Origin of the sequence: Nocardia sp. CY41 (assembly GCF_009829325.1) — a bacterium.
Taxonomy (GTDB): domain Bacteria; phylum Actinomycetota; class Actinomycetes; order Mycobacteriales; family Mycobacteriaceae; genus Nocardia.
In genome coordinates this window covers 170845-225753 of record NZ_VUOS01000009.1, presented here as the reverse complement: position 1 = coordinate 225753, position 54909 = coordinate 170845, and the positions used below count along the sequence as shown (strand labels likewise).

The window sequence follows — 54909 nt, the reverse complement described above, 5'->3', positions numbered from 1 at the left end:
ACCGCATGCTGGAACTGGCTCGCGAACAAGGACTTCCGGTGGTGTTCTTCACCGAGGGCGGCGGCGGCAGACCGGGCGACACCGACTATCCCGGCATCTCCGGACTCGACGTCACCACCTTTCGCGCGATGGGTGCGCTCTCGGGCCGGGTTCCGCTGATCGGGATCGTGTCCGGCCGGTGCTTCGCGGGTAACGCGGCGCTGCTCGGCATGTGCGACGTCGTGATCGCCACACCTGACGCGAACATCGGCATGGGCGGCCCCGCCATGATCGAGGGCGGCGGGCTCGGCGTGTACGCCCCGGAGGACATCGGCCCCGTCGAGGTGCAGCGCCGCAACGGTGTCGTGCACATCGTCGCCGCCGACGAAGCCGAGGCGGTCGCCACCGCCCGTCGCTATCTCGCCTACTTCCGAGGCGCCACCGAGGACTGGATCGCACCGGACCCGCGTCTGGCGCGGCACGTCGTCCCCGAGAATCGGCTGCGCGCGTTCGACATCCGTGCCGCGATCGAGGCCGTCGCGGATGTCGGGTCGGTGCTGGAGCTGCGGCGCGACTGGGCCGCCGGGATCGTCACGGCCCTGATCCGGGTCGAGGGACGGCCGTTCGGATTGATCGCCAACGACTGCCACCATCACGGCGGGGCGATCGACGCTCCCGCCGCGGACAAGCTCAGCATGTTCCTGCGCCTGTGCGACGCGCACGGCCTGCCGATCGTCTCCTTCTGTGACACACCGGGTTTCATGGTGGGCCCGGACGCGGAGAAGGACGGCACGGTGACGAAGTTCAGTCGCCTGTTCATCGACTCCGCCGCACTCTCCGTGCCGCTGGGCACCGTCATCGTGCGCAAGGGCTACGGTCTGGGCGCCCAAGCCATGGCGGCGGGCTCGTTCCGCGCGCCCCGGTTCGTCGTCGCCTGGCCGACCGGTGAAATCGGCGGCATGGGTCTGGAAGGCGCGGTCCGCCTCGGCTTCGCCAAAGAGCTCGCCGCCATCGACGATCCGGGTGAGCGGCAGCAAGCGTTCGACAATCTGGTGCAGCTCGCCTACACCAACGGCAAGGCGCTCACCGCCGCGACCGTCCTGGAACTCGACGACGTCATCGATCCGGCCGACACTCGCCGCTGGATTCGCACCCTGCGCTGACCCACCGGCCCGCGAGCGGGGAAGGAACGCCACCCCGCCCTCGGCGCCGGGCCTGCGGGTCCGGTTGAGATCACGATCCGCACGCGCGCCCCATCAGGCGCCGTGCCAGGACGGTCCGTCCTCACCACGGAACCGCGGACCGGCGAGCCGGGCAACGCCCGCTCGGCGCACGTTTCGATGATCGCGTCACCGGCGATCCGCGGACATTCGCACCCGGCGCCGCGGTGATCCACGCCGATACGACCCAGCCGAGATCGGCACGAACCGCCGGGCCGACGTGCCTATCGTCGGCGACTGCCGCGCGGTGCTCGCACAACTCCACGCGGCCATCGGCGCGTATCCGCAACCACTGCCGGACCTCACGCCGTGGTGGGCGCGATTGAACCGTCTGCGCGCGGACTATCCGCTCGGCTGGGTCATCCACGAGTACGTCACGAAACTTCGACCGCCGGAAATCAAGCCGACACACCTCGAATGATCAATTCCCGGGCGAAACGGTTCCGATGGCTACATCGGTAGCCGTCCATCGGATTCCGCAGCCGGGTGCACGTGCGCCTGCGTCGACTGACCGGAGGTCTCGACGGGGTCGATGACCAACCAGGCGATCGCTGTCCATATCGATGCCAGTAGGACCGCGCCGATGACGTCGGTGGGGTAGTGCGCACCGACGTAGATTCGCTGCACGCCCACCAGTGCCGGGATCAGGATGATGGCGGCGGACAGAAGCCGATGCCGTCGTCTGCGGGTGGCAGCCCACAGGAGTGCAGCGGTGGCTGAGTAGAGCGTCAGCGAGGCGGCAACGTGCCCGGAAGGGAAGCTGGCGGTGGGTGGCAGGTCGGGATTCAGGTGTGGGACCTGGGGGCGGTCGCGGTCGACGATCGCGGCGGTGGTGAGAAACAGAGTGATCTCACCCAGTAGCGCGATACCGAGGAACAACGCCGGGCGCCAGCTGTGGAGAAGGCCCACCGCCAGCGCGGCGACGATCAGGGCGACCGTGATGACCGCGGTGGTATCACCGAGTTCCCCGAACACGCCGAGGATGGAGGTGAGCGTCGGGTTACGGTGCTCGGCAAGCGTTGCCACGATGCTGTGATCCGATCGCCAGACCGGGTTTCCGGCTTCCGGGGCGCGCACCAGCGTGCCGATTCCGACGAGTCCTCCGACGAGCAGCACCCACGCGACCGCGAGTTCGCCGATTCCTCGCCAGGGGTGGGGGAGGGTGGGCGCGTGCCGAAGCGGGACCGGCCGCAAGTCGTCTTCGTCGGCCGTTGGCACGTCACCGGGCAGCGGGCCCGCGTTGCCGACTCGGGCGTCGCCCCGCCATCGGTCGAACGCGACGGTGGCCAGACCGAGCCACAGCGACCCCAGCAGCCAGCCCGCGAGGACGTCGGTGAGGTAGTGCACGCCGAGCGCTATCCGGCTGAGGCCGACGGACGCCACGACGAGGACCGCGAACACGGTCACCGCGCGGCGTGGGACCGCTTGCAGGGTGGGCACGAAAACCAGCAGGACAACGCCGTAGCACACCAGTGAACTCATAGCGTGTCCGCTGGGGAAGCTCCACCCGTCTGCGCTGTAGAGGGGAGTCTCCACCGCCGGACGTAGCCGGGCGACAAGCTCTTTGACGATCGGGTTGAGGATCAACCCGCCTGTGCCTGTGACCACCACGTAGACAGCAAGGCGTGGGAGACGACGAATGAGCAGCCAGAGTCCGCAGACGGCGAGCACCAGGACCAGCGTGCCGGTCCCGCCGAGATCGGTGATGCCGGTGAGTATGTTCCGCAGAATCCTGTGCTCCGCCACCACGGAGACCAGGCTGTCGGTGACTGCCTGATCCGCGGTCTGCATCGGCTCCCACCGCGCCCGGACCAGCGCTGTGAGCACACCGAACCCGATGCCGACGGCTGCAGCGCCCAACAACGCCGCAGCACTGCGGACAGCGAATCGTTCGGCGGCCGCGGCCTCACTCCGGGGGGCCGGGACGCCAAGACGGTCTGCGCCCGTCGCGGCATCCCCGTCGTGGCGGTCGACAGACAACGCAACACCTCCTGCGATCGTGCGAGACCCCCGCCGTGCAGCGAAGACTCCCGACAGGTCACCGGCGAACCTCCGAGTCTGGATAGTTCGTTGTCCACGGTTTCCCGAAACGGGCGGTCGCAATCAATCCGGAAGATTACGGTCGACAGCCCGGCCATGTTCGCGACGAGCTCGTCCCTCGTGGGTGGCTGAAAGCAGCGCCTGCGGACCCATGGCGATTGCGTTCGTAGGTGGGATCCGGAGCTGGAATCCGCTGTAGTCGGTGACACGCAAGTTCGGGTGTGGTCGGGATCATGCTCCCGCGTTGTCCGGTTCGACGATCGAGTTCGTTGCCTGTCAGCGCCGTCCCCGGAAGGTGCGGCGTAGGTCATCGGTCCATCGGCCGGGGATTTCCCAGGGAATGAAGTGCCCGCCGTGGTCGTGGACGGTGAGGTTGACGTGGTTGTACCACTGGGCGCGGTCGCCGGTGCGGAAGTGTTCGACGCGTTGGGCGGTGCCGATGCCGGGTGGGTTCTCGTAGCCGACGAAGGTGATGCCGGTGGGAGCCTGCACGACCGGCAGACGGTCGTGCGAAGGCGTCCAGGGATAGCGGTTGTGGTTGGCATAGAGGCGAATCGAGGTGTTGGTGGCCCAATAGATCGTGGCGTGCGTGAGGAGATCGTCCTTGCTGAACACGGTTTCGATGTCGCCGCCGTTGTCGCTCCATCTGATCCAACGTTCCAGGATCCACGCCAGCATGCCCGCCGGGGAATCGGACAGGGCGTGGGCGAGGGTGCTGGGAGCGAGCAGGTGTGCGGCCAGGTGCACGGCGAAACGCTTGTCCAGCTCCATGATTCGGGCGCGTACCTCGGCGGGCAGGTCGTCGGGAATCGGCAGGCCGCCGCTGAAGTCCCAGGCGCGATCGCCGTTGAAGAAGTCGAGTTTCAGTCCGGATCCGATGTGGATGGCATACAACTCGTCGGCGTACTTGTGGCCGAGCTGCGCGGTGACCAGCGCGCCCACGTCGCAGCCGGCGGCACCGTATTTCTCGTGGCCGAGCACATCGGTCATGAGCGTGTGCCAGAGGTCGGCGACCTTCCAGAAGTTCAGGTCCGGCCGGTTGGCCAACGGGCTGGAGAACCCGAAGCCGGGAAACGAGGGCACGATCACGTCGAACGCCTCGGCCGGGTCACCGCCGTGCGCGCCCGGATCCGCCAGCAGGTCGGCGACCTTGGACCAGTGCCAGAACGTCCATGGCCAGCCATGTGTCAGTATCAGCGGCGTCGGATCCGGCCCGACGCCGGGCCTGCGCATGAAATGCACCGGCACGTCGTCGATCTCGATCTTGTAATGCTGGTAGGTGTTGATCCGGGTCTCCGCTGCGCGCCAGTCGTATCCACCGCGCCAGTAGTCGACGAGTTCTTGGAGATAGCTTCGAGGAACGCCGTAGTACCAGTCTTCATTGCCGACATCGTCGGGCAGGCGGGTCAGGTCCAGGCGCTGCCGCAGGTCGGTGAGCACGCTGTCGGGGACGTGAATCCTCGTCGGCGTCAAGGGGAAGGGTCGTACCTCACTGGTTCCGTCGCTCATCGGGCCCTCCTGTGCCGTCCGGTCTCCCACTTTACGTAAGCGATTTATATAATCAACTTTTATAAGTGCCGTATATAGTTGGGCGTGTGGATGACATCGACGATTTCGACGTGGACGCCTTCGCCACGGCGATCGAGGACTTCAACCGGGTCTACATCCGTATCCCGGTGCGGGAGAAGCTGCCGTTCACCACGCTGTCGGTGCTCGACACCCTGGCTCACCGGGGCCCGGCGCGGCTGACCGATCTGACCGAGACCGAGCAGATGACGCAGCCGGGCATCACGCAACTCATCGCGCGCTTGGAGCGCGACGGGCTGGTGCAGCGCCACCGTGACCCCGACGATGGACGGGCCGTCATCGTGTACCTGACCGAGGCGGGCCGACGGGTGCGGCAAACTCGCCATGACGACCGGGTCCGATACCTGGCTCCGATGGTTCGCGACCTCGGCCCCGCACACCGCCAGGCTCTCGCCGCCGCGCTGCCCGCCCTTGCCCGGCTCGCCCAGTTGCACCGAGAGCGCTGACGCGCACGGCATGCGCCGCCGGGTGCAGGTGTGCGGCAAGCGCTGGATCCGTACCCTGCTCGGAGTGACTCGAGACCAGACCACATCGCCGAGAGTCGTAGCGACAGATTCCTACCGGACGATCGAGAATCCTTCCGAGACGCAGCTGCACGACATCCTCGCGGACATGAACCTGAGTGTGCCGTTCGTGATCGTCGACCGGCTCGGCGGCCCCGAACCCGGCGACTATTACATCCAGGTTCACCTCGATGAACAAGTGGATGCAGAGCGGGGACACGGCTACATCGTCGAATTTCGCGACGGAGGACCGGATGCGCATTTCCGTGCCACCGTCAGCGACGACGTTCCGTGGGACGGCGTCTACTCTCCCGCATTCGAGACCGTGGTGAACGCCGTCCAGGACTGGGCATTCCAGCGCGGAGGTTGGCGAACGGCACTGGGCTGGGAACGGCTCGAGTTCGACCACTGACCAGCCGAGGCGACAGGCGCTGTCTGCTCTCCACGCCGCCCGCCTGGACGTCAGCGGCGGGTGATCACATGATCGGCGGCCGAACTTGTCGTGGTGCATCGGGATACTCGGCACCGGCACATCTTCGTGACGAACTGGAGGAGTCATGGCGCGCGATCTCGACGACCTGCCGTACGCGCGATACCTCACCGCACCGGACGGCGACCTCGAAGCGGAAGGCGACTACGACTGCGTGCGGTTGGACGGCGGCGTGCTGGAGGACCTCGATGTGCGGCACGCGCGGTTCAGCGAGTCCGTGTTCACCTCGACCACGTTCACCCGGGGGAGTCTGCGCTACAGCCGGTTCGCCGATGTGTGGCTGCGTCATATCCGCTGGGTCGGCACCGAGCTGGCCGACACGGCATGGATCGACGGCGAGGTGGTGTCGGGGGCGATGTCGGGCGTCGACTTCGCGGGCGCCAACCTGCGGCGGGTGCGATTCGAAGGCTGCAAGTTCGACTCGGTGAACTTCCGCGGCGCCCACCTGCGCGAGGTGTCCTTCACCGATTGTGTGCTGCGCGATTGCGATTTCGCCGAAGCAGCCCTGACCGACATCACGGTGCCCGGCTCCGAACTCGTCCGCCTCTCGCTGCGCAACGTTCGCTCGGCGAAGGTGGACCTGCGCGGCGCGACGGCGCTGGAGATCGCCGACGGGCTCGACAGCCTGCGCGGCGCGACGATCACAGGCCCACAACTGATGGATCTCGCGCCCGCCTTCGCGCGTTCCATCGGTCTCACCGTGTCGGATTGACCACGTGCGGTTCGCCGAGATGCCGCTGCCGGGCGAACGCATCCGTGCGCCTGCGCCTGCCGCACCGGCATTTCGGCGAACCGCCGATGAGCCCGACACCCGATTGATACATTGCGCCGATACCGCGCAGTACCGCTTCATCGAGGACACGAGCCATGGTCGATCCGGATTCCCTCCGCAGTACCGAGGGTGTGCGTGCTCTGGTACGCATCGCCGGAGAGTGTGGCATGGCGCCCGCGGAGTGCCTGGCCGGAACGGCGCTGGCGCCGGCCGCACTGGACGATCCGTGCGCCGAGATCACCGCCCGCGACGAACTGCGGATAGTGCACACGGTGCTCGGCAGCTTCGGCGACGAGCCCGGACTGCATCTCGCGGCGGCGGTCCGTCACCGCCTGCGGTCGCGCGGGCCGTGGGGGCTCGCGCTGCTGGGCAGCCGGACGCCGCGGGAGCTGATCGAGGTGGGGCTGCGCTGCGTCGGCCGCACGGTGCCGTTCGGGCGAGTGACCGTCGAGGAAACCGACGGTGAAGCCCGGCTGGTGTTCGAGGACGCGGATCTTCCGCCCGGCATGCGGGCGTTCTTCGCCGAGGCGGCGCTGGCCGGGTTGCCCGCCTTCGATCGTGAACTGTTCTCCGTCGGCGTCCCGGTGCGGCGGGTCAGTTTCCGGCACGCCTGCCCGCGCGACACCAAGCGCTATCGGGACGTCTTCGGCGTGGTGCCGATCTTCGGCGCGCCGATGAGCGCGGTGGTCTTCGATCGGGGCGTGCTGGACCGGCCCCTGCCGCCGGTGAACGCCGCCGCCAAGGACAACTGCGGGCTACTGTGCCGCGACCTGCTCGACCGGCACCGGAACCGCACCGGGGTCGCCGCGTCGGTGCGCGATCGCCTGGTCCGCACTCCGGGTGAGATCCCCGATCAGGCGACGGTCGCGCTCGGGCTGTACATGAGCTCGCGCACCTTGTCGCGGCGGCTGCACGAGGAGGGAACCTCGTTTCGCGCCTTGCTGGACGAAGTGCGTCAGACCATGTCCGAGGTGTTGCTCGCGCACACCGATATGACGACGGAACAGGTTGCGGCGCGGCTCGGCTATGCGGAGGCGGCCTCTTTCATCCGAGCCTTCCGCCGCTGGCAGGGCTGCCCTCCACAGACGTTTCGCTCGCGGGGACGGCGCTCGCATCGTGCCCCCGAACTGGTCTGAGCGCCCCGGCTCCCGCCGGCCGCGTCGGCCTGCCGGAGCACCCTACGTCGGGCGGAAGCGGGCAGACGGTCGGCTATCGTGCTGCGGGGCAGTGGGCGGGTCGATCCAGCGCTGGGATCGCCTCCAGGAACGCTCCCGTACTATCGCGATCGGAGTCGGCCTGCCGGGGAGATGAAGGAGGAGGGTGTGGAAGTTCGCACCAGCAACGAGCCACTGTGGTTACGGTTGGGCCAACGACTTCCGGAGCATTCCGCGCCGGCGGGCGCCGCGGCACAGTCGGTTGTGGGAGCCGTCCGATGAGCGACGAAGGCGCCGACCTACGCTGCGCGGGATGCTCGGCGGTCGGACTCGACAGCCCGCGGTGCGGGTCCTGCGGTTCGGAACTCGGTTATCGGTACGTCGCGTTGCCCGCTGACGATCCGTCGCCGTGCGTCGACTGCGGGGGCGACCGATTCGACGCGACCGGGCACTGCGCGCAGTGCGGCCGGTCCCGGACGATGCCGGATCGCTTCGACACCGATCTCGGCGCGGTCGCGGTGCTCACCGATCGCGGCATCGTCCACGCGCGCAACGAGGATGCCGTGGCGGCCGGGGTGCTCGACGGCGCGGCGACCGAGGTGGCCCCGACCGTCGTGATCGCGGTCAGCGACGGAGTGTCGACCTCGTCGCGCCCGCAGGTGGCCTCCGGCGCCGCCGTCCGGGCCGGCGTCGGCGCCACCGCTGCCGCACTCGCCTCCGGCAGGCCCGCGACCGATGCCGTCATGGCCGGGCTGGCGGCCGCGGCGCAGGCGGTCCGCGACGTCGACGTTCCCGACGGCCCGGCGCCCTCGTGCACCTACGTGTCCGCCATCGTTTCCCACCACGGCGACCAGGCCGAGATCACCGTGGCCAATGTCGGTGACAGCAGGGCGTATTGGCTGCCCGCGGGCGTGGACGGCGGAGCGGGCGACGAGCCCGCCCAGCGCTTGACCGTCGACGACTCGTGGGCTCAGGCGCTCGTCGACGCGGGCGCGATGGACGAGCGTGCGGCGATGGCCGACCCTCGCGCGCACACGCTGATCCGCTGGCTCGGCGCGGACAGCCCGCCCAAGCCCTGGGCGGACAATTGCGTGCGGACCGTGCGCGTCGCGGGGCCGGGGACGCTGCTGTTGTGCTCGGACGGATTGTGGAACTACGCGCCTTCTCCGTCCGCGCTGGCCCAGCACGTGGCGGGGGCGTCGCCCGCGGCGGCGGCGCGCGCACTGGCGCAGTTCGCGTTGCGTTGCGGCGGCGGCGACAACATCACGGTCGCACTGGCGCCCGTGCCGTGGGAGAGCAGTCCGCCGGTTCCATAGACAGCGGTGTTCATGGTTGCGTATGGTCGTCGACTATGACGAAGTTCGCCGGCAAAACCTGTCTGATCACCGGCGCCGCCAGCGGTCTCGGTCGTAGTACGGCACTCGCGGCGGCGGCCAAGGGCGCCGCGCTGGTGCTGACCGACATCGCCGCCGAGGGCTTGGCGCGCACGGCCGCCGACGCACGCGCCGCGGGTGCGACCGTCCACCTGGCGGAGGCGGCCGATGTCGGTGATCACGATCAGGTCGTCGCGCTGGCGGCTCAGGCGCACGATGCGGTCGGCAGCGTCGACATCGTCATGAACGTGGCGGGCATCGCCACCTGGGGCACCGTGGATCGGCTGACGCACGACCAATGGCGGCGCACCATCGACATCGACCTCATGGGCCCCATCCACGTGATCGAAGCGTTCGTTCCGCCGATGATCGCGGCCGGACGCGGCGGCCACTTGGTGAACGTGTCCTCGGCGGCGGGCCTGTTCGGCCTGCCCTGGCACGCGCCCTACAGCGCGAGCAAGTTCGGTCTGCGCGGGGTGTCGGAGGTGCTGCGCTTCGACTTGGCGCGCCACCGCATCGGCGTGAGCCTGGTGTGCCCGGGTGCGATGGCCACGCCCATGGTCGACAGCGTGGACATCGCGGGCGTCGACCGCACGGCCGAGGCGGTGCAGCAAGGCGTCGCCCTGTTCATGCGGCACGCGGTCACGCCGGAGGCGGCGGCGCGCTCCATCGTGCGCGGCGTCGAGCGCAATCGCTATCTGGTGTTCACCTCGCCGGATATTCGCGTCGGCTTCTGGGCGCAGCGATACTTTCCGCCCGCGTACAACGCCGCGATGCGTGGGTTGAACTGGGCGATGAATCGCTATGTCGAGCAGAAGGCAGGCGCCGCCGCGAGCTGAGGCGCGGCGGGGCGGATGCCGGGGACCAGCCGCGACCGGCCATGATCGTGGTCATGGCACCGGCTGTCTACTTGATCACCGGCATCCAGGCCGCGGGCAAATCCACTGTCGCGCAGGCGCTGGCCGAACGGCTGCCGCGCTCGGTGCACGTGCGCGGAGACGTCTTCCGTCGTTTCGTGGTGAACGGGCGTGCGGAGATGAGCGCCGCCCCGTCGGCCGAGGCGCTGGCCCAATTGCGGTTGCGGCACAGCCTGGCCGCCGCGACGGCCGACGCCTACGCCGAAGCCGGGTTCACGGTCGTGCTACAGGACGTCGTCCTCGGCGAATTCTTGCCGTGGCTGGCGGATCTGATCGTCACGCGACCGCTGTACGTCGTCGTGCTGGCGCCGCGCCCGGAGGTCGTCCTCGCACGCGAGGCCGCGCGTGGCAAGGACGCCTACGACGAATTCACCGTCGCCGGGCTGGACGAGGTGCTGCGCTCGACCACCCCCCGCATCGGGCTCTGGATCGACAGCTCCGATCTGACGGTGGAGCAGACGGTGGATCGAATCCTCGCCGACGCGAAGCCGCTGACGGACTGACGCCGCCGCGGTCGGGCTCTGCTCAGGGAGCGTCGCGCGGCACCTGCAGGGGAGTGAGCGAACTGGTGGCCGGGCCTTCGAGCAGGGTGCCGTCGGCGGCGAAACGCGAGCCGTGCAACGGACAGTCCCAGGTGCGTTCGGCGTCGTTCCAGTTGACGATGCCGTACAGGTGCGGGCACACCGCGGAAACCCGGTTCGTGACGCCGTCGACCGTGCACACGGCGGTGGGATGCAAGCCATCGCGCAGCACCGTGCCGCAGTCCTCGGCCGGAGCGGCGCCGTCGTGCCGAATGGCGATCCGCAGCCAGCCCGCGGAGAGTTTCTGCGCTACCGCGCCGTTGACTTTCGTGGCGGTGGGAAGCGCTTTGAGTTCGTCCGGACGCCAGCTCGCCAGCGCGCCCGCCCAGCGCGGTGGCGCCTCGGTGAGACGTCCGGCCAGTGCGATGGCCGCGGCCACACCGTTGGTGAGACCCCATTTGGCGTAGCCGGTGGCCAGTTGTATGTCGCTCTGCCCAGGGAGCACCGGACCCACGTAGGGCAGTTCACCGACGGGTGAGTAATCCTGAGCCGACCAGCGGTGCGTCAGCTCGGCGCCGGGGAACCAGGTGCGCGCCCAGCTCACCAGATCCTCGACTTTCTCGCGGGTCGATCCGCCGCGGCCGACGACGTGGCCGTTGCCGCCGACCAGCAGCAGCTCCCCGTCGGGCCCCTGCGCGCGACGCAGGGAGCGGGTGGGGCTCCCGGCGCTGATGTACATATCGCGCGGAGCGGGGCGGTCCAGGCTGAACGCCGTCAGATAGGAGCGTTGCGGCGTGAGACGGGCGAAGAACCCGCCGCGATCGAGGATGGGTGCCCCGGTGGCCAGCACTACCCGGCGCGCGCCGAGGTCGCCGTGCTCGGTGGAGACGACGAGCTCACCGCTGCCGTGGTGCACGCCACGGACCAGAGTGGATTCGTAGATCGGGGCGCCGTGCGACTCGACGTCGGCCGCGAGCGCGGCCAGCAGCGCCATCGGATCGAGTTGGGCCTGGTCCGCCAGGCGCACCGCACCGCGTGCGGGGAAGGGAACGTCGAGTTCACGGAGCAGTTCGGTCGGCAGGCCCGCTTTCTGCGTCGCGGCGTATTCCGCGCGCACCGCGGACATCTCCTCGTCGTTCTGCGCGTAGGTCAACGCGGCGGCCCGCTCCACGGCGACCCCGTGGGCGGCGCAGAAACGCAGCAGCCAATCCTGCCCGGCCTGATTCGCCGCCACGTAGTCGCGCAACACGGCGTCGGAGTGATGTTTGGCGATCTGCTGAGCTCGAGTTCCCTGCAGCAGGCTGACTTTCCCAGTGGTGGCGCCGGTCGTTCCCGCACCGACGCGCCTGCCTTCGACCACGGCTACTTCGACGCCGTTCTCGACCAGCAGCAGTGCGGTCACCAGTCCGGTGAGCCCGCCGCCGATCACCACCGTGTCGAAGCGCGATCCCGGCGTCAACCGCAACCGCGCCGGAACCTGCGCGCCGTGCAACCATAGGGACGTCATAAGCCCGAGATAGCCGGTCTCGACGGGGTGAAACGCCCGTGCCGCCCGCTGTTCATACGCGCACCTGGCTGGTGAGTTGCCGATCGGCGGCGGCGAGCACTTCGGCGGCGCTGATCATCGTCAACCCGGGCGCGGGCGTGTCGGAGCGGGGATCACCGGCGTGCCCGGCCCACAAGGCGACATGGGCGGCGCGCTCCGGGGGCGGTCCCCAGACCGCGGGCGCGTCGGGGCCGAAGATCAGCACCGACGGCGTGCCGAACGCCGTGGCCAGATGTCCCACGCCGGTGTCGCCGCTGAGCACGAGGGCCGCGTCGGCCACCGTCACCGCGAGTTGGCGCAGCGTGAGTTCTCCTGCCAGCACGCTGTTTTCGGGTAATCCGGCCTGTGCGGCGACGCTGCGTGCGAGCGGACGATCCGCGGCGCTGCCGACGATTCGCACGGGACATCCCCATTCGCGCAGGCCGGCCGCGACTGCCGCGAATCGTTCGGCGGGCCAGCGCCGAGCGGGCGTACCGCCCGGGTAGACGACGATGGATCGTCGCTCGCCGGTGCTCTCCGGCGGCGGCGTGATGTCCAGACGGGCCGGGTCGGCCGGGATACCCGCCCATTCCAGCAGCCGGCACCATCGCACGGTCTCGTGCAGCTCGGGCTCGAACAACGGACCCGGCACCCGCGGAAAATCCCTGTGGAGGTGGGTGACCGTGCGTTCCGGATCGGTCGCCAGCAGCGCGCGGATACTGTCGGTCCCGGCGTCGTGCAGATTGATCGCGAAGGCCGGCGGCGGTGCGTTCCAGCGCAGCCCGCCCGCGAGCGGGGTGGCGTGGAGTTCGTCGACGCAATCGGCCAGTTCCACGACCGGGCGCAGCCATCCCGGCGCGGCGAGGACGAGCCGGTGGCGCGGACGGCGTGCAGCGCGCGCAGGGCGGGAATCGCCGTAAGCAGCTCCCGCAGCCCGTGTGCGCGCAAGGCGAGCAGGACAGTCACGGAAATGCCTCTCCATGTGGCGCGAACGGCACGGCCCCGCCGCCCGGGCCGACATCGTCGGCGGCCCGGGGCGGGTGTGCCACAAAGCTTCGAGAAGGTTCGCGGAATCCCCATCGGACGCCGGAGACCGTCTCGAAGCCCGCCGTCCGTTGCGGTCCTCGACGCCGTTGTCGAGGGGTGCGCACGGATAACGGCGGCACTCCCGCCGGGTTCGGCGCCTGGACAACCACGGCGGAAGCGGCATTCGCAAATCGACAAGCGGTTCTTGCTACCTCCTGAAATGCCCGGCATGCCCGGTTCGAAACCGGGGAGCCCCACATCGGCTTCCAGGAGCTCATCCGGCTACTTCGGCACGAAAATGCCGGTGAGGTCGGCCTTCCGGATCGGGGTATCCGGGTTGGCCTGTGCCGCGCACATCAGCTTGATCGCCGCGATCGCGGCGTCGACCGTCCTGGCGTCGGGTGTGCCGTCACCCTCACGTTCCTGTTCGAGGAACTTCTCGGTGGTGACGCGCTGTTTATCCGGATCCTGGGCGACGTATTCGTTGCACGGCGTATCGCCGCCCTTGTTCACGATCTTCTGCGGTTCGTCGCCGCACCCCGCCGCGCACACCGTCAGCGCGGCAAGCACGGCGATGCCCATCCGGCCCGCGGCGCTCATCGTCCGAACCCCGCTAGCGCCGAGGCCAGGTCCGGCACGTCGAGCGCCTGCACCGCCTGCTCACGGACATCCGGGCAGGTCTGTGTGGTGAGGGCGTCGACCGTGCCCCGGTCCGTGACGACCACGTCGTTGAGGCCGCCGTTACGGGCGGCCCAGTTGTGCACGGTGCCGTTGAACGTCACTTTGGCCAGGGTGGCGCCTTGGCCGCGCCAGGTGTCGATGTCGGCGCGCATCATGTCGCACAGTTGCGTTGCCGCCTCGGGGGTGATCTGGTCGGTGTCGGGAACCTGCGGGCTGGAGGGGGCAGGCATGGTGATCGAAACGGTCGCGGGCTCGGGCGTGTCCGCCGCCGGACCGCCGTCGTCACCCGAACACGCCGCGATCGCCGAACTCGCCGCCAAGGCCCCGGCGAGCAGGGCGAAGCGGCCCAAGGGCCGGTTGGGCTGATTTGTCATTCTTTCCTTCTCCTGGGAGTCGAAGCCGCGTTTCCGCGGCCGGCCGTACCGTGCTCGGCCGGGCGCTCGATCAGTGACCGGCGGCGTCGCTCAGCCGCCTGCCTTCGCGCGCCTTGACGCGGCGGTGCTCGGCGACGATGACGAGGACGCCCGCGAGGATGCAGACGCCGCTGACGACCCCCGCGATCACCGCCCAGCCCGCGAATCCGTATCCGGCGGCGGTCAGCGTGAGCGCCATGGCCACGATGCCCACGGCGACCAGGATGATGCCGGGCCAGTTGCGGGCGTCCTCGATGGATTCTCCGGCGTGGCTGCGGTTGGTGCGGGTGTCGTCCGGAAACGTGTGGGTCCGGGGTGCGTGCTGCTCTCCGGCGCCGGATCCCGCGGTCGGCTCGTTCGGTGCTGGCAGCATCGGATGTCCTTTCTGCTGAGCGGCAACGATTTCGGTGCGCATGCCGCCCAGGGCCCGGAGCGTTCCAGCCGGGGCCATCCGGGGCGGCCATACCGCTCGGATGCCCGCGTTAGCCGATCCGAAACGCGGGTACGACGTCAGCGAGCCGCCCGATCCGGGCCGCTCGAACCCGTAGAAGTCCCAGGAGGACCACGATGACAACAGCACGGGACATCATGACCCCGAACGTGGAATGCGTCCGCTCCAGCGACACGGTGGTCGCGGCCGCACAGCGGATGGCGGAATTGAATGTCGGCGCCCTGCCCATCTGCGGCGAGGACGACAAACTGAAGGGAATGCTCACCGATCGCGACATCGTCGTCAAGGTGATCGCCCAGCGTAAGGACCCGCTCGGCGTCGACGCGGGCGAACTCGGCGGCACGGAATTGGTCACCGTCGAAGCCGACGACGACGTGCGCAAGGTGATGTCGGTGATGTCGCAGCATCAGGTACGCCGTGTACCGGTGCTCGAGCAGGGGCGACTGGTCGGCATCATCGCGCAGGCCGACGTCGCCACCGCCGTCGACAACACCCAGTCGGGAAGCACCGTGGAGGCGATCTCGACCGACTTCTGAGCCCGGCGTTCCTCAGACCGCGGCCGGGTGCATGTCGTAGACCGCGTAGGCCGCTCGGATCACCGGCTGGGCGACATTGCGCACCCGGATGCCGCCCGGGGTGGTGCCGCGTTCGGTCCCCGCGTGGGCGTGACCGTGCAGCGCCAGGTCGGCGCCGTGTTCGTCGATCGCCTCGCCGAGCAGGTAGGAACCGAGGAACGGATAGATCTCCCTCGGCTCGCCGTGCAGCGTGTCGCTGATCGGGGAGTAGTGCGTGAGCGCGATGGTGATGTCGGTGTCCAACGCATCGAGCGCGGTGCCGAGCGCGGCGGCCACGTCCACGGTGTGCCCGGCGAATTCGCGCATCAAGGGTTCACCGAAGACGCTCGCGCACTTGCCCGCGAATCCGCCTCCGAAGCCTTTCGTGCCTGCGACCCCGAGGGTGCTTCCGTCGACGTTCAAAGTCACCGAGGCCCCTTCCAGGACGGTGATGCCGTGGTCGGTCAGCGCGGCGGTGATCTCGTGTTCGGCGTCGCCGTGATAGTCGTGATTGCCCAAGACGGCGACGACCGGCACGCCCAGGTCGGCGAACTCCTCCGCGACGACCCTCCCTTCGTCGGCGCTGCCGTGGCGGGTCAGATCGCCCGCCAGCAGGAGCACGTCGGCCCGCTCGGCGAGGCCCTCCAGCGCCGGCCGCCACTGCCCGCGCGAATCCACGCCGAGATGTACATCACCGACCGCGGCTATCCGCATGCGGCTCAACTCCTTTCGGAACCGTCCGGCTCCAGCGTCTCGGTCTCGACGGGGGCCGTGGGACGGGTGACATGGACGTCGTTGTGGATCCGTGCGTGCGGAAGCTGCTCGTGCACCACGGTTTCCATCTGTTGCTTGCAGTTCTCGCTGCTCACCTCGCCGCAGAGCACCACGACGTCGCCGCGGATGGTCACCTGCACACCGAGTTCGGCGGTGCGGGGGTCCTCGGCCAGCGCCCGGCGCAACCGTGCGACCAGGTATTGCGGCTGCTCCATCTATTCCACCTTTCCGGTGCGGGTGATGCCGAGATCGTCCAGCAAGCCCATGAACGCCCGCGCGTAGGGCGATGCCTTGGTCTGCTCGCGCACCATTTCCCAGTCCACCTGTTCGCGCAAGTCGCGTGCGATGTGCAGGATCGGGCTCAGATCCAGGCGGTGCGCGTCGAAGACGAGCATCTTGTCCACCATCAGGTCGGTGCCGCTGATCACGGGGGCCTTGGCCGGCCCGATCCGCATCTCGGTGGCCCGGTCGAGCAGGTCGTCGGTGACGTCGCGGTCGTTCGGACGGTGGATCACGTCGACGAGGATGTCGTCGGCGTAAACCTTGCGCAACCAGTTCTCCGGCGGGTCGCATACCCGCAGGCCCGCCCGGGCCAGGGTGTTGATCGCCCGCCCGCTGTCCTCGGGTTTGACGAAGATGTCGACGTCGTGCTGGGAGGCAGGGCCGCCACGGGCGTAGACCGCGCAGCCGCCCGCCACCGCGAATCGGATATCTGTCGCCGCCAGCGCGTTCACCGTGCGGGTGAGCGCATGCAGCAGCTGATCGGTGGTAACGGCCATGCAGCGGTGGTACCCGGCGGACACCGGGTTAATCGACGTTTCACCGGGTATGCGTCCGGATATCCAGAGGGCCCGCATGCGGCGGCACCGGGCTTTCGGACCCCTTCGGACCGCAGGCCTCGGGACGCGGAAGGAGCGACACATGCCCAAGACGACAGCACGCGGCGACGTGAAGAAATCCGAGTTGCCCAGCACGCTGGAACGGTCGGAAAAGAAGGCGCAGCGCACCTTCGCCGAGGCGCACGACGCCGCGCTCGACCAGTACGACGGCGACGAGCAGCGCGCCCATCGGGTGGCCTACGCCGCGCTGAAGCACAGCTACGAGAAGGTCGGCGACCACTGGGAGCCCAAAGCCCGGCGCGGTCCCTCCGACGAGCGCGCCGCGCAACGCGGCCCGAACGCCAAGGGCGAGACCGCCGAAGGCGTCGATGCCAACGCCTCGAAAGAGCATCTGCTCGGCATCGCCCGGCGGTTGGACATCGCCGGCCGCTCCCGGATGACCAAGGACGAACTCGTCGAGGCGATCAAGAAACGCAATCGCCGGGAGGCAGCGCGTGCCCGAAGCTGACGACGGCGCGTGGGCCCGCCGCGCGCGGGGTGAGACCGAACTCGAACGACTGGACCGAAACTGGAGCAGCCTGGTTCAGGAATTGCGTGTCGTGCAGACCGGCGTGCAGTTCCTGTTCGGGGCACTGCTGGTGCTGCCGTTCCAGGCGTCGTTCGGCGCGCTGTCACCCGGCATGCGAGCGCTCTACCTGGCCACGCTGGCCGCCGTGCTCGGAGCCACGGTGTTCCTGATCGCGCCGGTGTCCTGGCATCGGATCCTGTTCCGCAGGCACCGGCTGGGCAATGTCGTCTCGGCGGCACACCGCTGCGCGATGGCGGGCGTCGCGCTGCTGGGGCTGGCCCTGATCGGCGCGGTGGTCCTCGTCGTCGACTACGTCACGGGGACGGCCGCGGCGGTGGCGTCCGGCGTCGTGAGTCTCGCCCTGTTCACGACGACCTGGCTGGTCGCGCCGTGGCGCTGGCGCAGCGCCTCCCAGAACATCCGCGCCGACCACTACTGACCCACCGCCAGACCCCGGATCACCGGGCCCAGGAGACGACCTCGCCCGCGTGAGCGGGAGCGCCACGGTGGTAGGCGCTGAGTGTCTCCGCGGCGACCCGGTCCCAGGAGTTCCGGCCTGCGGCCCGCTGATAGCCTGCGGCGCCCCATGTTTCGCGCAACGTCGCGTCGGCGAGCAATGGACGCACAGCCCGTGCGATCGCATCGGCTTCGGGTGGGGCGACGAAGCGCCCGGTGACGCCGTCGACCACGGTGTCCAGCAGACCGCCGACGGGCGTGGCGATCACCGGTTTCCCACACGCCATCGCCTCCAGCGCGACCCGTCCGAACGGTTCGAACCACGGCGTGCAGAGCACCACGTCCGCGGAGCGGTACAGCCGTGGCAGCACCGGACGCGTCACCGGTCCGGTCAGCCGGAGACGCTCGCGCACACCGTGATCGGAGGCGAGGCGGCGCAGCCTGCGGCCCTCGGCGTCGTCTTCGTCGTCGGCGGACGGACCGCCCACGATCACCAGTTCCGTGTCCGGAAGGTCCGCCAATGCCTTGATCACCGGGTCGAATCCACTGCGCCGCACCAACTCTCCGGCAGCTAGCAGACGGTGCGTGGCATGCCGGTCGGCCGCGGCGCCCTCGGGGGTGAACAGGGTGAGGTCGACCCCGTGGGGCACGATCGAGGTCCGGAAACGCGGCACGCCCATCCTGGTCAGGTCGGCTATCTCGTCGGAGCAGGTCGCCACCACATGGGCTGCTCGCGTCGCGATGAGCCGCTCGAACCGGATGCGTGAGCGCGGGCTGGGGTCGGCCAGACCTTCGCAGCGCCGCTGCACGGTGCCGAGTCCGTGGAAGGTCAGCACCACCGGTATGCCGTGCGCGCGGGCGGCCAGCTCGGCGGCGAGCCCGGACTTCCAGTAGTGCGCGTGGGTGATGTCCGGTCGTTCGGCGGCCCAATGCCGTCGCAGGCCCGTGCCGAAGTCCCCGAGATAGGGCAGGGTCCGGTCGCTCGGTAGTGGAGCGGGTGGTCCGGCGGCGACGTGCACTACGCGGTAGCCGCCTTCGGCGAGCAGCTCGGCGGGCGCGCGCGGACTGATGCGCCGGGTGTAGACGGTGACCTCGTGACCGCGGCGCGCGTACGCCGCCGACAGTTCGGCGACGTAGGTGCCGCGGCCGCCCCCGTCGGCGGGACTCCCTTCGGCGAGGGGGCTGGCGTCTTCGGAAACCATGGCAATCTTCACCGGGTGCTCCGTTTCTCGTCGCGGGCACCCTCCGGCCGCGCGAATCCGCGCGGTTGCCCTACGACCGGCATCGCGTGACGTTCGGGATATGTCGGGGATATGCCCGGAGACGGATCGATGAAACCCCACGTCAACGGCAATATCACCAGCCGAACGGTCGGTTTGTGCCGCTGACGGGCGCTCCGGCGGCGGGTCACGTTCTCCTACCGAACGCTGTCGGGAACGGGTGGACCGTGCCACACTGTAGGGAGGTTGAGATCACAGCCGACCCCGGTTCGACGCATTCGGCGCAGCCGGTCGATGGGACGGCACGGCAACCTATTCGCGCTCGCGCCGCCTTCGTCCCCGGCCGCCACGCCCAGGACTGGATACCCCCTACACGGGAGGTTCGACTTGTCTGTCATTTCTCTGCTACGAGAGCATGCCGAGGGCGTGCATCTCAATGGTTCGGGACCGGGACGTCGTCGGGACAACCGGTTGTGGGCGCAGCGGGTGGATCGCCGCCGGGAATGCGTGGTGGTCCGTGTCGAAGGCGAGTTGGACGCCGCCGTGTCGGCCGAGTTCTTCGAGACGGTCGACCGTGCGTTGCAGTCACCGTGCGATGCGGTAGTGATCGATCTGCGGGCGGCGCGGTTCTTGAGTCTGCGCGCGGCCGTGCGGCTCGGCGGCCTGCGTAGGGACGGGGTCGGTCGTCCGGATCTGCGGATCGTCGCGGGCGGACCGGGAGTCGAGCGCGCACTCGAGGTGACCGGCGTGCGGTCGTTGTTCCCCAGCTACTCCTCCATGCGGGCAGCCCTGGACGCCTGAGCCGAAGGGCGGGGCGCCCCGAAGCCCGCGCTCCCGGTGTGACCGCTGCCGATCCGGTCACACCGAGTGCACCGGCATCGGATACTTCTGCGGTGAGTGAGAGCAGGTCGGTCCAGCCCGAAGAAGCCCGGGCGCTGGACCGAGTGATCGGTTCGGGAACGCCGCAGAGTGTGGGCAGTTTCCGGTTCTGGTTCGCCGATCGGCGATGGGAATGGTCGGACGAGGTCGCGGCGATGCACGGTTACGCACCGGGGGCGGTGACGCCGACGACGGAACTATTGCTGACGCACAAGCATCCGGAAGACCGCGAAGCGGTGGCCAGCGCCTTGGCGCGCTCGATCGCCGACGCGGAACCGTTCAGCAGCCGGCATCGCATCATCGATACCGCGGGCGCCGTGCATCACGTGATCCTGGTCGCCGATCGCATGGCCGACGAGGCGGGGCGAGTCGTCGGCACCTCCGGCTACTACATCGATGTCACCGACACGCTCGCCGAACACCGGCAGGAGACGCTGGCCGGCGCCCTGCCCGAGCTGTACGCCGCCAGAGCCGTCATCGAACAGGCGAAGGGCGCGCTCATGCTGATCTACGGCATCGGACCCGAGCAGGCGTTCCGGGTGCTGAGCTGGCGGTCGCAGGAAACGAACGTCAAGCTGCGCAGACTGGCCGCCAGGTTGGTCGCCGATCTGCCCGGTCTGACGCGTGTCCCCGCCACACTGCGGACGGAGTTCGACCACCTGCTGCTCACCGCGCACGAGCGCATCGACGGCGACTGACCGGCGTTTCGATCCGGCCTCGGCGGGTACGTCCTCCGACGAGGAACGCGGCGTATATCTGCTCCACAGTCCGCGGTGCCCGCGGTGTTTCGGCGGCCAGGAGAACTCGCGGCGATGTGCAGGCCACAGTGGAGTGGCTATGAGGACAAGGTGGTGATGGGCAAATGGGGGAGTGGACTTCCCGATCCTTTACCGACACGACGACCGTCGGTGTGCGAGTGCCCGCCCAGCTGGAGCAGCTCACCATGCTGCGCGCGCTCGCCGAGACCGTCGCCCTCATCGCCGACTTCGCCCTCGACGAGGTGACCGACATCCGGCTCGCGCTCGACGAGGTGGCGACCTCGCTCATCCTCGACGCGGCGCCGGGCTCGACGATCGACTGCGAGTTCACCTACGACACCGACAAGATGTTCGTGCACGTCGCGTCTGTCGCGGTCACCGAGTCGGTGGTCGGTCACGCCGGGCTCGGCTGGCACATCGTGCGCACGCTGACCGACTCGATCGCCGCCGCGCAAGGCTCCTACGACAGCGTGCTGGGCGGATACCCGACGGTGATCGACTTCAGCTGGGTGCGGGGTGCCCAGAATGGCGAGTGAGCCGAGGGGGCGCGGGGACACCTACGACAACATCGAGCCGCTTTTCGAGAAGATCGCCGCGCTGCAACCCGGCGACGCGCGCCGCGAGGCCATGCGCCAGGAGCTGATCGAACGGTGCCTGCCGCTGGCCGAGCACATTGCCCGTAAGTTCTCCGGGCGCGGCGAGAACTTCGACGACCTGCTGCAAGTCGCGCGCCTCGGCTTGGTGCAGGCAGCCGACCGTTTCGACGTGACGCGCGGGTCGTCGTTCCTGTCCTTCGCCGTCCCCACCATCATGGGCGAGGTGCGGCGGCATTTCCGGGACAACACCTGGGCGGTGCGGGTGCCGCGCCGGACCAAGGAGATCCAGCTGAGCATCGGTCCGACCGTCGAGACGCTGTCGCAGCGGCTGGGCCGGATGCCCCGAGCCAGGGAGATCGCCGCGGAGTTGGGAGTCGACCTGGTCGAGGTGACCCAGGCGCTGATCGCGGGCAACGCCTACCAGTCCTCGTCCATCGACGCGGTGGCAGGCGAGGACGCCGAGAGTGCCGCGCAGCCGCTGCTGGACAGCCTCGGCGCCGAAGAGCCGTCCTACCATCTGGTCGAGGACGTCATGGCGGTCGAGCCGCTGCTCGGCGAGCTGCCCGAGCGCGAGCGTCAGGTGCTGGTCATGCGGTTCTTCGAGTCGTTGACACAGACCCAGATCGCCGAGCGGCTCGGGGTCTCGCAGATGCACGTCTCCCGCATTCTTTCCCGGACGTTGAACTCGCTGCGCGAGCAGGCGCTGCGGGACTGAGCACGGGCCGCCTACACCGGATTCGGCGGAGCGGGATCCGGTGACGGACCCGGCAGGCCCGGGTCCGGTGTGGGGCGGCCGGGGTCCGGCAGCGGCGGCGCCGGGGCGGGACCGGGTACCGGCGGGCGGGGCGCGGGGCCGGGAACCGGCGGCAGCGGATGCGGATCAGGTTCCGGCGGAACGGGATTCGGGTCCGGAATGGGGTCCGGCTCGGGAATCGGCGGCACCGGGTCCGGTTCTGGGATAGGAGGCACGGGGTCCGGCTCGGGTGTGGGCGGGACCGGCTGGGCCGCGCTGTCACTGGACATGCCAACTCCTTCTCGTTCGGGCGATCGGCCGGGGGTTTTCCGTTCGTCCGGTCCGATCATCGGCCGGTTACCCACCGATCGCCGCGCGAACCGGTCCGCGCTCGCGCCGGGTGTGGTTCGGCCGACCAGTTTGCCGAGGACGACCGGCGGGTAGTCAGACAGGAACCGGACAACAGATGCCGATGGCTCGAGGAGCTCGTCATGACCGACCAGCGCCGCCCAGGCACCCGGAATCCGCGGTTCGGACCGGGTGGGTCAGGGGCGTCGCCCCGATCTCGCGGGATTTCCGTCACCAGGAATCACGACGTCATCCGCCGCTGGGCCGCGCAGCGCGGCGCTCGGCCCGCGACCGTGCCGGGCAGCGAACACGATGGACGGCTCGGAGTGCTGCGGTTCGACTTCCCCGGATACGGCGGGGCCGTACTGCGCCGGGTGGGCTGGGACGAGTGGTTCGCCACCTTCGACGCGAGAAATCTGCGCTTCTGGTATCAAGAGCCGAGCGCCGACCGACCACCGAGCAATTTCAATCGCTTGGAACCGCCGCGATAGCCGGTAGGCCGCTGGCGCCCCCGTGAGGCCGGTCACCGTCACTCCTGCGCGATGGGCGCATCCGGATGATGTGACGCAAGGCACTCTGCCGCAGCGCGTTCCCTCGGCAACCTCGCTGTTGCCACTTGTCTCGTCATGCTCGGTGGCGACCACCAAAAAGGTTGTTATGCAGCGCTTTTCGTAGAATCTACCGTTCCTGTACAGTGCTCGCGGCGCGCGAGGCCCGCACTGCGCCGCAGCCCCCTTGTGCCCCTGAATCGGTGGGGCGTATAGCGTCGAGGGAGCAAGCAAGAGGCCCCGCATCGGTCTGCCGGACGTTTACCGGCCGGGCACAGGGGTACTCGTAGCCGAGCAAAGGTTGCTCGAAAAGCGGAAGGTCGCGTCGGTATGGGGATGCGGTAGTCCGCATCGTGACGCGCTTTCGCATGTCTGCAAGGGATAAGGTCTTGAGCGCAAACCTGATGATCGTGGAAGACGACGACCGGGTCCGTGGTGCGTTACGGCTCGCTATGGAGGACGAGGGGTACGACGTCGACGAGGCGGAGGAAGCCGAGGACGCGCTCACTCATCTGCGCAGCAATGGTGTTCCGGACGTGATGATCGTCGATCTGATGCTCGGCGGCATGGATGGATTCGAATGTATCCGGGAGATCCGCCGCGATCACGACGTTCCGATCATCGTGGTCAGCGCCCGTGACGACACCCACGACGTGGTGGCCGCGCTCGAGGCGGGGGCCGACGATTTCGTGACCAAGCCGTTCGAGATCAAGGAGATCACCGCCCGCATGCGCGCGGTGCGCCGCCGCTTCCGGCTGACCGCCGAGCGGGAGACGCCGCAGGAGATGGTGCTCGAGGCCGACGACACGGCTCCGCTGGTCTTGGCTCAGGACAGTGGCGTGGTGCGCCGCGGCGACGAGGAGATCCGGCTCACGCTCACCGAATTCCGTTTGCTCTGTGAGCTGGCCGAGTCACCGGGCCGTGTGCTCAGCCGCACGGTGCTGCTCGAGCGCGTATGGGACCGCGGGTTCTTCGGGGACGAACGCATTGTGGACGTGCACATGCGCCGTTTGCGCACGAAAATCGAACGGGATCCGTCCGATCCGCGCATCGTGGTGACGGTGCGCGGGCTCGGCTACCGCCTCGATGTGCGCCGCTGAACGCTGCCTCTACGCCGAACGCTGGAATCCGAACGCCTGGAGCCTCCGCGCCCGGGTGACCGCCGCCTTCGCGACCATCGCCGCGCTGATGTCGCTGGTCCTGGTCGTTTCGGTGTTCGTGATCAGCCGCGGCTACTTGGAAGCGCAATCGCCGGGCGATCTCCACGCCGCTCTCGATCTGTTGCGCAACGTGCTGATCGGGTGCGCCGGCGTGGTCACCCTGATCGGGGCGGGGGTCGGATGGTGGGCGAGCAGGCGGGTGCTGACCCCGCTGCACCAGCTCGCGGGCACGGCAGCGCGGATCGCCTCCGGCGACCTCGGCCAGCGGTTGCCCGCCACCGGTGACCAGGATCTGGCGATCACCGTCGAGTCGTTCAACACCATGGTGGATTCGCTGCAACGGCGTATCGAGCGGGAGCACCGGCTCTTCGGCGACGTCAGCCACGAGTTGCGTACCCCGCTGACCACCTTGATGGCGAGCGTCGACGTACTCAACCGGCACCGCGGCGATCTGCCGGAGCGTTCCCAGCGAGCGCTCGGTTTGATCACCGCCGAGGTCGACCACCTGCGCAAACTGCTGGACGACCTGCTCGCCCTGGCGCGAGTGGAAGCGGGCATGCACCACGGCGACGCCGAGCCGCTGTCGGTGCGCGACCTGCTGGTCCACACCCTCGGCGACCGGCGCTACCCGGGCGAACTGCTCACGGTGCGTCAGGACGTCACCGTGCGTGGCCGCAAAGTGGAACTCGAGCGCGCGGTGGCCAACCTGCTGCACAACGCCGACCGGCACGGTGGCGGTGTGGTCGCGGTCACCGTGGACCGCGAGGGCACCGACGCGGTGCTCACCGTGGACGACGCCGGCCCCGGCGTAGCGCCCGCGGACCGGGACCGGATCTTCGAACGATTCGCGACCGCTCGCAGCGGCCGCCGCTCGCCCGACGGGACGGGCATCGGCCTTGCGTTGGTCGCCGAGACGGTCGCCACTCACGGCGGCCGGGTGCACTGCACCGAACGACCCGGCGGGGGCGCGCGATTCGTCGTGCGGCTGCCCCGGCTCGGCGACATCAATCCGTAATACGACCGTAAAGAAGTCGACTGGTTCACCTCAAAGTCGCTTCGTAAGCCTGGAAAAGTACTGCTGATCGACGAGGGAGTTGTATGTCACTGCCAACCCTGTCCCCAGCGGCGATCGAGCGATCACGCGTCGGCAACGCCGCGGCCGCTCTCGGGGCCACCCCGTCTCGGAAAGAAACGGGAACGGCCGTGGTCCTGCGTACGCCCCGTTTGGGGGACGGCGCTCCGATGTGGCGCATCGCGAAGGATTCCGCAGTGCTCGATGTCAATTCGAGCTACGCGTATCTGCTGTGGTGCCGGGATTTCGCCGGGACATCGGTGGTCGCCGAACTGGACGGCCGCGTCGTGGGATACGTGATCGGCTTCGTCCGCCCGCAGGCGCCCGACACCGTGTTCGTCTGGCAGATCGCGGTGGACCGCTCGCAGCGCGGCCGCGGCATCGGCGCCGAACTGCTCCACACGTTGCTCAACAGTGTTGCGGCTCAGGGCGTTTCGGTGCTCGAAACGACCATCTCGCCGGACAACGCCGGTTCCATCGCGCTGTTCACGTCGGTGGCGCAGGCGCGCGGCGCCGATCTGACCAAGCGTCCCTTGTTCGACGCCGGCGTCTTCCCCGACAGCCACGCACCCGAAGACCTGTATCGCATCGCCCCGACCGCCCGCACCACCGAGGAGGATCACCGATGATCAACGCCGACACCACTGTTTTCGAGAGCCTGGAGTCGAACGTGCGCGGTTATTGCCGTGCCTGGCCCACCGTGTTCACCACGGCGAAGGGCAGCTGGCTGCGCGACGAGGAAGGCAAGGACTACCTCGACTTCTTCGCCGGCGCCGGTGCGCTGAACTACGGCCACAACAACGACGTGCTCAAGCGTGCGCTGCTGGACTACATCGCGAGCGACGGCATCACCCACGGCCTGGACATGTCGACCGCGGCCAAGCGGGACCTGTTGGAGACGTTGCGCGACACCGTGTTCACTCCGCGCGGCCTGGACTACAAGGTCCAGTTCCCCGGCCCCACCGGCGCCAACGCGGTCGAGGCCGCGCTCAAGCTGGCGCGCAAGGTCACCGGTCGCGAGACCATCGTCAGCTTCACCAACGCTTTCCACGGCATGACCCTCGGCGCGCTGTCGGTCACCGGCAACGCCGCCAAGCGCGCCGGCGCCGGTGTGCCGTTGGTGCACGCCGCGCACATGCCCTACGACGGCTACTTCGACGGCACCACCGCCGACTTCCAGTGGATGTCGAAGGTGCTCGACGACACCTCGTCCGGTTTCGACCGCCCGGCCGCGGTCATCGTGGAGACGGTGCAGGGCGAAGGCGGCGTCAACGTCGCCCGCGCCGAGTGGCTGCGGCACCTCGCCGGTCTGTGCGCGGAGCGGGAGATCCTGTTGATCGTCGACGACGTCCAGATGGGCTGCGGCCGCACCGGACCGTTCTTCTCCTTCGAGATCGCGGGCATCACCCCCGACATCGTGACGCTGTCGAAGTCGATCGGCGGCTACGGCCTGCCGATGGCGCTGGTGCTGTTCAAGCCGGAGCTGGACGAATGGTCGCCGGGTGAGCACAACGGCACTTTCCGCGGCAACAACCCCGCGTTCGTCACCGCGACGACGGCCCTGCGCCACTACTGGTCCGACGACGCCCTGCAGACGGCGACGCAGGCCAAGGGCGAGAAGATCGCGCGGACTCTAGGGGAGCTGGCCGAATACTTCCCCGGTGTCTCCACCCGGGGTCGCGGCCTGGTGCAAGGCATGGTGTTCGACGATCCCTCGCAGGCGGGCAAGGTCTGCCAGATCGCCTTCGAGCGTGGACTGCTGGTGGAGACCTCCGGTTCCACCGACGAGGTGGTGAAGCTGCTGCCGCCGCTGACGGTCACCGACCAAGAGCTCGACCAGGGCTTGCAGATCCTGACCGGCGCCGTCGAGTCGGTGTGCGGCGGAATGGGGGCAATCGCATGATCGTGCGCACCACCGCGGAAATCACCGGCACCGAGCGCGACGTGGCAGGTGAGGGCTGGCGCAGTAAACGCATCGTCCTCGGGGGCGACGGCGTCGGCTTCTCCTTCCACGAAACCACCATTGACGCCGGAACCGTGCACGAGTTCCACTATGTGCATCATGTGGAGGCCGTGTGGCTCGTCGAGGGCGAGGGCACGCTGACCGACCTGGACAACGGCGTCACCTACGAGCTGGCCCCCGGCTCGATGTACCTGCTCGACGGACACGAACGGCACCGTTTGGAGGTCCGCACCACGATGCGGATGATGTGCGTGTTCAACCCGCCGGTCACCGGGCAGGAGGTTCACGACAGCGACGGCGTCTACCCGCTGGTCGCCGCGACGATCGGAGGTTGAGCTCACCAATGGTTCTGCAGCACACCGAAACCCGGCCCGAGACGGCTCGCTACGATCGTTACCCGACCCGTCTCGGCGGGCCCGCTCCGCACTTGGAGCGTGCCGACCCCGCGGTGTGGGGGGAGATCGAGAGCCCGGAACTGGCCTCGTTCGACGCCGACGGGTTCGCCATCCTGGACCAGCTGCTCACGCCCGCCGAAGTGGCCGAGTACAGCGGCGAGATCACCAGGCTGGCGAACGATCCCGCGCTGCGGGACGACGACCGCGTCATCGTGGAGAAGTCGTCGAACCGGGTGCGTTCGGTCTTCGAAGTGCACAAACTGAGCGAGGCGATCGCCGACCTGGTGCGTCAGCCGCGGGTGCTCGGGCTCGCCGAGCAGGTGCTGGGATCGAAGGTGTACGTGCACCAGAGCCGGGTGAACTATATGCCCGGTTTCCGCGGCACCGGTTTCTATTGGCACTCCGATTTCGAAACCTGGCACGCCGAAGACGGCATGCCCGCGCCACGCGCGGTGAGCCTGTCGATCGCGCTCACCGACAACTATCCGATCAACGGCAGCCTCATGGTGATGCCGGGCTCGCACCACACCTTCGTGCCGTGCCTGGGCAGCACTCCGGCCGAGCACTATCGGGAGTCGTTGCAGGAGCAGGAAATCGGCGTGCCGACGACCGACGACATCACCGCGCTCGCGAACCGGTACGGGATCAGCCAGTTCACCGGCCGGGCGGGCTCGGCGCTGCTGTTCGACTCCAACCTGATGCACGGGTCGTCGAACAACATCACGCCGTTCCCGCGGTCGAACATCTTCGTGGTGTTCAACAGCGTGCACAACACGCTCGTCGACCCGTTCGCCGCGCCCGCGCCGCGACCGGACTATATCGGTAGCCGCGATTTCACGCCGCTGTCGGACTGAATCGAGAGCCGCCCCGCGCGGGCGGCTCGCCCACCTTCCTCGGGGTGAGCCGCCCGCGCGGGGCGTTTCGCATGGCATCCCGGCCGCTGCGGGCGGAGGTCAGACCAGCCGCCGGATCGCCTCCGGGCCGAGGTCGGCGATCGTCGGGTACCCGTCCACCGCCATCAGCAGATCCGCTTCGGCGAGCAGCGACCGCACCACGTGCACGAGGCCGTCGACGCCGCCGAGGGCCAGCCCGTAGGGATAGGGGCGGCCGATCCCCACGGCCGTCGCGCCGAGCGCCAGCGCTTTGACGATGTCGGCGCCGGTGCGGATGCCGGAGTCGAACAGCACGGGCAGACCGTCGGCCGCCGCCACCACCTCCGGCAGATGCTCGATCGCCGGGATGCCGCCGTTGGCCTGTCGGCCGCCGTGATTGGAGCAATAGATGCCGTCGACGCCCGCGTCCTTGGCGCGCCGGGCGTCGTCGGGATGACAGATGCCCTTCAGCACCAGCGGCAGGTCGGTGAGTGACCGGAGCCACGCCAGATCGTCCCAGGTCAACGCGTTGCCGAACAGTGAGATCCAGGTCAGAATGGCGGTTTTCGGGTCCTGCTCGGGCGGGCTGGGCAGCAGGCCGCGGAATACCGGATCGCTGAAGTAATTGGCCAGGCAGTGCCCGCGCAGCTGGGGGAAGTTGGAGACCGCCAGATCGCGCGGGCGCCAGCCGGGCACCCAGGTGTCCAGGGTGACCACGATGGCCTTGAAGCCCGCGGCCTCGGCCCGCCGGACCAGGCTTTGCGCGAGGTCCCGGTGGGTGGGGGTGTAGAGCTGGAACATGCCCGGGGTGTCGCCGAACTCCGCCGCCACCTCCTCCAGCGGATCCACCGTGAGGGTGGAGGCGATCATGGGGACGCCGGTGCGGGCCGCGGCCTTCGCCGTGGCGATGTCGCCGTGCCCGTCCTGGGCGCACAGGCCGATCACGCCGACCGGGGCCAGGAAGATCGGCGTCGGCAGCGTCATCCCGAACAGCTGGATCGACAGGTCGCGAGTCTTGCTCGCGCGCAGCATGCGGGGGACCAGTCCCAGCTTCTCGAAAGCCGTCACGTTGGCCCGTTGGGTGAGCTCGTCGCCTGCCCCGCCCGCCACGTACGACCAGATGCTCGGTGGCAGCGCTGCCTGAGCCTTCGCCTCCAGCTCGGCGTACGTCATGGGGAGATCGGGCAGCACGCCGCCGAGTCCTTGGAAGTAGATCTCGTTCTGGTAGTCGCCGAAGTTGGTCACGCTGCTCCTGTCCTCGTCTCGATGCATGAATGTATCCGATACGTTCCTGTAGCAAGTACGGTTCCGGTCAGGCGCGCAGCGCGCGGTACAGGGTCAACCAGCGATCGGGGGAGACGAGTCCGACCGGCTGATCGAGCGGGATGCCTGCCGCGCCGCAGGCGTGGTGGACAGCGCGGGCGGGGAATTCCCGCCGCAACGACGCGGCCACGCTGCCTCCGACACCCGAGAAACCGAGCTCCACCACTCTGCGGTAATCACGGATCCACTCGCGCGGCAGCATCGGAGCGGGCCGGTTGCGCAACCGCAGGATCGCGGCGTCGACTTGCGGCACCGGATAAAAGTTGTGCCTGCCGACGCGCGCGCCCAGTTCGATCGCCGTCGTGGGCCAGTAGCCGACAGCGAGTTTGGTCCACCGGCCGTAGTCACCCGAGTGCTTGCGCGCGAACTCGAGCTGCGTGAGCAGGGTGGCGGAGGTGAGCCATCGCGCGGCCAGACACCAGCGCACGATGTCGGTCGTGATGGCGAACGGCACGTTGGCCACGACCGCGAACGGCTCCCGTGGCGGGCGCACCGTGCGGAAATCGCGCTGCCGCACGGTGATGCGCGGGTCGTCCGCGTACCGGCGGCCCAGCAGCGCCGCATAGCGCGGGTCCTTCTCATAGACGTGGACGCGGCTGCCCGCGTCGAGCAATCGCCTGGTCAGCATGCCGTCACCGGGCCCGACCTCGAGAACGAGGTCGTCGGCGGTGACGCCCGAGTGGTGCACGATCAGCCGGGCGACGCCGGCATCGCGGAGGAAATTCTGCGACAGGGCTTTCCGCGTGCTCGCGGGACGGCTCCCACGGCTGCGGGCGCGCGGAAGGGAACGATGGCGGGACATGGGTGTCCTCCGAACGGAGTGGTCGAATCGGGAAGGTCGATTCGCCTGGACCCATGCCAGGGCACGAAGAGTTCGGCGACCGCTACCGGCCGTCGATGCGGATTCCGCTCGAACGATTCAGCAGATCGGAGCGATACGGTGCGCCGGCACAGGCCAGGCCTCCGTGCGCAGCCTGATGTAATACGCGCCTGCCGCGCACGCTCCGTTCATGCCGGGACTGCCACCCATGTCCGGCACCGTACGGCAGGCGCGCAGCGGGGGCCAGTTCTTTTCGGGTCACCGGGATGTCGGCTGACCCACCACGTCCGGATCCAGCAGCTCGGCGGCGAAAGTCCGCCAGGACTTGGCCTCCGCGTGCTTGCCGAGCTGGTCGAGCAGATCGGCGAGTTCGGCGATGGCGCGCGGCTCGCGGCGGTCGGCGGCGGTGCGCCACCAGGATTCGGCTCCGACCGGATCGCCGCGCCGTAGGCGCACCATGCCCAGTTCGTAAGCGGCGCCCGCGTGTCCGGCCTCGGAGGCCTGGGCCCACAATCCGCACGCCTGTTCTTCCTCGCCCCGGCGGTACATCGCGACACCCAGGTCGTAGAGCGCGCCGCGAAACCCGGGATCGCCCGACTGCCTGGACTCGCTCGGGCGCGGCGCATCGACCGTCGCGGATCGTTCGGCGGGCTGCCCGTCGGGAGCCGGTGCGGTGGAAACGTCGATGTTCGGCGGTTTCGTTGGTGTACTCGCTGTGGGGCGATCGTTCGCGACGGCCGGACCGGGTGCACGCGCGGTAACGGGCGCTGCGGGTGTGGGGGGAACCGGTTTGCCGAGGATTGATGCCGCCGGGGCGAGTTCACGCTTCACTTGCGCGACGCGGGCATCGGGAGGCTCGGTCGCGACCGGAGGCTGCGGATGCGCGCCGGTGGACTCGAACGCGGGATACGAGTCGCGCGCGGCCCAAGAGTCCGTGACCAACAGGCCGGGATCGGTGCCCGCCCGGCCGGCCGGGGGTGGGTTTGCGGTAGAGCGCGGGAAGGATTGCAAGGGATACGGGTCTGCCGGTCCGGGCTCGGACCGAGGGGGCGAAGGTGGTGTCGGGGGCCGTGAGTGCGTGCCGGTGGGGTCGAATGCGCGATCGGTGTCTGCTGCGGTCCAGGATTTCGACGAGAACGGGTCGGAGTCGGTGGGCCGACCATTCGGCGCGGGGCGGGGAGGTGGCGGGAAGGCGGGGGCGGGCGGCGCGTTGCCGATCGATAGGCCGGCGAGAGAGCGGGCTGGGTCTTCGGGCGGATGCGTGTGCGCGACCGGCGGTCCGAACATGCCGTACGAATCCGCCGTGGCTCTTTCGTTCGCGGCCAGAGGATGGGAATCCAATCCGCGGGAAGGTACTTCCTCCAGCGCGGACGGGTTGTGCGGGCCCGGCGGCGGGGCGATGTGCTCTGTTTCGAGTGGCGTGTCGGGGCCGAATGGATCGGGCACGCTGTGCGCGGCGTCGGTTGCGGGTGGTTCGGCCGACGGGCTCGGCACGGCGGGTGTGTCGTCCGGAGTTCGGTCACCGGAAACCGAGCCCGGAGCATCCGCAGTGGACCGTGCCGCGCGAGACGATTGCACGTTGCCGAACAGGTTGCCCGAGCGTCGCGGTTGCGGGTTCTGGCCCATTTGCCCGTTCGCCGCGGACGGTTCGGCGGCGAGCCGCTCCACCGGTGCCACGGAGGCGGTCGTGGGCCCGGCGGCGTCGATTCGCGGAACCGGCATGGTCGGCGCGGTGGGAGGGCCCGCGGAGGCGGCGGAACGGGGGCCGGGCGGGCTCATGCCGATCGGAGTCCGCGCGAGCGGTGCGGGAGCTGACGCCTCCGGTGGAACGGGTGTGGGTGCGGTGGACAGCTCCACGACCAAGTTCGCGAAGTTCGGCGGTCCCTCGCCGATGCTGCACCACAGCACGACCCGCCCGTTGGGCTGATGCTCGACGACGATGCCGTAGTTGCCCGACCAGGACTTATGGGTGCCGAATTCGTCCACCCAGACCGGGGTCAGGGTCACCAGGGTCACCGGTGCGGTGGGTGTGACGGCGAAACTGACGCCCGCGGCCAGCGCGTCGCTCCACGCGTCGACTCCGGCGAGTGAACGTCCGTGCAGGTCGAGGTAGCCGTCGACGACCGACAGCCCCATCCCGAGCCCGCGCAGCCCGGCGGGAGGCGCCGCCGAGATCATCGTCAAGGCGACGGTGGTGGGCGCGGGGCCGACCTGCTCGGTGTACATCGGGTAGACCATGCTGCCGTGCCAGAGGATCGGATCCGCGCTCTGGTAGCGCGCGGCCAGCGGCAGCTCTTCGGGCGTATTCCGGGCAGCCCACGACGAATACCGCTCGTTCACTGTCGCGCGCCTGCCTTTCCACCCGATCCCTACCGCCGCCCCCGCGCCGGGCGGCGGGGTATACCGTACTCGCCGCGAACCGGAACTGCGCCGCAATCCCCTGGCGGTAGGTAATGGCCCGAGCGCCAACGCTACCGGGGAGTTCGCCCCATTTCCCAATGCTGCACAGTGACGTGTCCGGCCGCGGAGCCGGTAGGTGAGCGGCCGGAAGGAGGTGTGGTGCGGGCCCTTCCGGCTACCGATGTCCGGCGGCGAGGCGTCCCAGTGCGGCCAGATCCTTTTCCAGTGTCCGGAACAGCCAGTACACGCCGACGAACGCCACAGCGCTACCGGCGCCCAGCACCCGCAGGGGCACGATGACGGCGGGGATGTCCTCCGGTGGGATGAACGTCGCCCCCACGACACCCAGCAGCGGCACGGCGGCCGCGACAGCCAGGAAGTACGTGCTGTCGGCGTCGAGCTGCCGCAGGCGACGCGCGTCCTGCGCGCCGAGCCCACCGTGGGGAAGGAACATCGGGTAGAGCGACCGCACCGCGTAGAAGGTCACCAAGAAATACGGATATGCCATCGCGATGGCGCCGCAGACGATCTGGGTGAGGAAGAAGTGCACGTAGGAGGCTGCGGTGATTTGATTGCCGGACACCTGCACCGACACCGGGACCGCCACGCCCGCGATCGCCCAGAGCGCGAAGCACGTCAGGACGTTGCGTCTGCCCAGCCGCAGGGTGTCGGCCCTGGCCCGTGCGAGCGTCGCCGAGTCGTACGAGCGCCCCTTGCGCAGCCCGCGCGCGATCGACCAGAGCCCCGCCAGGAGCAGGTTGGTCGCCACGAAGCCGATCAGGAAGCACACGGCGTAGGTCGCCAGCGCGATCTGGTCGAAGCGGTGCTGGGCCTGCGCGTCGAGTTTGTCGATGATCAGTGTGCGATTGTGGTTGTAGCTGTAGAGGATCGCGAGCGCATTGGGCACGCCGACGGCCAGGGCCATGATCGGGTGCCTCAGCGTGCGAGCGCGCAACCTCCAGCTGCCGGGTGGCGGATCGACGAGGTCGCGGGCGCGGGCGTCGAGGCAGACCGCCAGCTGCTGGGCCATGTCGGCGCCGGAGGACCATCGTTCGGCGGGGTTCGGATCGAGCGCACGGACGAGGGCACGCTGCAACGCCTCGGGGCAGTCCGGGGGCAGATCCCGGTAGGGCAGGGCGCGGGGGCTGCGGGATCGGCGTCGGAGCATGGCGTCCAGGGCGGTGCGGTCACCCCCGGCCGCCGCGTCGTCGTCGAACGGTTTCCGGCCGGTGAGCAGTTCCCAGAGCACGACCGCGAGGGCGAACAGGTCGCTGCGAGTGTCCAGATCCTCGGCGGTCGCGGGCAGATCCGGATGCACCGCGGCGAGTTGCTCGGGCGACATGTACGCCAGTGAGCCGCCGAAGTAGGCCAGCGGGCTGTCTCCGGGGACGTTGCCGCTGAAACTGATGTTGAAATCGGCCAGCTTGGGCACGCCGTCGGCGGTGAGCAGCACATTGGCGGGCTTGACGTCGCGGTGCAGCACACCGGCCCGCCCCGCGTGGTCGAGCGCTTCGGCCAAGCGGCGCCCGAGCCATGCCACGGTCTCGGGCCACGTCAGCCCGGCCAGCTCTGCCCGCTGCGGCGATTCACTGGGTTGGATCTCACCTTTCGCGGCGAGTACGCCATCGATGACGTCGAGCAGCATCGCACCGCAGCGCCGGGCCTGCGGTGTCGCGCGGACGCGTTCGAGCACCGTGAACAGCGTCCCACCCGGCACGTACTGCATGTACAGCAGGCGCAGTTTCCGGTCCGCCAGGACGCGCTGGTCGAACACTCGCACGATGTAGTGGTGGTCGAGCTGGGCCAGAGTCTGGGGCTCGGCGCCTTTGTCGCGGGAGATCTTCACCGCGACCAATCGCTGCATCGACCGCTGCCGCGCCAGGAAGACTCGGGCCAACGCGCCGCGGCCGCGGCCGGTCATCAGGTCGAAGTCGTCGATCCGCTGACCGGCCGCGAGGTCGTCCAAGTTCGCCGGTTCGGGGGCGACCGTCAGCAGCGTGCTGTGGTAGTCGTCGGTCGCGAGCATTTCCGACAGCTGGTCGGCCTGGTCGGGGTAGGCGGCGGTGTACTCGGCGACGTCGACCGTGCCGCCCGACTGCCTGCGGACGTGGAACTCCTCGTAGATCAGATCCGGCGGTAACGGCCAGGTGCGCAGTTCCGGGAGCTCGGCGGCGTAGTCGGCCAGCCGTTTCGGAGCGGCTCCGCGGCCCCACCGGTTGGCCAAGTCGACCTTGATCAGTTCGATCAGCGACACCCGGCGGATGGCGGGGGAGTCCGGAAGGTAGTCGGCGAGATCCGGCGGAGTCGCCGCCGTCCGCCATGCGTCGGCGAAGCGCTCGACCACGTCGGCGATTCCGGTGCCCCGCGTTTCGATCGGCGATCGGTCCGCTGCGACCGTCGCCCCCGGAACCGGCGGGGCGGGGTGCGCCATGGGGGCATCGTATCGACCTGAGCCGCTTCCGCGGAACGCCGCCCAGTCGACCAAGCGCTTGCTACCCTCGATCGATGATCTCCACGGTGGTCTGGGGCACCGGCAATGTCGGCCGGGCGGCCATCCGGGCCGTCGATGCCCACCCGGCGCTGCGTTTGGCCGGGGTGCTCGTGCACGATCCGGTGAAAGTCGGCCGCGACGCGGGTGCACTCGCCGGACTCGACCGCGAACTCGGTGTGGCCGCTGTCGATGACGTAGGCGAGGTTCTCGACGCCCGCCCGGCAGCGATCGTGTACGCGGCCTCCGGTGATATCCGACCCGACGACGCGCTCGCCGACATCGTGCGGGCGCTACGCGCGGGAGCCGTGGTCGTCACGCCGGCGCTCTACGCGCTCTACGACCCGCGCAACGCACCGCCGGAGATCCGCGACCCGGTGCTGGCCGCGATCGCCGAGGGCGGCGGATCGCTGTTCGTCTCCGGCATCGACCCGGGATGGGGCAACGACGTGCTGCCCCTGCTGATCAGCGGGCTCGGCAGCACGGTGGAGACGATCCGCTGCCAGGAGATCTTCGACTATTCCACCTACGATCAGCCGGACTCGGTGCGCTACCTGGTCGGCATGGGACAGTCGATGGACTATCTGCCGCCGATGCTCGCGCCGTCGGTGCCGACGATGGTGTGGGGTGGGCAGATCCGGCTGATGGCACGGGCGCTCGGTGTCGAACTCGACGAGATCCGCGAGACGCTGGACCGACGCGCCTTGGAGGTCACCGTCACCACGACGTCCATGGGCGAGTTCGCGGCGGGTACCCAGGGCGCCGTGCGTTTCGAAGTCCAGGGCATCGTCGAAGGACAACCGCGTCTGGTCGTCGAGCACGTCACCCGCATCCATCCGTCGTGCGCACCCGATTGGCCCACGCCGGCCGACGGCGGCGCGGGGGCGCACCGCGTGATCATCGAAGGTCACCCGCGCATCGAGGTGACCGTCGAGGCGACCGACGAAGACGGCAACCGCTCCGCGGGTGGCAACGCCACGGCCGTCGGCCGCCTGGTCGGCGCCATCGACTGGCTGGTAGCGGCGGAACCAGGACTCTACGACGCACTGGACGTCCCGCTGCGTCCCGCGGTCGGCAAACTCGGAAGGAAGTACCCATGATCATCGACGTCCCCGAGGGCAAGGATCCGATCGGCTACGTCTGGGGCGAAATGGTGCCCGGCATCGGCATCGCCGCCTCGAACTTCTCACTGTCGGTCTACTCGCACAGCACGCTCGGCCTGCGCGAATTCGAGGCCGCCCGGCTGCGCATCGCGCAGATCAACGGTTGCCTGTTCTGCATGGACTGGCGCACCGAACGCGACGGGGCGAAGGTCGAGCCCGAATTCGCCGACGCCGTCACCGAGTGGCGCACCACCGACGCCTTCGACGAACGCACCCGGCTCGCCGCCGAATACGCCGAACGCTACGCCACCGACCACCACAATCTCGACGAGGAATTCTGGAGCCGGATGTTCGCCCAGTACAGCCAGGCGGAAGTGGTCGAACTGAGTATGAGCATCGGCTCCTGGCTGGCGTTCGGTCGGCTGAATCATGTTCTCGGATTGGATTCGGTCTGCGTGCTGCCCGGCCATTCCGCCGGTTCGTGAACGTGGGAGTTACTCCGTAATTCTGGAAACCCACGCGGGCTGCCCGTCGACCAAGCCCAGTTCGAACTCCTCGGGTGCGTCGAGGACGGCGTCGAGTTGGCGAAGCGCCCGATCGGCGGAGATCTCCGCGGGAAAACGGATGTATTCCAGGGTGGCGCCGGATATCCGAGCCCGGAATCGGTACCGGAATTCGACCTGCCCCGCATAGGTCAGCGCGATGCGGCCCTGCCAGTCGATATCGTGCCTGCCGTCGGGGCGGCGGGTGAAGAACACTTCCTGGTCGGCGACCGAGTCGTGCCCGAGCAGATAGATGTTGAACGCCAGGTATTCGACGTCGTCGGCGTGTGCGAGCGGCAGCGGATCGACCGTGAGACGTTGCGGCTGTTCGGACTTCAGCAGGAAGGGACGGCCCGGCGCCGCGGCGCGCAGCCCGGTGGCGTCGTCCTCGCCCCAGTACGTGGACGACAGCGTGCAGCTGTGATAGTTCTGCCAGACGATCGGCGACAGCCAGTCTTCACAGGTCTCCTCGCCGCCGGCGGGATCGCGTTCGGCGTCGTATGCCGCGGAGCGCAGGTGCAGATCGAACCACAGGCCGCCGGCCTGGTCCATGCGGCCGGTCCACGCGAACTCTTCGATCGCGTGCCCTTCCGGCCACGGATTGCCCGGGAACACAATTCTCCCGGCGGGCGAGAAACGCACCAGGTCGGTCCTTTCCATCCGACACACCCTAGCGACCGAGGCCGACAAATTCGACATGCCAGAATCGGGAAGCCGCGCCCGGTCGCGGCCGCGCTTCAGGCGTTGGCCGGTGCCTCCTCCTCCGGCTGGTCTGCGGGTGGCTCGTCCACCGTCCGCCTCGGCCCGGTGAACCAGGCCCGGGCCGAGACCAGCCACCAGATCCCGATCGCGCCCACCACGCCGACCAGCGTGATCGGCGCGTAATTCACGGTGGTCCAGGTGAATTCACGATGCCACGGATATCCGCGGGCGTCGGTGGGCAGGATGAACAGCACGCTGATCAGCGCGATCCACAGCAGCGCGACCACTCCGATCGGGCGGTACCACGCACCCAGTTGCCACGGGCCGGTACGGAAGCGGGTCCCGTGCCGCTGCCGCAGCAGGATCGGAATGCCGTAGGCGATATAGAGCCCGATGGTCGCGATCGAGGTGGCCGCGGCGTAGGCGGTCGGAGCGTTCGCCGGGGGCACCAGCATCGACGGAATCAGCAACACGAACGCGAAGAACGAGATGAAGAGCACGGCGTGCACCGGCACCTTCCGCGCGGAAAGCCGCGACCAGAATCTCGACCCGGGCACCGCGCCGTCGCGCGCGAAGGCGAACAGCATCCGGGAGGCGGAGGTGACCGAGGCATACCCGCAGAACAGTTGCGCGACCGCCGCGATGATCAGCAGCAGACCCGACCAGAACCCGCTCAACGAGTTCTCCAGGATGTAGATCACGGGGTAGCCGCTGTTCTTGCCGGGATCCAGTGCGTCGTCCAGATTCGGAATGGCGAACGTCACCGCCATGATCAGCAGATAACCGGCGATCGCCGACACGACGATCGTGTTGATGATGCCTTTGGCCGCCATCCGCGACGCGTCGTGCGTTTCCTCCGACATGTGCGCGGACGCGTCGTAGCCGGTGAACGTGTACTGCGCGTGCAGCAGGCCGAGCAGGAAACTGAACGCGACGCCGCCGAATCCGATCGCGCTGTTGTCGACCGTCTCGGTGAAGACGAATTCGGCGCTCTGGTGGTGTCGCGCGCCGAACCCGAGCACCAGCACGAAGATCGCCACGCCACCGACATGCCACCACGCGGAGACGTTGTTGATCACCGCCGACAAATGGGGACCGACCACGTTCAGCACGGCGTGCAGCACGAGTATCGCGGCGAACACCAGGAAGATCGCGGTGCGGTCGGTGCCGATATCGATCCCGACGACGTTCAGCACGACGGTGGTGAAGATCGCCGCGCCGTAATCGATCGCCGCGGTGACGGCGATCTGTCCGATCAAGTTGAACCAGCCGGTGAACCACCCCCACACCGGGCCGCCCAGCTCGGCGGCCCACCAGTACAGCCCGCCGGAGGTCGGATAAGCGGAGGCCAACTCGGCCATGGCGAGCCCGACGAGCAGCACCATGATCGAGACCAGCGGCCACCCCCAGGCCATCGTGATCGGGCCGCCATTGGCCAAACCTATGCCGTAACTGGCCAATCCACCGGTCAGGATGGACACGATGGTGAAACTGATGGCGAAATTGGAGAAACCCGACCAGGACCTGGCCAGTTCTTGTTTGTAGCCCAGTTCGGCGAGCCGACGTTCGTCGTCGGAAGGGGGTCGGATCTCGGTCATGTCGTGCTCCCGGGTGAAAACGCTGCCCTCATACCGCGTTTGCCAGAAGATCAGTGTGAAGTACCGATCGGTCAACCGCAGCGCAACCAGCAAATCCGTGCAACGGCGTCCCCGGCGCACGTCCAGGAGACGCCGACCGTAGCGTGGGGACCATGAGCGAGCGACTGGTGGTCATCGGTGGTGACGCGACGGGCATGTCGGCGGCCTCGCAGGCGCGCCGGATGAAGGACGCGAGCGCGCTGGAGATCGTCGTCTTCGAACGCGGCGGGTTCACCTCGTACTCGGCCTGCGGCATCCCGTACTGGGTCGGCGGGCATGTCGACGAGCGGGACGCCCTGATCGCCCGCACCCCGGAAGAACACCGCTCCCGCGAGATCGACCTGCGACTGCACACCGAGGTGACCGAGATCGACGTCGAGGGCGCCCGCGTGCGCCACCGTGACCGGGAGACCGGCGCGTCGGCGTGGTTGCCCTACGACCAGCTGGTGATCGCCACCGGCGCTCGCCCGGTGCGGCCACCGCTGCCCGGCATGGACTCCGATGGCGTGCACGGCGTCCAGACCCTCGACGACGGGCAAGCCTTGCTCCGGACGCTGGAGCGGGCACGCGGCAACCGCGCCGTCGTGGTGGGCGCCGGCTACATCGGCGTGGAGATGGCGGAGGCGCTCATCCGGCGCGGCTACGACGTCACGATGGTCAACCGGGGCCCGGAACCGATGTCCACGCTCGACCCCGACATGGGCGCCCTGGTGCGCGATGCCATGTGCGGCATGGGCATCAAGGTGGTCGGCGACGCGGAAGTGACCGAGCTGCGGACCGGTGCCGACGGCCGGGTGTCCGCGGTCGTCACCGACACCGCGGAATACCCCGCCGACGTCGTGGTGCTCGGCATCGGCGTGCGCCCGGAGACCGAACTGGCCCGCGCCGCCGGTCTGCCGCTGGGGCAGTACGGCGGGTTGCGGACCGATCTCGCCATGCGGGTGCGCGGTTACGAGAACATCTGGGCGGGCGGCGATTGCGTCGAGGTGCTGGATCTGGTCTCCGGCAGCGCACGCCACATTCCGCTGGGCACGCATGCCAACAAGCACGGTCAGATCATCGGCGCGAACATCGGCGGGGGATACGCGGTCTTTCCCGGCGTCGTGGGCACCGCTGTCAGCAAGGTATGCGAACTCGAGGTAGCCCGGACCGGGCTGCGTGAGAAGGACGCTCACGCGGCGGGCTTGCAATACGTGACCGTCACGGTGGAATCCACCAACCGAGCCGGCTACTACCCGGACGCCCAGCCGATGACGGTGAAGATGCTCGCCGAACGTTTCACCGGCCGCTTGCTCGGCACGCAGATCGTCGGCCGCGAGGGCGCGGGCAAACGCGTCGACATCGCGGCGGTCGCACTGACCGCGCGGATGACGGTGGAGCAGATGACTATGCTCGACCTGGGCTACGCCCCGCCGTTCTCCCCGGTGTGGGACCCGGTTCTGGTCGCCGCGCGCAAGGCCGTCACCGCCGTTCGCCGACGTGGGTAGCGCGCTCAGGCGCCGAACAGTTCGAGCAGCTCGCTCTTGCCGAACATGACCGCGGCGTCGCGGGCCGACGGGGTGCCCGCGTCGGGGTCGGCCCCCGCCGCGGCGAGTCGCCGCACGATCTCGGTCTCGCCCTTGAACACCGCTCCGGCCAGAGGAGTCCGGCCTTTGTCGTTCGCCCGGTTCGGATCGGCCGAACGCTGCAGCAGCGCTGCCACCGTCTCGGCGTGCCCGTGGTAGGCGGCGAGCATGAGCAGCGTGTCACCGGCCTCGTTCGTGAGGTCGACCGGCACGCCCGCGTCCACGTAGGCGGCCAGCCTCGCGGCATCTCCGCGCCGAGCGAAGTCGAACACCTTGGTGGCCAGTTCGAGCAGTTCCGGGTCGATTTCGTCGGCGTTCATCCGCTCACTCCTGTCATGGGCCGCGCGCGGGTCAGCGCGTCGCCGCGGATTTTCCCAGTTGCTCCCGCACGATGCGCAGATCGGCGACGAACGAATCGTAGGCGGCGGTCCGATCGGGCGCGCGCAGTACCGACGACGGGTGCACGGTGGCGATCGCGCGGAAGTCCGCGGTCTCGACGACCTCACCGCGTCGTTCGCTGACCTTGAACGCAGGGCCGAGCAGCGCCTGCGCGGCGATCGCGCCGAGACACACCACCAACCGTGGTCGCAGGAGGTCGAGCTCGGCGTCGAGCCACGCCGAACAGGCGACCACCTCGGTGCGGCCGGGCTGCTTGTGAATCCGGCGCTTGCCGCGCTCCACGAACTTGAAATGCTTCACCGCGTTGGTCACATAGACGGCGTCGCGGTCGATGCCGACGTCCGCCAGCGCCCGGTCCAGCAGCCGCCCCGCCGGGCCGACGAACGGCTGCCCCGTCACATCCTCCTGATCGCCGGGTTGCTCGCCGATCAGCACCACGTCCGCGTCCGGGGGACCGGCGCCGAAGACCGTCTGCGTGGCGTGGCGGTAGAGATCGCACCCGCGACAGTCGCAGGCCGCTTTCCGCAGCCGCGCCAGATCCGCGTCCTCGGGTACGAACATCGCGGCGCCGGGCGCCTTCGTCACTGTCCGCCTCCTGCCTTCGGCGAGGCCGCGACGGCCGTCGCCGAACTCCGCTGCCGCTTGTGCTGGTGGCGGCTTACCCGTTTCGGCCGCCCTCACGCGCGGGTCGCGAATCTCCGTCCCACGTGCTGAACGAGGTGACATGGGTCGGTATAGTCGCCGCGGATGAGTAGTGTCACCGCCCCCGCCGGAACGCCGATGTCCCAGAACCGTCGACTCGGGCGTGTGCTGCGGGCGGCGCCGGTCCTGTCGCTCGCGTTCTCCGCGTTCTGTCTCCTGACACCGGTCTGGCCGTTCCACAAGATCACCGGTGGGTTCATCGACCTGCAGGTGTATCGCCTGGGCGTGGATGCCATGCGGCACGGCGCCGACATGTACGGGCAACTACCGCAGACGACCATCGGGGCGGGCCTGCCGTTCATCTATCCGCCGTTCGCCGCGCTCGCGCTGGGTCCGTTCGCGATGCTGCCATGGGACGTGGCCGCCTTGAGCTTTTTCGTCTCCTCGGTGGCCGCGCTGGCTATCACGCTCTATCTGGTAGCACGGCGGGTATGGGCGGAGGAGTCGCAGCGTCGACTGGCGGCGTGGGCCACCGCGTGCGCGACTCCGTTGGGTCTGCTGCTGGAGCCGATCCACTCCACGCTGGATTTCGGTCAGGTCAATCTGCTGCTGATGGCTCTGGTCGCCGCCGACTGCCTCACGCACAAGCCGCGCTGGCCCCGGGGGATGCTGATCGGCATCGCGGCCGCGATCAAACTGACGCCCGCGGCGTTCGTGCTGTACTTCCTGGTCCGCCGCGACTACCGCGCGGCCGCGACCGCGGCGGTCACCGGTGCGGCGGCGACGGCGCTCGGCTTCGTGGTCCTGCCCAAGGAATCCGTCAAATACTGGTTCGGTGGTCTCGGCAACGTGTCCGGGCTGAGCGGCTCGGCATTCCATACCAATCAGTCGATTCAGGCGGTGTTCTCGCGGTTCGAAGTGCCGGAGCCCGCGTTCACCGTGATCTGGCTGGTCCTCGGCGCTCTGTTGCTGACGCTGGTCGTCGCCGCCATGCGCCGGGCCGCCGACCTGCCCGCGCTCGCGCTGGCCCTCAATGCCGTCTTCACTCTCCTGGTTTCGCCGATCTCCTGGTCGCACCACTGGGTGTGGATCGCACCCGCGTTGTTCGCCGTGGTCGGATACGCGACCCGGCTGCCTGTGCGTCGCGCGATCGGGTGGTGGGTGACGTGCGTGGTCACCGCGGCGGTGTTCGTCATCGGACCGCACAACTGGCTGCCCGACGGCGAGCATCGGGAAACCGCATGGACGCCCTGGCAGCACTTCATCGGCAACACCTACGTCTGGTTCAGCGTGGTGCTGGTGGTGCTGTTCCTGCTCGCCGGGAAGCGGACCGTCGCCGGCGGCGCGAACCCGTCGTCCGAGGAGCCGGTTCGGACCTCCGGTGACGCGCCCTCGCTGACCGCACGCTGAGGCACGGGGCCGGGTGACGACCCGTCGCCACGTCACCCCATGCCGGGCGCGGAGGGCGCGACGAAGAGGAAGCTCTTCTCTTCGATGCGCTGCTTGATCCGCCATCGTCCGGCTACGCGGACGAACGTGTCCAGGTACCAGAGCCCGCACAGCATCATCGTCGGCGGCCCGTCACCGCCGGACACCATCATCGGGTTGTGGCACATCGTCCGCCCGGTGGCCGTGTCGCCGTCGACTTGGATGGACGAGTTGCTGATCAGGTGCTGGAAGGCGGGGAAGTTGGGCAGAACGGAGGCGAGGAACTCCTTTGTCGCCGCCAGATCGCCCACCGAGCCGCCCATGGCGGAGTAGTCGATGTGGGCGTCGGGGGTGAACACCTCGTCCAGCAGGTCCCACTGCCGGGTGTCGACCGCGTGGGAATACCGCACCATCAGGTCTTCGATCTCGAGTCGATCCGAAATCTCCTGCAACGACAGCATGCCGCCTCCGATCGAACGTCGATACCCCGGCTATGCCACCAGGATTCGGCGTGTGAGGCAAGGTCCGTGCGGTTACGTCTTGTGCGGCAGGATGTTCAGTACCAGCGTGAGCCCCGCCACAATGCTCACGCACGCCACCAGGGTGGCGAACGCCGATTGGGTAAGCGTCGCGATGCCGATCGAAAAGGCAAGGCACGTGGTCAAAGCGAGCGCGCCGGTTCCCGGTTCCACACCGGCGATCCGGGTTGGTCGGTGATCCGTCATAGCTATGTAATACCCACGCTGCCCCGTTACGAAACCGTGATAGACAGTCCGCTTTCTGTAGCGGCCTGTTCGCAGGTAGGCGACCATCCGGCGTACAGTACGTACGTACGGTTTGGTAGCGACCCTGGAGCGGCCTGTGTGGGATCCCCGGCAATACCTCGCGTTCGACGACCATCGCTCCCGCCCCTTCTTCGACCTGTTGTCCCGCGTGACGGCGCACGAACCGCGGGTGGTGGTGGACCTGGGCTGCGGCCCGGGGCACCTCACGGCGGTCCTCGCCCAGCGCTGGCTCGGCGCGATCGTGCGAGCGCTGGACTCGTCGCCGGAGATGGTCGCGGCCGCGCGTGAGCGCGGGATCGACGCGACACTCGGGGCGGTGCAGGACTGGCAGCCGAGTCCGGATACCGATGTCGTCATCAGTAACGCCGTTCTGCATTGGGTGCCAGGACACCCCGATCTGCTGGACCGATGGATGCGTCGGCTCCCCTCGGGCGCATTCCTGGCGGTTCAAGTACCCGCGAACTTCGACGCCGCCGCGCATCGGGCGATCCGCCGAGTGGCCGCCCGCGACGAGTGGCGCGACAGCCTGGACCGGGCGGGCATCCTCGAACCGCGAGCGGTGCTGGATCCCGGCGAGTACGCCGACCTGCTCAGCGCGGCGGGCGGGGCTGTCGACGCCTGGGAAACGACTTACTTGCAGCGCTTGACCGGTGACGATCCCGTGCTCGAGTGGGTCATCGGCACGGCGCTGCGACCTGTGCGCGGCGCGCTCGATGACGGGCAGTGGCAGGAGTTCATCGCACAACTGGCCCCGTTGTTGCGCAGCGCCTACCCTCGTCGGGCCGACGGCACGACCTGGCTGCCGTTCCGGCGCGTCTTCGCCGTTGCGCAGAAACGGTAGCGCGGGGGTAGGCGAGTGCGGACAAGACCCGGACAATCACATGTCCGCGCACGGTGCCCGTTCGTGGCGCCGCGGCGGCCCGGCATTCGGCGGCGGCGCCTCGATTCGGTGCGTGGCTCGTCACCGAGACTGCTCGTGTGCCGTCGAAAGCAGCCGGTCTACCCGGCTGCGCAGTTCACCGGTCACGCCGATCGACGGGAGTTCGGCGGCCACATTGGCCGCGAGAACTCGCAGCTTGGTGTTGGTTTCCTGGGATCGGACGCGCAGGATGGCGAACGCTTGCTCGGCGTCGAGGCCGTAGACGAGCATCACCGCGCCCTTGGCTTGTTCGATCACCGCCCGCGCGGCTACCGGATCGAGGTCACCGGCCGCTGTGCCGTCAGCGTCATAACTCACACGCACGCACTACCCGTCCGAGGCCGTCTGACACGGGCTCCTGGCGGAGAAACCATGACGCGGCGGATGTCCTCGTCCACGCGGGAGGGTTGACGCGAGCCCTGCGGATCGCGATACTTCGAACGTCATAGCGATTGCGTATAACTCGTCCTGTGGAAACGCTACGGAGACAGATCAATGATGATCCATACGGCAGTCGATACATTTCTTCTAGCTCAGGTGGACGATCCGGTCCCCGAGGCTCCCCCGAACTCGGAGAAAATCCTCCAGCTCTTCCGATATTTCACGTGGTTCGTGATTCTCTCGGGAGTCACCGGAATCGCCTATGCCGGCGGTAAGTTCGCTTGGGAGAAGTGGAACGGTGGTCCACTCGCTTCGGCGAAAATGGTCGCAGGCGGCATGCTCGGCGGGGTCATCGCCACCAGCGCGGGGACGATTATGAATGCGTTGATCGGCTGAGGCGGTCGTCCATCCGCGGTGTCCGCCTCGCCGTCAGTCGTCGACCTCCAGTTCGACCAATTGAGCTGGGGTGAAAGATTTCTCGCGCCGGTTGGTTTCCACGCCGAAAACGGCGACCACGAGGTCGCCGCCCGGCTGGACCACTCCCGCCTGTGTGAGGGTGCCGTACCCGACGACGGATTCGCCCACGTGATCGGCGAGTTCCGCGGCGGGCACACGAATCGTCCTGCTCATGAGGCACCTCTATCGGGTCGAAGTGTCACTGGCTGCGGTGTCACTGTTCGCAGGAATCGATCCTAATCCGCGGTGACAGCCGCCGAACCCTCCTGTTGCCGCCGAATCGCATCGCGGCGCCCGAACCGCGGCAAACTCCGCCGTCAAGACGGAATTCCCTGTGCCGTAACGATTTACCCTCGCGATCTTGACCGGTTCGTGACCAGCGTGAGCGCGTCGGCGACCTTCGCCTGGAAGTGCGGGCACTCGCGGAAGTCCTCGGCCGCGCAGTCGAGAGCGTGTGAGATCGTCTCCAGCGCGGCGGTTGCCTGCGCGATCCGATGAACGAGCTGATCTCGGTGCGCGCGCAGCAGCTCGCGGCGCGCGGTCCGGTCGGACGCCGCGGCGAACAGTGCGACGAGCTCGTCCAGCGCCAGACCCGACTGCTTGCCGAGCAATATCATCGCCACGGTCTCCGCGTCGTTGTGGTGATACCGGCGCCGACCGGCGCCGTCCCGCCGCGGCGCGAGCAAGCCGACGTCCTCCCAGTGCCGCAGTACATGGGTGGCCAGGCCGAAACGTGCCGCGAGCTCACCGATCGAGATGTCGCCGCCCGTCATAGCCGCACTCTAGGCGACGCGCGCGGTGAGCCGCGCGTACAGCCCGATCGGATGACGCCGCAGACGCACCGTCTCCCGCCGTACCGTCGCCGCGTCGAAAAAGCGCCGTAGCGTGCTGAGCTCGGCCGCGGCGCGCACGAATCGGAAGTCGTAGATCGCCACCGCGCCGCCGGGGCGCAGTACGCGTGCCAGCTCCGCGGCGGCGCGGTCCGGATCCGGCCACTCGTGCATGCTCAAACTCGAGACGACCAGGTCGAAGCTGTCGTCGGGGTAGGGCAGCGCGGCTACGTCGCCGACCGCCAGTTCGGCCGCACTGCCGGAAAGCGTCGTTTCGGCGATATCGATCATGTGCGGGGACAGGTCCACGCCGTGCAGCCGCAGATCCGGTCGACGAGAACGCAGCTCTGCCAGCAATTTTCCCGGACCCGTCCCCACGTCCAGCACCCATGAGCCGGGTCGCGTGGCCGCGTCGATGTCGGCGGCGATCCGGCGGTAGAGACCCCCGAGCAGGCGAGATGCCCGCTGGTCGTAACCCCGGCTCTGTTTTTCTCCGAACGTTGTCATGATCAACCTCTCCTCGTCGTGCGCTCAGCTTGCGAGTTGAGGTCGACCTGAAGTCAAGAGAAGCCGCGGTGTGGGTCCGGCGTTCACGGCTGTGCCGGGTACTTCCGCGTGAGCCATTGCTGGAAGGTAGGCCCGGCGAGGATGGCACCCGGACCGGGCAAAAGGGCGCCGTCGGCCTGCAGTTCGTGATTCGGGTCGTCGAGGTCGACGACCTCCTCCACTCGGGCCGGTTCACCCCGCCGAGCGGCCACCTCGGCTACGGCGGCGGCGAGCTCGAGCTCTTCCGGTCCGGCGATTTCGACCGATCCGGGCGCCGTCTCGGCAACTGCGAGATGCGCCAACTCCTCTGCGACGGTGCGGGCGGCCACGAGTTGGGCTCGATACTTCGGGACGTAGGCGGTGTCACCGCGAGTGGTCCAGTCGAGCATCATCTCGGTGAATTCGTGGAACTGTGCCGCGCGCAGGATCCGCACCGGCACGGGACCTTCCCGATAGGCGGTCTCCTGGGCGAGTTTCCCAGCGTAGTGTCCCGCGGTGAACCGATCGATTCCGATGATCGAAACCAGCGCGATCCGCCGCACACCGGCCGCGGCCGCGGCACGCTGGACATTCCGGGCGACAGTGCGGAAGAACTCGGTCACCGCCGCGGTTTCGGTGGTCGCCGCGTTGATCGCGTCCACCGCCACGTCCACTCCGGCCAAGGCGTCCCCCAAGCCTGCTCCGGTTCGGACATCCACCCCCGCTGATCGACTGATCCCCACGACCTCGTGGCCCTGGGTCCGCAGCACATCGGTCACATCCCGGCCGATCCGCCCGCTCGCGCCGACAACCGCTACTCGCATCGCAATCTCCTTCGACTCACGTTCGGTGAGTGGACGAAACGACGACAGCGGGTGTGACATGACCAAGGCAGTCGTGACAGTGCCGCCGCGACGGTCGATCCACGTGCGGCGGCAACTACTGTCGCGCTACCTCCCTGCGTCTGTTCGCGCGAGACTCGGCGGGATGCCCCCGCACACCGCCGAGTATCGGGACTGGAACAATTTCCGACCGATAAGTGCGACGCACCTCGCCTGGGCGCGGTCGCACGGCGTCTGCATCAGATGCAGAAGACAACGCTGCCGAGCGGAACGCAGAGTACGACCGAGCCCCATACCGGCGTCGCGACGTCCGATGGCGTCGTTTCGGCAGAAGCGGCGGGAGCCGCGATGACGCCCAAGGAGACGGCCATCGTGGTCGCGGCCAGGATCTTCGTGATTTTGGTGGACATTGTGCATCCTTCGACTCGAGTGAAACTTATCTCTGACTCACGGATTTCATGCTTCACCTATAGAGCGGTGAACACCAGGCAAAGAAATGTCAAGTTCCCCGTCAGCGCGTAACGGGAAGATCACCGAGGGTGCTTTTTTCGGGGTGTCGGCTCGTTGTAGTGGCTAAAACAAACCTGCAGACTCTTTACTCCCCACACCTTGCCCGAATTGTGCTCTTCCGAGGCGATCGGAAATCTTCGCCCGTTGAGAACGAACTCTATACGGCGACTGCGCTGCGTCGCGATATACGACTCGCCGCCGCCACCGCGCCGGCACCGGCGAATTGATTGCGGCGAAGAAGGAGCGGCGGTCGGTAACGGTGATCGTTACGTCGCCGCAGCGAGCGCGCACGGGCGACGGCGGTTACGCCGGCCGATGCCCGAAGATCCGACGGCGTAGTGCATCGTGCACTTCCCGCCGACGGTGAGTCAGGTCCGAATTCGGGCAGTGACGCGACCTTAAACTGAGGCAATGGTGCAGCCAACGCCGTGGCAGTCGGACGAAGCTCGAGACGGCCGATCCGCCCAGCCCGAGGAGGCGAAGAGCGGCGCCGTACCGGCCAAGGCGATTCTGGCCGCGCTGCGCGGGCATTGGGGCTACGTGTGGGCGGCGGTGGGCAGCCTGGTGACGCTGGTGCTGCTGTTCCAGCCGTGGCTCACCGCCGCAGGCGCGGACGGCAAGGTCAGCACGAACGCGTTCGGTCGCATGGAGATCACCACGCGATTCCTCAACATCTGGTCGCGGTCGGCCCCGCCCGGTGCGCGGGTCACCGGCTTCTGGGCACTGCTCGCCAGTGCCGCGATCATCGTCGTCGTTTTCTCGGTCGTGGTGAACCTGCGTCTGCGCATCGAGGCGCTCGATCGGCTGGCCACGCTGGCCACGTTGGCGGGGGCGGTGCTCGTGGTGATCACCGTGCTCTACATCAACAGCAAGGGTCCCGAGCTGAAGGCGATGGTCGGACGCAAATCGGATCTCGGCGGACAGATCGGTTCCTTGATGAACTGGGCGTTCGGCAATGGCAGACTCGTCGTGCCCGGCATCGGTCAGGTCGCGTACACGTCCGCGACGCTCACGCCGTGGTCGCTGCTGGCCGGCGTGACATCGCTGGGTTCCGCGATCGCCGCCGTCACCCAGTGGGTCCGCAACGGATCCAGCGGTCTGTTCCGCCTGCCGGGGGGCATCCGCATCGTGACGACGAAACGGTCTGCCGAATCCGAAGACGCCGACTGACCGTTCGGCCACGCCCCGCGGTCCGGTCTCCGCTCACACCGCCCGGCATGCGACCGAGCTGTCCTGCGAACCCCCTTGCGCACGACAGGTCTGATCGGGTACGCCGGATAGCAGGAGGTGTTCGATGCCGTCCGCACACCGGTCCCCGACGCGGACAGAAGAGGTCATCGTGCCGTCGGAATACGCCCGGCTGGCCGGGGTGCTGGCCGTCCCACCGGACCGTACCGCGCTGATCGCCTTCGCACATGGCAGTGGCAGTGGCAGGCACAGTCCGCGCAACCGGTTCGTCGCCGAGGTCCTCAACCGGGCGGGGTTCGCGACGATGCTGGTCGACCTGTTGACCGCTGAGGAAGAGGGGGATCGCGCTCGCCTGTTCGACATCCCGCTGCTCGCCCATCGCCTTGTCGAGGTGACCCACTGGCTGCGGACGCGGCCGGAACTCGACGGCGTGCCGACCGGATATTTCGGGGCGAGCACCGGCGCGGGCGCCGCGCTGTGGGCGGCGACCGAACCCGGCACCGAGATCGCGGCGGTCGTCTCCCGAGGCGGCCGACCGGATCTGGCCGGTGCGCGATTGGGTTCGGTGCGCGCTCCGACACTGCTCATCGTGGGTGGTAACGACCGGTGGGTATTGGAGGTCAACCGGGAGGCCCAGCTACGGATGCCATGTCCGAGCGAACTGGACATCATCCCCGGAGCGACCCATCTGTTCGAGGAAGCCGGTGCGCTCGAGCAAGTTGCCGACCTGGCGGTCCAATGGTTCCACCGCCATCTCACCGTCGTGCTGCGTTGAACACCACCGGCAGATCGCCGGGCCGAGGTGCGACGAGAGTGCCGAACCCGCGGCTGATGTCCTGGATCTTCTCGCACAGCCAGCGGGATTCACTGCGGGGAGCCCATTCCAGCCGCATGTGCCGCACCCGCAGCGGGATCAGCCGGACCTCCGCCGAGCCGGGCTCCAGCGAGACCAGATACAGCGGATGCAGGTCGGCGTGGTATCGCTCGTGGCCGCGGATGCCTTCGTAGTCGTCGATGACGTCGCCGCATCCGTACAGGATCGGTTTGCCGCGGTAGATCTCGATCGGACGCGGATGATGCGCGGAATGCCCGTGCACCACGTCGACTCCGGCCTCGATCAATCGATGCGCGAACCGCGTTTCGGTTCGCGCGACCTCATAGCCCCAGTTCGGCCCCCAATGCACGGAAACGATGCCGATGTCGTTGTCGCGTTTGTGCGCGGCCACCTCCGCCGCGACGTCCTCGGCCGCCGCCGCGTCGGGGGAGTAACCCACTCGCCACAGCCCGGGACGGTTGCGCCGGGCCGACCAGGACTCCGGGACGCCGCTCGAGCCCGCGGCGACCGAGACGATCACCACGCGGCGGCCGTCGGCGAGTTCCACGGTGGCCGGAGCGCGGGCGCGCGCCAGATCGGCCCCGGCGCCGGCGCGATCGATGTGGGCGGCGTCGAGTGCCGCCAGCGTGTCGGCCAAACCGGCGATCCCGAAATCGAGGACGTGATTGTTGGCCAGTGCGCAGACGACCGGCGCTATCGCGGTCAACGCGGGCACGTTGTCGGGGTGCATCCGGTAATGGATGCCTTTCGCGGGAGCGAACACGCCGCCGGCGGTGATCGACGTCTCCAAGTTGAGCAACCGCACCTCGGGGGCGATCTGGGCCAGAATCGGCAGCACGTCACCCCACAGGTGCCGGTAGCCGACGGGATGGGTGAACTCGCCGTACGCGCGTTCGGCCAGTTCGACGTAGGTTCGCGCGTCGTTGACGTATCGTTCGCGCAGCCTCGGATCGCCGGGATGCGGCAGAATCTGATCCACACCCCGCCCCAGCATGACGTCGCCGCCCAGCAGCACCGTCGGCATATCACCATTGTCGGCCATCGCGGGGCCGATGTGAACGCGCTCTCGTCGACTTCTACGGGCGGTCGTCGGCGCACGGCCGTAGGCTCGGCGAGGTCCTGTGCAGGCCCCTTTCGCTCACCTGCGGGACATCGAAAGCAGCTGTTGCGGGTCGTCGGCGTAGACGGTGGCGATGATGTTCGCCCGGGCGGCCAGATCCTTCGCGAGGTCGCGGATCTCCTCCGACGCGGTCGGGTCGGCGTCGATCCCGGCCAGCAGATCGCGGGTGTGGATCGCGGTTGCCTGCGCACAGCGCCGCAGGCGGGCCTTGGCCACGGTATCGAGCGCGGCGGGACTCAGATAGCGCTGAATGTGCTCCCCGCGATCGGTGACCCGGTTGACGATCGATTCGGTCGCCGCATCGGTGAGCCACCGTTCCGCGTCGGCCGTGATCTCGAAGACGAGATCGTGGTCTCGGATATCGGTAGGACTCGAGGAAGTGGTCAGTAGGGCCATGCTGGCTCGCCCGATCGCGATGAACCCGCTCATGGCGTGGGCGAGCAGGACGTTCGGGTTTGCTGTGGGCAACTGGTGTAGCCGTTGCCCGACGACGGTGACCCAGCAGGCGAGGTGTTCGGCTCCGATATCGATCGACGTCGCTGTCGTCATAGCGCGAACCATACGCCGTTATCCGGGTGAGACATACGAAGAAACGCTGGAAGTTCGCCAGGAGTCGTGGAGCGCGGTCGTTCGAGCGTTCGTTCGCCGTCGCCATCGTGCTGTGCCGCCGCCGCGGAGGCCGCTTAGCGAGCGTCTGGATCGTCCCGTTCGTTCGGTACCCGGACAACAGTCCAGCACATTCCCCGGCGCGGAAGCTCTTCCGCGGCGCGCCGTCTCGCCCGCCGCGTCGCAACCAGAATCGCCGCAGTGTCACACCGGCGGCGTTAACTGTGATTGTGCCCGCATCCCCCTGTTGAAAAAGTTTGCGGCCGTGTCGAAAACACGTTTGCACGTGCACGCGAATACGAGAACCGGTGCCGCCCTACCGCAGCCGGAGAATGAACCGGTGCGAGCGACCGCGCCGCATCATTCGGTATCCGGCGCGGCGCTCAGGCGTCCAGGCGGGCCTGGTAGACGTTCGCGAGGTCACGCAGGGCCGTGGTCCCGTCGCCCACGAAGCTCGAGCCGTGCATGATCGCCAACGTGGTCGGCGCCAGTCCGGCCAGCCGGTTCAGGGCAGCCGGTACGGCGGGCCCCAGAGACGTGGGATGGAAGACATCCTCCGCGACTTCCGCCTGCTCCACCAGATCCGAGGAGGCGAGCGCCGGCCCATTGCCGAGCTGGGTCATCAGGTCACCGCAGAACAGGACTCCGGTCGTCTCCTCGTAGAGCACCCGCGCTTCCCAGTTGTGCGGCGCGTGCGGCGTGTCCAGATGTCGCACCCGGCGACCGCCGAGGTCGATCACCTCACCGTCGGCCAACCGGCGTGGCAGCCGGTCGGCTAGATCATCGATCGAGACCAGGCATCCGACCAGACCGTGGGCCACCTGCGCCCGCGGTGCGGCGGCGAGGAAGAGATTCATCGCCCCGCATTCGTCCGCTTCCACGTGCCCGAACGTGATCCACCGCAACCGCTCCACCGGCATGATCCGCGCGATCTCCGCGGAGACGACAGGGAAGAGCGCGCGCATGCCGGCGTGGAAGAGCAACGGCTCCTCGGCGTCGACGAGGAACTGGTTGAACGTGAAGCCGCTGGGCCCCACCTCCGGAACGAACGTGGAGATGCGGTAGATCTTCTCAGCTATCTCGTCGGTGTGAGTTTCCATGAGAAGTCCCTGCTAGAGGCCGTTTCCCTCATTGTCGCGAACTGATCGCGCCCGCACGGCGAATTCACAGTTATCCAAGGTCTACGGCTCGGCGCGCTGGTTCCGCTGCAGACCTGTCGATCGCGGGCGAGGCATCAGAGGCGGGCCGCGTTGCATGTCCCCCTCGTCCGCTCCTGCGTCGAGGGCGCGTCCGCGCACTGTCGGCGTGATAGGGAAGCCAGCTGCTAGCTGTTGAGGCGCGACGTTCCCCAAGAGCCCCGAGCTGACCGAAGGGCATGTGTTTCACTTCCATGCCAGCGCATTTCCCGCTACTCGGGACTCATCCTATGATTTTAAAGAGGATAGTAGTACTCTAAACTATCTACCTGCAGTTTCAATATGTGAGATTCGGTCGTCGTCCGATCGACACGCCGAATCTATCCAGCGAGGGAGTGTCGCGTGCTGGAAATCGATCATTTCAGCCACGGGTGGCTCACACCCATCGTCGCCTATGTCATGTCGTTCACCGGTTCATTGCTAGGACTGCGGTGCATGGCCAGATCTCGGACCGGTTCCGCGCGCGACGGGTGGCTGCTGGCCGCGGCGGTCGCGATCGGAGGCACCGGTATCTGGGTCATGCACTTCATCGCGATGCTCGGTTTCGCGATCGAGGGCGCATCGATCCGCTAGGACGTTCCGATCACCTTGATCAGCGCGCTGATCGCCATCGTGGTGGTGTGGATCGGATTGCGGATTGCGGATCGCGCATCAGCGGGCGCTGGGTATGGTGGGCCTCTTCGCAGGGGGCGGGATCACCGGTCTCGGCGTCGGCGCCATGCACTACGCGGGCATGTACGCCATGAAATCCGACGCGTCGATCAGCTACGACGGACGGATCGTCGCGCTGTCGATGGTGATCGCCGTCGTGGCGGCGACCGCGGCGTTGTGGTTCACGCTGCACGTCCGCGGCACGCTCGTCACCGTCGCGGCGGCGCTGGTCATGGGCGTCGCCGTGTCGGGCATGCATTACACGGGCATGTTCGCGATGCGTGTGCACGAAGCCGAGCACATGCACGCACCCTCGGGGGCCGGCGCGACGTAGTTGCTGACTCCGCTGATCGTGAGCATCAGCCTGGTGACCGTGATGCTCTTGCTCCATCTCGGCGTCACGGAGGTCGAGGACGAGAACGCCTACATTCCGCAGGGCCGCCACGCCGCCAGCTATTGGCCGACTCGTGAGTGAAGTGACTGCTCGGCATCCGGTTCGCGGCAGGGTGCGGCGCATGTCCGGATGACCCGCAGCTCCGGGCTATGCGGTCGACGCGGAGTTTTCGCCACCGGATCCCGGGTACGCGCGCCAAGAGCCGGTTCGTGAGGTGACCGGCCCTCCAGCCGAA

General features: G+C 68.4%; 63 protein-coding genes and 2 pseudogenes (1 of these 65 only partly in view). 34 read left to right on the top strand and 31 right to left on the bottom strand.

The window, feature by feature from the left end:
* Both GVY64_RS11975 and GVY64_RS37795 read left to right on the top strand, forming a co-directional pair.
* Positions 1-1142, top strand: the 3' end of a protein-coding gene (locus tag GVY64_RS11975; RefSeq protein ID WP_159840613.1) for an acetyl-CoA carboxylase family protein. 2044 nt of this gene lie to the left of the window's left edge; 1142 of the gene's 3186 nt are visible here — the last part of the coding sequence; the start codon falls outside the window, past its left edge; it ends in the stop codon at positions 1140-1142.
* 161 nt (positions 1143-1303) lie between these two features.
* Positions 1304-1557: pseudogene (locus GVY64_RS37795) on the top strand (acetolactate synthase large subunit); the annotation flags it as partial.
* 92 nt (positions 1558-1649) lie between these two features.
* Here GVY64_RS37795 and GVY64_RS11965 read toward each other — a convergent pair.
* On the bottom strand, positions 1650-3179 hold the full coding sequence (locus GVY64_RS11965; RefSeq protein ID WP_159840609.1) for a phosphatase PAP2 family protein: 1530 nt from the start codon (positions 3177-3179) through the stop codon (positions 1650-1652).
* A gap of 336 nt (positions 3180-3515) precedes the next feature.
* Positions 3516-4748, bottom strand: coding sequence for an epoxide hydrolase family protein (locus GVY64_RS11960; RefSeq protein ID WP_159840607.1), 1233 nt, complete (start codon positions 4746-4748; stop codon positions 3516-3518).
* Positions 4749-4834: 86 nt separating this feature from the next.
* On the opposite strand from GVY64_RS11960, the gene GVY64_RS11955 reads away from it, so the two are divergent.
* The 7 genes from GVY64_RS11955 (at position 4835) to GVY64_RS11925 (ending at position 10538) form a co-directional block, all read left to right on the top strand.
* Positions 4835-5272, top strand: coding sequence for a MarR family winged helix-turn-helix transcriptional regulator (locus GVY64_RS11955; RefSeq protein ID WP_236566767.1), 438 nt, complete (start codon positions 4835-4837; stop codon positions 5270-5272).
* A 178-nt stretch (positions 5273-5450) separates the two neighbouring features.
* Complete coding sequence (locus GVY64_RS11950; RefSeq protein WP_201297988.1) at positions 5451-5741, top strand: hypothetical protein; 291 nt, start codon at positions 5451-5453, stop codon at positions 5739-5741.
* A 145-nt stretch (positions 5742-5886) separates the two neighbouring features.
* A complete protein-coding gene (locus GVY64_RS11945; RefSeq protein ID WP_159840603.1) occupies positions 5887-6531 on the top strand; it encodes a pentapeptide repeat-containing protein in 645 nt (214 codons plus the stop codon).
* A 155-nt stretch (positions 6532-6686) separates the two neighbouring features.
* Positions 6687-7727, top strand: a complete 1041-nt coding sequence (locus GVY64_RS11940) for an AraC family transcriptional regulator (RefSeq protein ID WP_159840601.1) — start codon at positions 6687-6689, stop codon at positions 7725-7727.
* Between the two features lie 296 nt (positions 7728-8023).
* The gene (locus GVY64_RS11935; protein WP_159840599.1) at positions 8024-9061 is read left to right on the top strand and encodes a PP2C family protein-serine/threonine phosphatase; all 1038 of its coding nucleotides are present in this window, start codon (positions 8024-8026) and stop codon (positions 9059-9061) included.
* A 35-nt stretch (positions 9062-9096) separates the two neighbouring features.
* Positions 9097-9957, top strand: coding sequence for an SDR family oxidoreductase (locus GVY64_RS11930; protein ID WP_159840597.1), 861 nt, complete (start codon positions 9097-9099; stop codon positions 9955-9957).
* Positions 9958-10010: 53 nt separating this feature from the next.
* Positions 10011-10538 carry an AAA family ATPase gene (locus GVY64_RS11925; protein ID WP_159840595.1) on the top strand — a complete coding sequence of 176 codons (528 nt, stop codon included), beginning with the start codon at positions 10011-10013 and terminating at the stop codon, positions 10536-10538.
* Positions 10539-10560: 22 nt separating this feature from the next.
* Here the strand turns inward: GVY64_RS11925 and GVY64_RS11920 are convergent, their stop codons facing one another.
* From GVY64_RS11920 to GVY64_RS11900, 5 genes are all read right to left on the bottom strand, one after another.
* On the bottom strand, positions 10561-12063 hold the full coding sequence (locus GVY64_RS11920) for an FAD-dependent oxidoreductase (protein ID WP_159840593.1): 1503 nt from the start codon (positions 12061-12063) through the stop codon (positions 10561-10563).
* Between the two features lie 52 nt (positions 12064-12115).
* Entirely contained in the window at positions 12116-12916 is an 801-nt protein-coding gene (locus GVY64_RS11915) for a glycosyltransferase family 9 protein (protein WP_236566766.1), read from the bottom strand.
* 473 nt (positions 12917-13389) lie between these two features.
* Positions 13390-13707, bottom strand: coding sequence for a hypothetical protein (locus tag GVY64_RS11910; RefSeq protein WP_159840591.1), 318 nt, complete (start codon positions 13705-13707; stop codon positions 13390-13392).
* Positions 13704-14162 carry a hypothetical protein gene (locus GVY64_RS11905; RefSeq protein WP_159840589.1) on the bottom strand — a complete coding sequence of 153 codons (459 nt, stop codon included), beginning with the start codon at positions 14160-14162 and terminating at the stop codon, positions 13704-13706. The genes GVY64_RS11910 and GVY64_RS11905 overlap by 4 nt, the downstream gene beginning before the upstream one ends.
* 70 nt (positions 14163-14232) lie before the next feature.
* The gene (locus tag GVY64_RS11900) at positions 14233-14574 is read right to left on the bottom strand and encodes a hypothetical protein (RefSeq protein ID WP_159840587.1); all 342 of its coding nucleotides are present in this window, start codon (positions 14572-14574) and stop codon (positions 14233-14235) included.
* Positions 14575-14768: 194 nt separating this feature from the next.
* On the opposite strand from GVY64_RS11900, the gene GVY64_RS11895 reads away from it, so the two are divergent.
* Entirely contained in the window at positions 14769-15188 is a 420-nt protein-coding gene (locus GVY64_RS11895) for a CBS domain-containing protein (RefSeq protein WP_159840585.1), read from the top strand.
* Positions 15189-15200: 12 nt separating this feature from the next.
* On the opposite strand, the gene GVY64_RS11890 is transcribed toward GVY64_RS11895, so the two are convergent.
* Genes GVY64_RS11890 through GVY64_RS11885 form a run of 3 tightly spaced genes read right to left on the bottom strand, consistent with a single transcriptional unit; the run spans position 15201 to position 16759 of the window.
* Positions 15201-15920, bottom strand: a complete 720-nt coding sequence (locus tag GVY64_RS11890) for a metallophosphoesterase family protein (RefSeq protein ID WP_159840583.1) — start codon at positions 15918-15920, stop codon at positions 15201-15203.
* 5 nt (positions 15921-15925) lie between these two features.
* Positions 15926-16195 carry a BON domain-containing protein gene (locus GVY64_RS37235; RefSeq protein WP_201297986.1) on the bottom strand — a complete coding sequence of 90 codons (270 nt, stop codon included), beginning with the start codon at positions 16193-16195 and terminating at the stop codon, positions 15926-15928.
* Positions 16196-16759 carry a nucleotidyltransferase family protein gene (locus GVY64_RS11885; protein ID WP_201297985.1) on the bottom strand — a complete coding sequence of 188 codons (564 nt, stop codon included), beginning with the start codon at positions 16757-16759 and terminating at the stop codon, positions 16196-16198.
* Between the two features lie 142 nt (positions 16760-16901).
* On the opposite strand from GVY64_RS11885, the gene GVY64_RS11880 reads away from it, so the two are divergent.
* Together GVY64_RS11880 and GVY64_RS11875 are read left to right on the top strand one after the other, a co-directional pair.
* On the top strand, positions 16902-17327 hold the full coding sequence (locus GVY64_RS11880; protein WP_159840581.1) for a ChaB family protein: 426 nt from the start codon (positions 16902-16904) through the stop codon (positions 17325-17327).
* Positions 17314-17826, top strand: coding sequence for a DUF6328 family protein (locus GVY64_RS11875; RefSeq protein WP_159840579.1), 513 nt, complete (start codon positions 17314-17316; stop codon positions 17824-17826). The genes GVY64_RS11880 and GVY64_RS11875 overlap by 14 nt, the downstream gene beginning before the upstream one ends.
* A gap of 19 nt (positions 17827-17845) precedes the next feature.
* Here the strand turns inward: GVY64_RS11875 and GVY64_RS11870 are convergent, their stop codons facing one another.
* The gene (locus GVY64_RS11870) at positions 17846-19057 is read right to left on the bottom strand and encodes a glycosyltransferase (protein ID WP_159840577.1); all 1212 of its coding nucleotides are present in this window, start codon (positions 19055-19057) and stop codon (positions 17846-17848) included.
* A 393-nt stretch (positions 19058-19450) separates the two neighbouring features.
* Here GVY64_RS11870 and GVY64_RS11865 point away from each other — a divergent pair, with 393 nt between their 5' ends.
* The 4 genes from GVY64_RS11865 to GVY64_RS11850 all read left to right on the top strand — a co-directional run bounded on the left by GVY64_RS11865 (position 19451) and on the right by GVY64_RS11850 (position 22011).
* Positions 19451-19864 carry an STAS domain-containing protein gene (locus GVY64_RS11865; protein WP_159840575.1) on the top strand — a complete coding sequence of 138 codons (414 nt, stop codon included), beginning with the start codon at positions 19451-19453 and terminating at the stop codon, positions 19862-19864.
* A 92-nt stretch (positions 19865-19956) separates the two neighbouring features.
* Positions 19957-20640, top strand: coding sequence for a PAS and ANTAR domain-containing protein (locus GVY64_RS11860; protein WP_159840573.1), 684 nt, complete (start codon positions 19957-19959; stop codon positions 20638-20640).
* 218 nt (positions 20641-20858) lie between these two features.
* Entirely contained in the window at positions 20859-21236 is a 378-nt protein-coding gene (locus GVY64_RS11855) for an ATP-binding protein (protein ID WP_328820905.1), read from the top strand.
* Complete coding sequence (locus tag GVY64_RS11850) at positions 21226-22011, top strand: RNA polymerase sigma factor SigF (RefSeq protein WP_159840571.1); 786 nt, start codon at positions 21226-21228, stop codon at positions 22009-22011. Before GVY64_RS11855 ends, GVY64_RS11850 begins: the two co-directional genes overlap by 11 nt.
* 11 nt (positions 22012-22022) lie before the next feature.
* Here GVY64_RS11850 and GVY64_RS11845 read toward each other — a convergent pair whose 3' ends face one another.
* On the bottom strand, positions 22023-22319 hold the full coding sequence (locus tag GVY64_RS11845) for a hypothetical protein (protein WP_159840569.1): 297 nt from the start codon (positions 22317-22319) through the stop codon (positions 22023-22025).
* Between the two features lie 201 nt (positions 22320-22520).
* Here GVY64_RS11845 and GVY64_RS11840 point away from each other — a divergent pair, with 201 nt between their 5' ends.
* The 7 genes from GVY64_RS11840 (at position 22521) to thpD (ending at position 28369) form a co-directional block, all read left to right on the top strand.
* A complete protein-coding gene (locus GVY64_RS11840; protein ID WP_236566765.1) occupies positions 22521-22868 on the top strand; it encodes a hypothetical protein in 348 nt (115 codons plus the stop codon).
* A gap of 446 nt (positions 22869-23314) precedes the next feature.
* Positions 23315-24025 (top strand): response regulator transcription factor, encoded by a 711-nt coding sequence (locus GVY64_RS11835; protein WP_159840567.1) that lies wholly within the window; start codon positions 23315-23317, stop codon positions 24023-24025.
* Positions 24012-25100 carry a sensor histidine kinase gene (locus GVY64_RS11830; RefSeq protein ID WP_159840565.1) on the top strand — a complete coding sequence of 363 codons (1089 nt, stop codon included), beginning with the start codon at positions 24012-24014 and terminating at the stop codon, positions 25098-25100. Before GVY64_RS11835 ends, GVY64_RS11830 begins: the two co-directional genes overlap by 14 nt.
* A 227-nt stretch (positions 25101-25327) precedes the next feature.
* Entirely contained in the window at positions 25328-25786 is a 459-nt protein-coding gene (gene ectA / locus GVY64_RS11825) for a diaminobutyrate acetyltransferase (protein ID WP_228829656.1), read from the top strand.
* Entirely contained in the window at positions 25783-27060 is a 1278-nt protein-coding gene (gene ectB, locus GVY64_RS11820; protein WP_159840561.1) for a diaminobutyrate--2-oxoglutarate transaminase, read from the top strand. The genes ectA and ectB overlap by 4 nt, the downstream gene beginning before the upstream one ends.
* Positions 27057-27455, top strand: a complete 399-nt coding sequence (locus GVY64_RS11815; protein ID WP_159840559.1) for an ectoine synthase — start codon at positions 27057-27059, stop codon at positions 27453-27455. Before ectB ends, GVY64_RS11815 begins: the two co-directional genes overlap by 4 nt.
* An 8-nt stretch (positions 27456-27463) precedes the next feature.
* The gene (gene thpD / locus GVY64_RS11810; protein WP_159840557.1) at positions 27464-28369 is read left to right on the top strand and encodes an ectoine hydroxylase; all 906 of its coding nucleotides are present in this window, start codon (positions 27464-27466) and stop codon (positions 28367-28369) included.
* Between the two features lie 99 nt (positions 28370-28468).
* On the opposite strand, the gene GVY64_RS11805 is transcribed toward thpD, so the two are convergent.
* From GVY64_RS11805 to GVY64_RS11790, 4 genes are all read right to left on the bottom strand, one after another.
* Positions 28469-29632 carry a lactate 2-monooxygenase gene (locus tag GVY64_RS11805; protein WP_236566764.1) on the bottom strand — a complete coding sequence of 388 codons (1164 nt, stop codon included), beginning with the start codon at positions 29630-29632 and terminating at the stop codon, positions 28469-28471.
* 67 nt (positions 29633-29699) lie between these two features.
* The gene (erm, locus tag GVY64_RS11800; RefSeq protein WP_159840555.1) at positions 29700-30512 is read right to left on the bottom strand and encodes a 23S ribosomal RNA methyltransferase Erm; all 813 of its coding nucleotides are present in this window, start codon (positions 30510-30512) and stop codon (positions 29700-29702) included.
* A gap of 276 nt (positions 30513-30788) precedes the next feature.
* Positions 30789-32870, bottom strand: coding sequence for a hypothetical protein (locus GVY64_RS11795; protein WP_159840554.1), 2082 nt, complete (start codon positions 32868-32870; stop codon positions 30789-30791).
* 235 nt (positions 32871-33105) lie between these two features.
* A complete protein-coding gene (locus tag GVY64_RS11790; RefSeq protein WP_159840553.1) occupies positions 33106-35361 on the bottom strand; it encodes a serine/threonine-protein kinase in 2256 nt (751 codons plus the stop codon).
* 74 nt (positions 35362-35435) lie between these two features.
* Here GVY64_RS11790 and GVY64_RS11785 point away from each other — a divergent pair, with 74 nt between their 5' ends.
* Positions 35436-36518, top strand: a complete 1083-nt coding sequence (locus tag GVY64_RS11785; RefSeq protein ID WP_159840552.1) for an NAD(P)H-dependent amine dehydrogenase family protein — start codon at positions 35436-35438, stop codon at positions 36516-36518.
* Positions 36515-37006: a carboxymuconolactone decarboxylase family protein gene (locus GVY64_RS11780; protein WP_159840551.1), complete on the top strand. Its 492-nt coding sequence runs from the start codon at positions 36515-36517 to the stop codon at positions 37004-37006. Before GVY64_RS11785 ends, GVY64_RS11780 begins: the two co-directional genes overlap by 4 nt.
* A 9-nt stretch (positions 37007-37015) precedes the next feature.
* On the opposite strand, the gene GVY64_RS11775 is transcribed toward GVY64_RS11780, so the two are convergent.
* Together GVY64_RS11775 and GVY64_RS11770 are read right to left on the bottom strand one after the other, a co-directional pair.
* Positions 37016-37723, bottom strand: a complete 708-nt coding sequence (locus GVY64_RS11775) for a hypothetical protein (RefSeq protein ID WP_159840550.1) — start codon at positions 37721-37723, stop codon at positions 37016-37018.
* A 77-nt stretch (positions 37724-37800) separates the two neighbouring features.
* Positions 37801-39363 carry an amino acid permease gene (locus GVY64_RS11770; RefSeq protein ID WP_236566763.1) on the bottom strand — a complete coding sequence of 521 codons (1563 nt, stop codon included), beginning with the start codon at positions 39361-39363 and terminating at the stop codon, positions 37801-37803.
* A 152-nt stretch (positions 39364-39515) separates the two neighbouring features.
* Between GVY64_RS11770 and GVY64_RS11765 the strand changes: the two genes are divergently transcribed.
* A complete protein-coding gene (locus GVY64_RS11765) occupies positions 39516-40889 on the top strand; it encodes an FAD-dependent oxidoreductase (protein ID WP_159840549.1) in 1374 nt (457 codons plus the stop codon).
* A 5-nt stretch (positions 40890-40894) separates the two neighbouring features.
* Here the strand turns inward: GVY64_RS11765 and GVY64_RS11760 are convergent, their stop codons facing one another.
* Both GVY64_RS11760 and GVY64_RS11755 read right to left on the bottom strand, forming a co-directional pair.
* Complete coding sequence (locus GVY64_RS11760) at positions 40895-41287, bottom strand: ankyrin repeat domain-containing protein (RefSeq protein WP_159840548.1); 393 nt, start codon at positions 41285-41287, stop codon at positions 40895-40897.
* Positions 41288-41318: 31 nt separating this feature from the next.
* A complete protein-coding gene (locus GVY64_RS11755) occupies positions 41319-41927 on the bottom strand; it encodes a UdgX family uracil-DNA binding protein (protein WP_159840817.1) in 609 nt (202 codons plus the stop codon).
* Positions 41928-42113: 186 nt separating this feature from the next.
* On the opposite strand from GVY64_RS11755, the gene GVY64_RS11750 reads away from it, so the two are divergent.
* Entirely contained in the window at positions 42114-43418 is a 1305-nt protein-coding gene (locus GVY64_RS11750; RefSeq protein WP_159840547.1) for a glycosyltransferase 87 family protein, read from the top strand.
* A gap of 32 nt (positions 43419-43450) precedes the next feature.
* Here the strand turns inward: GVY64_RS11750 and GVY64_RS11745 are convergent, their stop codons facing one another.
* Both GVY64_RS11745 and GVY64_RS11740 read right to left on the bottom strand, forming a co-directional pair.
* Complete coding sequence (locus GVY64_RS11745; RefSeq protein ID WP_159840546.1) at positions 43451-43897, bottom strand: nuclear transport factor 2 family protein; 447 nt, start codon at positions 43895-43897, stop codon at positions 43451-43453.
* Between the two features lie 72 nt (positions 43898-43969).
* Positions 43970-44248: a hypothetical protein gene (locus GVY64_RS11740; RefSeq protein WP_236566762.1), complete on the bottom strand. Its 279-nt coding sequence runs from the start codon at positions 44246-44248 to the stop codon at positions 43970-43972.
* Positions 44249-44297: 49 nt separating this feature from the next.
* Here GVY64_RS11740 and GVY64_RS11735 point away from each other — a divergent pair, with 49 nt between their 5' ends.
* Positions 44298-45062 carry a trans-aconitate 2-methyltransferase gene (locus tag GVY64_RS11735; protein WP_159840545.1) on the top strand — a complete coding sequence of 255 codons (765 nt, stop codon included), beginning with the start codon at positions 44298-44300 and terminating at the stop codon, positions 45060-45062.
* A 120-nt stretch (positions 45063-45182) separates the two neighbouring features.
* Here the strand turns inward: GVY64_RS11735 and GVY64_RS11730 are convergent, their stop codons facing one another.
* Positions 45183-45458 (bottom strand): ANTAR domain-containing protein, encoded by a 276-nt coding sequence (locus tag GVY64_RS11730; protein WP_236566761.1) that lies wholly within the window; start codon positions 45456-45458, stop codon positions 45183-45185.
* Positions 45459-45638: 180 nt separating this feature from the next.
* Here GVY64_RS11730 and GVY64_RS11725 point away from each other — a divergent pair, with 180 nt between their 5' ends.
* Positions 45639-45917, top strand: a complete 279-nt coding sequence (locus GVY64_RS11725; protein WP_416382550.1) for a hypothetical protein — start codon at positions 45639-45641, stop codon at positions 45915-45917.
* A 33-nt stretch (positions 45918-45950) separates the two neighbouring features.
* Here the strand turns inward: GVY64_RS11725 and GVY64_RS11720 are convergent, their stop codons facing one another.
* From GVY64_RS11720 to GVY64_RS11700, 5 genes are all read right to left on the bottom strand, one after another.
* Positions 45951-46151, bottom strand: coding sequence for a hypothetical protein (locus GVY64_RS11720; RefSeq protein WP_159840543.1), 201 nt, complete (start codon positions 46149-46151; stop codon positions 45951-45953).
* Between the two features lie 173 nt (positions 46152-46324).
* Positions 46325-46750, bottom strand: coding sequence for a MerR family transcriptional regulator (locus GVY64_RS11715; protein WP_159840542.1), 426 nt, complete (start codon positions 46748-46750; stop codon positions 46325-46327).
* A 9-nt stretch (positions 46751-46759) separates the two neighbouring features.
* The gene (locus GVY64_RS11710) at positions 46760-47314 is read right to left on the bottom strand and encodes a class I SAM-dependent methyltransferase (RefSeq protein ID WP_159840541.1); all 555 of its coding nucleotides are present in this window, start codon (positions 47312-47314) and stop codon (positions 46760-46762) included.
* 83 nt (positions 47315-47397) lie between these two features.
* Positions 47398-48156 carry an SDR family oxidoreductase gene (locus tag GVY64_RS11705; protein ID WP_159840540.1) on the bottom strand — a complete coding sequence of 253 codons (759 nt, stop codon included), beginning with the start codon at positions 48154-48156 and terminating at the stop codon, positions 47398-47400.
* A gap of 257 nt (positions 48157-48413) precedes the next feature.
* Positions 48414-48584 carry a hypothetical protein gene (locus GVY64_RS11700; RefSeq protein WP_159840539.1) on the bottom strand — a complete coding sequence of 57 codons (171 nt, stop codon included), beginning with the start codon at positions 48582-48584 and terminating at the stop codon, positions 48414-48416.
* A gap of 511 nt (positions 48585-49095) precedes the next feature.
* On the opposite strand from GVY64_RS11700, the gene GVY64_RS11695 reads away from it, so the two are divergent.
* Complete coding sequence (locus GVY64_RS11695; protein WP_159840538.1) at positions 49096-49854, top strand: hypothetical protein; 759 nt, start codon at positions 49096-49098, stop codon at positions 49852-49854.
* A gap of 121 nt (positions 49855-49975) precedes the next feature.
* A pseudogene (locus GVY64_RS11690) lies at positions 49976-50647 on the top strand (dienelactone hydrolase family protein); the annotation flags it as partial.
* Here the strand turns inward: GVY64_RS11690 and GVY64_RS11685 are convergent.
* From GVY64_RS11685 to GVY64_RS11675, 3 genes are all read right to left on the bottom strand, one after another.
* A complete protein-coding gene (locus GVY64_RS11685; RefSeq protein WP_159840536.1) occupies positions 50628-51749 on the bottom strand; it encodes a CapA family protein in 1122 nt (373 codons plus the stop codon). The pseudogene GVY64_RS11690 and the gene GVY64_RS11685 overlap by 20 nt on opposite strands.
* Before the next feature lie 96 nt (positions 51750-51845).
* On the bottom strand, positions 51846-52376 hold the full coding sequence (locus GVY64_RS11680) for a hypothetical protein (protein WP_159840535.1): 531 nt from the start codon (positions 52374-52376) through the stop codon (positions 51846-51848).
* 440 nt (positions 52377-52816) lie between these two features.
* The gene (locus GVY64_RS11675; RefSeq protein WP_159840534.1) at positions 52817-53533 is read right to left on the bottom strand and encodes an MBL fold metallo-hydrolase; all 717 of its coding nucleotides are present in this window, start codon (positions 53531-53533) and stop codon (positions 52817-52819) included.
* A gap of 438 nt (positions 53534-53971) precedes the next feature.
* Here GVY64_RS11675 and GVY64_RS37790 point away from each other — a divergent pair, with 438 nt between their 5' ends.
* The 3 genes from GVY64_RS37790 (at position 53972) to GVY64_RS38710 (ending at position 54755) form a co-directional block, all read left to right on the top strand.
* Entirely contained in the window at positions 53972-54202 is a 231-nt protein-coding gene (locus tag GVY64_RS37790) for an MHYT domain-containing protein (RefSeq protein WP_236566760.1), read from the top strand.
* Positions 54203-54266: 64 nt separating this feature from the next.
* Positions 54267-54614 (top strand): MHYT domain-containing protein, encoded by a 348-nt coding sequence (locus GVY64_RS37785; protein WP_236566759.1) that lies wholly within the window; start codon positions 54267-54269, stop codon positions 54612-54614.
* Between the two features lie 18 nt (positions 54615-54632).
* The gene (locus GVY64_RS38710) at positions 54633-54755 is read left to right on the top strand and encodes a hypothetical protein (RefSeq protein WP_268895617.1); all 123 of its coding nucleotides are present in this window, start codon (positions 54633-54635) and stop codon (positions 54753-54755) included.
* Positions 54756-54909: the final 154 nt, after the last annotated feature.

Bases quoted from the DNA above. Each gene is read 5' to 3' on its own strand.
- GVY64_RS11785 (WP_159840552.1), top strand. From the start codon at position 35,436: ATGATCTCCACGGTGGTCTGGGGCACCGGCAATGTCGGCCGGGCGGCC.
- thpD (WP_159840557.1), top strand. From the start codon at position 27,464: ATGGTTCTGCAGCACACCGAAACCCGGCCCGAGACGGCTCGCTACGAT.
- GVY64_RS11770 (WP_236566763.1), bottom strand. From the start codon at position 39,363: ATGACCGAGATCCGACCCCCTTCCGACGACGAACGTCGGCTCGCCGAA.
- GVY64_RS11765 (WP_159840549.1), top strand. From the start codon at position 39,516: ATGAGCGAGCGACTGGTGGTCATCGGTGGTGACGCGACGGGCATGTCG.
- GVY64_RS11885 (WP_201297985.1), bottom strand. From the start codon at position 16,759: ATGGCCGTTACCACCGATCAGCTGCTGCATGCGCTCACCCGCACGGTG.
- GVY64_RS11755 (WP_159840817.1), bottom strand. From the start codon at position 41,927: ATGTTCGTACCCGAGGACGCGGATCTGGCGCGGCTGCGGAAAGCGGCC.
- erm (WP_159840555.1), bottom strand. From the start codon at position 30,512: ATGTCCCGCCATCGTTCCCTTCCGCGCGCCCGCAGCCGTGGGAGCCGT.
- GVY64_RS11890 (WP_159840583.1), bottom strand. From the start codon at position 15,920: ATGCGGATAGCCGCGGTCGGTGATGTACATCTCGGCGTGGATTCGCGC.
- GVY64_RS11750 (WP_159840547.1), top strand. From the start codon at position 42,114: ATGAGTAGTGTCACCGCCCCCGCCGGAACGCCGATGTCCCAGAACCGT.
- GVY64_RS11710 (WP_159840541.1), bottom strand. From the start codon at position 47,314: ATGACAACGTTCGGAGAAAAACAGAGCCGGGGTTACGACCAGCGGGCA.
- ectA (WP_228829656.1), top strand. From the start codon at position 25,328: ATGTGGCGCATCGCGAAGGATTCCGCAGTGCTCGATGTCAATTCGAGC.
- GVY64_RS11840 (WP_236566765.1), top strand. From the start codon at position 22,521: ATGACCGACCAGCGCCGCCCAGGCACCCGGAATCCGCGGTTCGGACCG.
- GVY64_RS11685 (WP_159840536.1), bottom strand. From the start codon at position 51,749: ATGGCCGACAATGGTGATATGCCGACGGTGCTGCTGGGCGGCGACGTC.
- GVY64_RS11790 (WP_159840553.1), bottom strand. From the start codon at position 35,361: ATGGCGCACCCCGCCCCGCCGGTTCCGGGGGCGACGGTCGCAGCGGAC.
- GVY64_RS11900 (WP_159840587.1), bottom strand. From the start codon at position 14,574: ATGCTGCCAGCACCGAACGAGCCGACCGCGGGATCCGGCGCCGGAGAG.
- GVY64_RS11705 (WP_159840540.1), bottom strand. From the start codon at position 48,156: ATGCGAGTAGCGGTTGTCGGCGCGAGCGGGCGGATCGGCCGGGATGTG.
- GVY64_RS11925 (WP_159840595.1), top strand. From the start codon at position 10,011: ATGGCACCGGCTGTCTACTTGATCACCGGCATCCAGGCCGCGGGCAAA.
- GVY64_RS11910 (WP_159840591.1), bottom strand. From the start codon at position 13,707: ATGAGCGCCGCGGGCCGGATGGGCATCGCCGTGCTTGCCGCGCTGACG.
- GVY64_RS11745 (WP_159840546.1), bottom strand. From the start codon at position 43,897: ATGCTGTCGTTGCAGGAGATTTCGGATCGACTCGAGATCGAAGACCTG.
- GVY64_RS11850 (WP_159840571.1), top strand. From the start codon at position 21,226: ATGGCGAGTGAGCCGAGGGGGCGCGGGGACACCTACGACAACATCGAG.
- GVY64_RS11760 (WP_159840548.1), bottom strand. From the start codon at position 41,287: ATGAACGCCGACGAAATCGACCCGGAACTGCTCGAACTGGCCACCAAG.
- GVY64_RS11935 (WP_159840599.1), top strand. From the start codon at position 8,024: ATGAGCGACGAAGGCGCCGACCTACGCTGCGCGGGATGCTCGGCGGTC.
- GVY64_RS11895 (WP_159840585.1), top strand. From the start codon at position 14,769: ATGACAACAGCACGGGACATCATGACCCCGAACGTGGAATGCGTCCGC.
- GVY64_RS11815 (WP_159840559.1), top strand. From the start codon at position 27,057: ATGATCGTGCGCACCACCGCGGAAATCACCGGCACCGAGCGCGACGTG.
- GVY64_RS11780 (WP_159840551.1), top strand. From the start codon at position 36,515: ATGATCATCGACGTCCCCGAGGGCAAGGATCCGATCGGCTACGTCTGG.
- GVY64_RS11905 (WP_159840589.1), bottom strand. From the start codon at position 14,162: ATGACAAATCAGCCCAACCGGCCCTTGGGCCGCTTCGCCCTGCTCGCC.
- GVY64_RS11845 (WP_159840569.1), bottom strand. From the start codon at position 22,319: ATGTCCAGTGACAGCGCGGCCCAGCCGGTCCCGCCCACACCCGAGCCG.
- GVY64_RS11725 (WP_416382550.1), top strand. From the start codon at position 45,639: ATGATCCATACGGCAGTCGATACATTTCTTCTAGCTCAGGTGGACGAT.
- GVY64_RS11945 (WP_159840603.1), top strand. From the start codon at position 5,887: ATGGCGCGCGATCTCGACGACCTGCCGTACGCGCGATACCTCACCGCA.
- GVY64_RS11720 (WP_159840543.1), bottom strand. From the start codon at position 46,151: ATGAGCAGGACGATTCGTGTGCCCGCCGCGGAACTCGCCGATCACGTG.
- GVY64_RS11930 (WP_159840597.1), top strand. From the start codon at position 9,097: ATGACGAAGTTCGCCGGCAAAACCTGTCTGATCACCGGCGCCGCCAGC.
- GVY64_RS11715 (WP_159840542.1), bottom strand. From the start codon at position 46,750: ATGACGGGCGGCGACATCTCGATCGGTGAGCTCGCGGCACGTTTCGGC.
- GVY64_RS11830 (WP_159840565.1), top strand. From the start codon at position 24,012: ATGTGCGCCGCTGAACGCTGCCTCTACGCCGAACGCTGGAATCCGAAC.
- GVY64_RS11700 (WP_159840539.1), bottom strand. From the start codon at position 48,584: ATGTCCACCAAAATCACGAAGATCCTGGCCGCGACCACGATGGCCGTC.
- GVY64_RS11775 (WP_159840550.1), bottom strand. From the start codon at position 37,723: ATGGAAAGGACCGACCTGGTGCGTTTCTCGCCCGCCGGGAGAATTGTG.
- GVY64_RS11740 (WP_236566762.1), bottom strand. From the start codon at position 44,248: ATGGTCGCCTACCTGCGAACAGGCCGCTACAGAAAGCGGACTGTCTAT.
- GVY64_RS37235 (WP_201297986.1), bottom strand. From the start codon at position 16,195: ATGGAGCAGCCGCAATACCTGGTCGCACGGTTGCGCCGGGCGCTGGCC.
- ectB (WP_159840561.1), top strand. From the start codon at position 25,783: ATGATCAACGCCGACACCACTGTTTTCGAGAGCCTGGAGTCGAACGTG.
- GVY64_RS11680 (WP_159840535.1), bottom strand. From the start codon at position 52,376: ATGACGACAGCGACGTCGATCGATATCGGAGCCGAACACCTCGCCTGC.
- GVY64_RS11940 (WP_159840601.1), top strand. From the start codon at position 6,687: ATGGTCGATCCGGATTCCCTCCGCAGTACCGAGGGTGTGCGTGCTCTG.
- GVY64_RS11920 (WP_159840593.1), bottom strand. From the start codon at position 12,063: ATGACGTCCCTATGGTTGCACGGCGCGCAGGTTCCGGCGCGGTTGCGG.
- GVY64_RS11675 (WP_159840534.1), bottom strand. From the start codon at position 53,533: ATGGAAACTCACACCGACGAGATAGCTGAGAAGATCTACCGCATCTCC.
- GVY64_RS11695 (WP_159840538.1), top strand. From the start codon at position 49,096: ATGGTGCAGCCAACGCCGTGGCAGTCGGACGAAGCTCGAGACGGCCGA.
- GVY64_RS11880 (WP_159840581.1), top strand. From the start codon at position 16,902: ATGCCCAAGACGACAGCACGCGGCGACGTGAAGAAATCCGAGTTGCCC.
- GVY64_RS11960 (WP_159840607.1), bottom strand. From the start codon at position 4,748: ATGAGCGACGGAACCAGTGAGGTACGACCCTTCCCCTTGACGCCGACG.